51 protein-coding genes (2 of these 51 cut by a window edge) are annotated in these 57,142 nt (G+C 69.4%); 23 read left to right on the top strand and 28 right to left on the bottom strand.

The window, feature by feature from the left end; genetic code table 11:
• Window positions 1-148: the start of a L,D-transpeptidase family protein gene (locus ABB55_RS12245; protein WP_338053650.1), read on the bottom strand. It extends 452 nt beyond the left edge of the window; 148 of the gene's 600 nt are visible here — the first part of the coding sequence; its start codon is at window positions 146-148; its stop codon lies off the left edge, out of view.
• 334 nt (window positions 149-482) lie between these two features.
• Between ABB55_RS12245 and ABB55_RS12240 the strand changes: the two genes are divergently transcribed.
• Complete coding sequence (locus ABB55_RS12240) at window positions 483-1,166, top strand: response regulator transcription factor (protein ID WP_054359053.1); 684 nt, start codon at window positions 483-485, stop codon at window positions 1,164-1,166.
• A gap of 132 nt (window positions 1,167-1,298) precedes the next feature.
• The gene (locus tag ABB55_RS12235; protein WP_054359052.1) at window positions 1,299-1,751 is read left to right on the top strand and encodes a cyclic nucleotide-binding domain-containing protein; all 453 of its coding nucleotides are present in this window, start codon (window positions 1,299-1,301) and stop codon (window positions 1,749-1,751) included.
• A gap of 362 nt (window positions 1,752-2,113) precedes the next feature.
• Here ABB55_RS12235 and ABB55_RS12230 read toward each other — a convergent pair whose 3' ends face one another.
• The 8 genes from ABB55_RS12230 to paaN form a co-directional block, all read right to left on the bottom strand.
• Window positions 2,114-3,697 (bottom strand): DEAD/DEAH box helicase, encoded by a 1,584-nt coding sequence (locus tag ABB55_RS12230; RefSeq protein ID WP_054359051.1) that lies wholly within the window; start codon window positions 3,695-3,697, stop codon window positions 2,114-2,116.
• A 558-nt stretch (window positions 3,698-4,255) separates the two neighbouring features.
• Window positions 4,256-4,474 (bottom strand): cold-shock protein, encoded by a 219-nt coding sequence (locus tag ABB55_RS12225; RefSeq protein ID WP_054359050.1) that lies wholly within the window; start codon window positions 4,472-4,474, stop codon window positions 4,256-4,258.
• A gap of 254 nt (window positions 4,475-4,728) precedes the next feature.
• Window positions 4,729-5,442 (bottom strand): ABC transporter ATP-binding protein, encoded by a 714-nt coding sequence (locus tag ABB55_RS12220; protein WP_054359049.1) that lies wholly within the window; start codon window positions 5,440-5,442, stop codon window positions 4,729-4,731.
• Window positions 5,443-5,479: 37 nt separating this feature from the next.
• Window positions 5,480-6,256 carry an ABC transporter ATP-binding protein gene (locus tag ABB55_RS12215; protein ID WP_152982254.1) on the bottom strand — a complete coding sequence of 259 codons (777 nt, stop codon included), beginning with the start codon at window positions 6,254-6,256 and terminating at the stop codon, window positions 5,480-5,482.
• 5 nt (window positions 6,257-6,261) lie between these two features.
• A complete protein-coding gene (locus ABB55_RS12210; RefSeq protein ID WP_054359047.1) occupies window positions 6,262-7,203 on the bottom strand; it encodes a branched-chain amino acid ABC transporter permease in 942 nt (313 codons plus the stop codon).
• A gap of 2 nt (window positions 7,204-7,205) precedes the next feature.
• Complete coding sequence (locus ABB55_RS12205; RefSeq protein ID WP_054359046.1) at window positions 7,206-8,078, bottom strand: branched-chain amino acid ABC transporter permease; 873 nt, start codon at window positions 8,076-8,078, stop codon at window positions 7,206-7,208.
• A 221-nt stretch (window positions 8,079-8,299) separates the two neighbouring features.
• A complete protein-coding gene (locus tag ABB55_RS12200) occupies window positions 8,300-9,454 on the bottom strand; it encodes an ABC transporter substrate-binding protein (protein ID WP_054359045.1) in 1,155 nt (384 codons plus the stop codon).
• Window positions 9,455-9,602: 148 nt separating this feature from the next.
• Complete coding sequence (gene paaN, locus ABB55_RS12195; RefSeq protein WP_054359044.1) at window positions 9,603-11,261, bottom strand: phenylacetic acid degradation protein PaaN; 1,659 nt, start codon at window positions 11,259-11,261, stop codon at window positions 9,603-9,605.
• 178 nt (window positions 11,262-11,439) lie between these two features.
• On the opposite strand from paaN, the gene paaG reads away from it, so the two are divergent.
• From paaG to ABB55_RS12175, 4 genes are all read left to right on the top strand, one after another.
• Window positions 11,440-12,246, top strand: a complete 807-nt coding sequence (gene paaG / locus ABB55_RS12190; RefSeq protein ID WP_054359043.1) for a 2-(1,2-epoxy-1,2-dihydrophenyl)acetyl-CoA isomerase PaaG — start codon at window positions 11,440-11,442, stop codon at window positions 12,244-12,246.
• Window positions 12,247-12,249: 3 nt separating this feature from the next.
• Window positions 12,250-12,711 carry a hydroxyphenylacetyl-CoA thioesterase PaaI gene (paaI, locus tag ABB55_RS12185; RefSeq protein WP_054359042.1) on the top strand — a complete coding sequence of 154 codons (462 nt, stop codon included), beginning with the start codon at window positions 12,250-12,252 and terminating at the stop codon, window positions 12,709-12,711.
• 219 nt (window positions 12,712-12,930) lie between these two features.
• On the top strand, window positions 12,931-14,244 hold the full coding sequence (gene paaK, locus ABB55_RS12180) for a phenylacetate--CoA ligase PaaK (RefSeq protein ID WP_054359041.1): 1,314 nt from the start codon (window positions 12,931-12,933) through the stop codon (window positions 14,242-14,244).
• 7 nt (window positions 14,245-14,251) lie between these two features.
• Window positions 14,252-14,848 (top strand): TetR/AcrR family transcriptional regulator, encoded by a 597-nt coding sequence (locus tag ABB55_RS12175; RefSeq protein ID WP_054359040.1) that lies wholly within the window; start codon window positions 14,252-14,254, stop codon window positions 14,846-14,848.
• Between the two features lie 127 nt (window positions 14,849-14,975).
• On the opposite strand, the gene ABB55_RS12170 is transcribed toward ABB55_RS12175, so the two are convergent.
• Complete coding sequence (locus tag ABB55_RS12170; protein WP_054359039.1) at window positions 14,976-15,953, bottom strand: diacylglycerol/lipid kinase family protein; 978 nt, start codon at window positions 15,951-15,953, stop codon at window positions 14,976-14,978.
• A 235-nt stretch (window positions 15,954-16,188) separates the two neighbouring features.
• Entirely contained in the window at window positions 16,189-16,485 is a 297-nt protein-coding gene (locus ABB55_RS12165) for a hypothetical protein (protein ID WP_054359038.1), read from the bottom strand.
• A gap of 333 nt (window positions 16,486-16,818) precedes the next feature.
• On the opposite strand from ABB55_RS12165, the gene ABB55_RS12160 reads away from it, so the two are divergent.
• The 11 genes from ABB55_RS12160 to ABB55_RS12110 all read left to right on the top strand — a co-directional run bounded on the left by ABB55_RS12160 (window position 16,819) and on the right by ABB55_RS12110 (window position 34,317).
• Complete coding sequence (locus ABB55_RS12160) at window positions 16,819-17,121, top strand: hypothetical protein (RefSeq protein ID WP_140941741.1); 303 nt, start codon at window positions 16,819-16,821, stop codon at window positions 17,119-17,121.
• Window positions 17,122-17,362: 241 nt separating this feature from the next.
• Window positions 17,363-19,864, top strand: a complete 2,502-nt coding sequence (locus tag ABB55_RS12155) for a glycogen/starch/alpha-glucan phosphorylase (protein ID WP_054362018.1) — start codon at window positions 17,363-17,365, stop codon at window positions 19,862-19,864.
• Window positions 19,865-20,030: 166 nt separating this feature from the next.
• Window positions 20,031-22,229, top strand: a complete 2,199-nt coding sequence (gene glgB / locus ABB55_RS12150; protein WP_054359036.1) for a 1,4-alpha-glucan branching protein GlgB — start codon at window positions 20,031-20,033, stop codon at window positions 22,227-22,229.
• Between the two features lie 70 nt (window positions 22,230-22,299).
• The gene (glgC, locus tag ABB55_RS12145) at window positions 22,300-23,568 is read left to right on the top strand and encodes a glucose-1-phosphate adenylyltransferase (protein WP_054359035.1); all 1,269 of its coding nucleotides are present in this window, start codon (window positions 22,300-22,302) and stop codon (window positions 23,566-23,568) included.
• Window positions 23,565-25,025 carry a glycogen synthase GlgA gene (glgA, locus tag ABB55_RS12140; RefSeq protein WP_054359034.1) on the top strand — a complete coding sequence of 487 codons (1,461 nt, stop codon included), beginning with the start codon at window positions 23,565-23,567 and terminating at the stop codon, window positions 25,023-25,025. Before glgC ends, glgA begins: the two co-directional genes overlap by 4 nt.
• 59 nt (window positions 25,026-25,084) lie before the next feature.
• Window positions 25,085-26,713 (top strand): alpha-D-glucose phosphate-specific phosphoglucomutase, encoded by a 1,629-nt coding sequence (locus ABB55_RS12135; RefSeq protein WP_054359033.1) that lies wholly within the window; start codon window positions 25,085-25,087, stop codon window positions 26,711-26,713.
• A gap of 62 nt (window positions 26,714-26,775) precedes the next feature.
• Window positions 26,776-31,095: a glycogen debranching protein GlgX gene (glgX, locus tag ABB55_RS12130; protein ID WP_054359032.1), complete on the top strand. Its 4,320-nt coding sequence runs from the start codon at window positions 26,776-26,778 to the stop codon at window positions 31,093-31,095.
• A gap of 106 nt (window positions 31,096-31,201) precedes the next feature.
• Complete coding sequence (locus ABB55_RS12125) at window positions 31,202-31,393, top strand: DUF1192 domain-containing protein (RefSeq protein WP_054359031.1); 192 nt, start codon at window positions 31,202-31,204, stop codon at window positions 31,391-31,393.
• A gap of 212 nt (window positions 31,394-31,605) precedes the next feature.
• Window positions 31,606-32,766 carry a DNA replication/repair protein RecF gene (gene recF, locus ABB55_RS12120; RefSeq protein ID WP_054362017.1) on the top strand — a complete coding sequence of 387 codons (1,161 nt, stop codon included), beginning with the start codon at window positions 31,606-31,608 and terminating at the stop codon, window positions 32,764-32,766.
• Window positions 32,767-32,779: 13 nt separating this feature from the next.
• The gene (locus tag ABB55_RS12115; protein ID WP_054362016.1) at window positions 32,780-33,664 is read left to right on the top strand and encodes a DUF817 domain-containing protein; all 885 of its coding nucleotides are present in this window, start codon (window positions 32,780-32,782) and stop codon (window positions 33,662-33,664) included.
• A 41-nt stretch (window positions 33,665-33,705) separates the two neighbouring features.
• On the top strand, window positions 33,706-34,317 hold the full coding sequence (locus tag ABB55_RS12110; RefSeq protein ID WP_054359030.1) for a LysE family translocator: 612 nt from the start codon (window positions 33,706-33,708) through the stop codon (window positions 34,315-34,317).
• Window positions 34,318-34,384: 67 nt separating this feature from the next.
• Here the strand turns inward: ABB55_RS12110 and pheT are convergent, their stop codons facing one another.
• The 6 genes from pheT to rpmI form a co-directional block, all read right to left on the bottom strand.
• A complete protein-coding gene (gene pheT, locus ABB55_RS12105) occupies window positions 34,385-36,805 on the bottom strand; it encodes a phenylalanine--tRNA ligase subunit beta (protein WP_054359029.1) in 2,421 nt (806 codons plus the stop codon).
• A gap of 31 nt (window positions 36,806-36,836) precedes the next feature.
• A complete protein-coding gene (locus ABB55_RS12100; protein WP_054359028.1) occupies window positions 36,837-37,298 on the bottom strand; it encodes a hypothetical protein in 462 nt (153 codons plus the stop codon).
• Window positions 37,295-37,594 carry a hypothetical protein gene (locus tag ABB55_RS12095; protein WP_054359027.1) on the bottom strand — a complete coding sequence of 100 codons (300 nt, stop codon included), beginning with the start codon at window positions 37,592-37,594 and terminating at the stop codon, window positions 37,295-37,297. Before ABB55_RS12095 ends, ABB55_RS12100 begins: the two co-directional genes overlap by 4 nt.
• Before the next feature lie 35 nt (window positions 37,595-37,629).
• Window positions 37,630-38,730, bottom strand: a complete 1,101-nt coding sequence (pheS, locus tag ABB55_RS12090; protein WP_054359026.1) for a phenylalanine--tRNA ligase subunit alpha — start codon at window positions 38,728-38,730, stop codon at window positions 37,630-37,632.
• Window positions 38,731-38,875: 145 nt separating this feature from the next.
• Entirely contained in the window at window positions 38,876-39,241 is a 366-nt protein-coding gene (gene rplT / locus ABB55_RS12085) for a 50S ribosomal protein L20 (protein WP_054359025.1), read from the bottom strand.
• Window positions 39,242-39,277: 36 nt separating this feature from the next.
• Window positions 39,278-39,475, bottom strand: coding sequence for a 50S ribosomal protein L35 (gene rpmI / locus ABB55_RS12080; RefSeq protein WP_054359024.1), 198 nt, complete (start codon window positions 39,473-39,475; stop codon window positions 39,278-39,280).
• Window positions 39,476-39,871: 396 nt separating this feature from the next.
• On the opposite strand from rpmI, the gene kynU reads away from it, so the two are divergent.
• The 4 genes from kynU (at window position 39,872) to ABB55_RS12060 (ending at window position 43,544) form a co-directional block, all read left to right on the top strand.
• Window positions 39,872-41,104: a kynureninase gene (kynU, locus tag ABB55_RS12075; RefSeq protein WP_054359023.1), complete on the top strand. Its 1,233-nt coding sequence runs from the start codon at window positions 39,872-39,874 to the stop codon at window positions 41,102-41,104.
• 58 nt (window positions 41,105-41,162) lie between these two features.
• Window positions 41,163-42,008, top strand: a complete 846-nt coding sequence (gene kynA, locus ABB55_RS12070; RefSeq protein WP_054359022.1) for a tryptophan 2,3-dioxygenase — start codon at window positions 41,163-41,165, stop codon at window positions 42,006-42,008.
• A gap of 124 nt (window positions 42,009-42,132) precedes the next feature.
• Window positions 42,133-42,666, top strand: a complete 534-nt coding sequence (locus tag ABB55_RS12065) for an Lrp/AsnC family transcriptional regulator (protein ID WP_083463565.1) — start codon at window positions 42,133-42,135, stop codon at window positions 42,664-42,666.
• Between the two features lie 50 nt (window positions 42,667-42,716).
• On the top strand, window positions 42,717-43,544 hold the full coding sequence (locus ABB55_RS12060; RefSeq protein ID WP_054359021.1) for an alpha/beta hydrolase: 828 nt from the start codon (window positions 42,717-42,719) through the stop codon (window positions 43,542-43,544).
• A gap of 496 nt (window positions 43,545-44,040) precedes the next feature.
• Here ABB55_RS12060 and ABB55_RS12055 read toward each other — a convergent pair whose 3' ends face one another.
• The 11 genes from ABB55_RS12055 to ABB55_RS12005 all read right to left on the bottom strand — a co-directional run bounded on the left by ABB55_RS12055 (window position 44,041) and on the right by ABB55_RS12005 (window position 55,839).
• Window positions 44,041-46,545 (bottom strand): putative bifunctional diguanylate cyclase/phosphodiesterase, encoded by a 2,505-nt coding sequence (locus ABB55_RS12055; protein ID WP_054359020.1) that lies wholly within the window; start codon window positions 46,543-46,545, stop codon window positions 44,041-44,043.
• A gap of 123 nt (window positions 46,546-46,668) precedes the next feature.
• Complete coding sequence (gene mtnA, locus ABB55_RS12050; protein WP_054359019.1) at window positions 46,669-47,772, bottom strand: S-methyl-5-thioribose-1-phosphate isomerase; 1,104 nt, start codon at window positions 47,770-47,772, stop codon at window positions 46,669-46,671.
• 37 nt (window positions 47,773-47,809) lie between these two features.
• A complete protein-coding gene (locus ABB55_RS12045; protein WP_054359018.1) occupies window positions 47,810-49,048 on the bottom strand; it encodes a M20 family metallo-hydrolase in 1,239 nt (412 codons plus the stop codon).
• Window positions 49,049-49,080: 32 nt separating this feature from the next.
• The gene (locus ABB55_RS12040) at window positions 49,081-49,530 is read right to left on the bottom strand and encodes a PIN domain-containing protein (RefSeq protein ID WP_054359017.1); all 450 of its coding nucleotides are present in this window, start codon (window positions 49,528-49,530) and stop codon (window positions 49,081-49,083) included.
• A 16-nt stretch (window positions 49,531-49,546) separates the two neighbouring features.
• Window positions 49,547-49,816, bottom strand: coding sequence for a type II toxin-antitoxin system prevent-host-death family antitoxin (locus ABB55_RS12035; RefSeq protein ID WP_083463564.1), 270 nt, complete (start codon window positions 49,814-49,816; stop codon window positions 49,547-49,549).
• Window positions 49,817-49,893: 77 nt separating this feature from the next.
• Window positions 49,894-51,348: a dihydropyrimidinase gene (gene hydA / locus ABB55_RS12030; protein WP_054359015.1), complete on the bottom strand. Its 1,455-nt coding sequence runs from the start codon at window positions 51,346-51,348 to the stop codon at window positions 49,894-49,896.
• Between the two features lie 204 nt (window positions 51,349-51,552).
• A complete protein-coding gene (locus tag ABB55_RS12025) occupies window positions 51,553-51,885 on the bottom strand; it encodes a GIY-YIG nuclease family protein (RefSeq protein WP_420848228.1) in 333 nt (110 codons plus the stop codon).
• Window positions 51,886-51,967: 82 nt separating this feature from the next.
• Window positions 51,968-52,966, bottom strand: a complete 999-nt coding sequence (locus ABB55_RS12020; protein ID WP_054359013.1) for an ABC transporter substrate-binding protein — start codon at window positions 52,964-52,966, stop codon at window positions 51,968-51,970.
• A 35-nt stretch (window positions 52,967-53,001) separates the two neighbouring features.
• Window positions 53,002-54,012 carry an ABC transporter permease gene (locus ABB55_RS12015; RefSeq protein WP_083463563.1) on the bottom strand — a complete coding sequence of 337 codons (1,011 nt, stop codon included), beginning with the start codon at window positions 54,010-54,012 and terminating at the stop codon, window positions 53,002-53,004.
• Entirely contained in the window at window positions 54,009-54,986 is a 978-nt protein-coding gene (locus ABB55_RS12010; protein WP_054359012.1) for an ABC transporter permease, read from the bottom strand. The genes ABB55_RS12015 and ABB55_RS12010 overlap by 4 nt, the downstream gene beginning before the upstream one ends.
• Entirely contained in the window at window positions 54,976-55,839 is an 864-nt protein-coding gene (locus tag ABB55_RS12005; RefSeq protein WP_083463562.1) for an ABC transporter ATP-binding protein, read from the bottom strand. Before ABB55_RS12005 ends, ABB55_RS12010 begins: the two co-directional genes overlap by 11 nt.
• A 234-nt stretch (window positions 55,840-56,073) precedes the next feature.
• Between ABB55_RS12005 and pyrF the strand changes: the two genes are divergently transcribed.
• Complete coding sequence (pyrF, locus tag ABB55_RS12000; RefSeq protein ID WP_054359011.1) at window positions 56,074-56,790, top strand: orotidine-5'-phosphate decarboxylase; 717 nt, start codon at window positions 56,074-56,076, stop codon at window positions 56,788-56,790.
• 287 nt (window positions 56,791-57,077) lie between these two features.
• Window positions 57,078-57,142, top strand: partial view of a DUF485 domain-containing protein gene (locus tag ABB55_RS11995; RefSeq protein ID WP_054359010.1) — the start only. The gene runs 244 nt beyond the window's last position; the window shows 65 of its 309 coding nt (coding positions 1-65); the start codon lies at window positions 57,078-57,080; the stop codon falls past the right edge of the window.

The raw sequence follows: 57,142 nt of genomic DNA, 5'->3' as shown, positions 1-57,142 counted from the left end.
GCGCGCCCAGCCGGATCAGGCCCTCGGTCGGGCGGCCGGGCCGGACCTGGACGACGAGGCGGGCAGGGGGTGGGCGGTCGGGCGATAGGCGGGCGGGCGATGGGCTGGCGACGGGCGAGGGACCGGTGGAGGAGCGGCGCTGCGGCATGGACGGACGGGACCGGGTTCGAAGCGGCGGGGGCGAACGGCGCGCGCCGGTGGCTGCGGGCTCGAAAGGGGGGGCTGCCCGCGACGGGCGCGGCGAAGCCCCAGGGTGGACGACGCACAAGGATGACCGGCCGTCCGGACCGCGGCAAGGCCCGGCGATCCGGCGGCCGTCCGCCTCACGCCGGTCTCGCGCAGGCGTGAGCGCGGTGCGAAACCATGGCGGGACGGCGTGCCTTGAACTCGACACCGAACGATGGTTTTTTGTCACCCCCACCGTCTGGCCGAATTCTTCGCGCCGGACCCACTGTCGATTCCGCGTACGAGGATAGCTGTCCATGGCGGCGCGCAAGATTCTCATCTGCGACGACGATACCGATCTTCGCGAAGGTCTCGTCGAGCAGTTGTCTCTCTACGAGGAATTCGAGACGCAGCAAGCCGATACGGCCGCCAAGGGCGTGCAGCTGGCGCGCACCGAACATGTCGATCTCTTGATCATGGATGTCGGCCTGCCGGACATGGACGGGCGTGAAGCCGTCCGGCTCCTGCGCAAGAACGGGTTCAAGGCGCCGATCATCATGCTGACCGGGCACGACACCGATTCGGACACGGTGCTCGGCCTGGAGGCCGGCGCCAACGACTATGTCGCCAAGCCGTTCAAGTTCGCCGTGCTGCTCGCGCGCCTGCGCGCCCACATGCGCCAGCACGAGCAGACCGAGGACGCGACCTTCACGATCGGCCGCTACACCTTCCGCCCCGCCGCCAAGCTGCTGCTCGACGAGCGCGGTTCCAAGGTCCGGCTGACCGAGAAGGAGACCGCGATCCTGAAGTATCTCTACCGGACCGGCGAACGCTCGGTGTCGCGCGACGTGCTGCTGCACGAGGTCTGGGGCTACAATTCCGGCGTCACCACCCACACGCTGGAAACCCACATCTATCGGCTGCGCCAGAAGATCGAGCGCGATCCGTCCAATGCGGAACTGCTGGTGACGGAATCCGGGGGTTACAAGCTCGTCCCGTGAATTTCGCCCCCGCCCGGACGCTTTTTCGATTATACCCACACGACCTTGCCGGCAGGCTCCGGCAGTGCGTGGTGCCATGATTCGGCGCAACCGGGCCGGACGGAAGCGTGATGGGTTGAGAAGCCGCGTCGAATGACACTCGAGCGAGACATCGAAGTCCTGCGGCGCGTGCCCCTGTTTGCCGACCTTCCGTCGGAGCCCTTGAAGTTGCTCGCCTTCAGCGCCGAGGCCCGCTATCTCGGCGACCGCACCACCCTGTTCCTGCAGGGCGACCGCGCCGACAGCAGCTTCGTCGTGGTGTCCGGACGGATCGACCTGAAGCGCGGCACCCGCCTGGTCGCCTCGGCCCCGCCCGGCGCCCTGATCGGCGAGGTCGCCCTGGTGATCGAGGCGGAGCGGCCGGCCAGCGCGATCGCCGCCGGGCCGAGCACGGTGATCGAAATCCGCCGCCAGACCTTTCGCCGCGTGCTCGAAGAATATCCGGAGGTCGTGCGCGCCCTGCAGCATCGCCTCGCGGCCCGGCTGGCCGCCCTCAGCCCGGATCTCGCCGCCGCCGCCAATGCCCGCAGCAGCCGCGAAGGCTGATACCGACGGTCATGGAATGATCGTCGGTATTCGATACGCGGATTTCTCATGCCTCTGACGCCTATGAGAAATTCGCGTTACTTCAACGGCCCGATGCGTCAGCATCCTGGGACGTTGGTATGATCCCGTCCTGCCGGCGACCGGCCCCGCAAACGCGCCCCCAAACCGCAATCCAAAAGGAAAAGCCGGCGCACCCTGGGGGAGCACCGGCTTTGGTCGTCGATGGCGTTGTGGCGGGCGGTCGCGGATCGCTCGGACCTGACCCGTGCGGGTCGCACCGGTCGGACCGGGCCCGGACCATCACCGCATGCGCGATCCGCAGGACACGCGACGGACGGGGACCCATCCGTCGCGTTCGATCCTCAGCGGCCGTCGGTGCCGATGCTGCGGACGAGGTCGCCGAAGCTGCCGCCGCGGCCCTGACGGTTCTCGCTGCGCGGACGGGACTCGCTGCGCGGGCGGTTCTCGCCGCGCGGCGCATGACCGGCGGGCTTGCGCGCGTCGCGGCCTTCGCCGTGACGGACCGGTTCGCCGGACCGGCGATCGGCCTCGGCACGCGGCGGACGGGCGTCGCGAGCCGGGCGCGCGTCGCGGGTCATCTCGCCGCCTGCGCCGGACCGGGTCCGCGGCTTGTCGCTGCGCGGGCCATCGGCGCGGGGCGTCTGCTCGTCCCGGCGGCCGTCGCCGCGGCCATGGGCGCCGCGCGCGGCGTCGCCGCGACCGGGGCCCTGACGGCCGCGTCCGCCGTTGCGGCGGGCGTCGCCCTGCGGCTCAGGCCGCTGCAGGGGCGGAAGGGGCGCGGAGGGGGCCGCATAGACGATCTCGTCCGGCTCGTCGCGCCGCGGCACCTTGCGGCGCATCAGCTTCTCGATGTCGGCGAGGAATTCGGTCTCCTCGGAGGTGCAGAAGGCGATCGCCCGGCCCGTGGCGCCGGCACGGCCGGTGCGGCCGATGCGGTGCACGTAGCTTTCGGCGATGTTGGGCAGGTCGTAGTTGACGACCAGCCCGACGCCGTCCACGTCGATGCCGCGGGCGGCGATGTCGGTCGCGATCAGCACCGGCGTGGAGCCGTCGCGGAAGGCGGCGAGCGCCCGCTCGCGCTGCGGCTGGCTCTTGTTGCCATGGATCGCCGCCGACGGGATGCCGGCGCGCTCGAGCAGGCGGACGACCTTGTCGGCGCCGTGCTTGGTGCGGGTGAAGACGATCGCGCGGTCGTCGAGATTGCTCAAGACATGCGCGAGCAGCGCCGGCTTGCGCTCGCCGCGCGTCATGATCACCGCCTGGTCGACCGTCTCGGCCGCCGTGGCGACCGGGGCGACGGCGACTTCGACCGGATCGTGCAGGAAGCGGGCCGCCAGTTCGCGGATCGGCTTCGGCATGGTGGCCGAGAAGAACAGGCTCTGGCGCTTGGCCGGGACCAGCGAGGCGATCCGGCGCAGGGCGTGGATGAAGCCGAGATCGAGCATCCGGTCGGCTTCGTCGAGGACCAGAACCTCGACGGCGCCGAGCTTCAGGTCGCCGCCGTCGACGAGGTCGAGCAGGCGGCCGGGGGTGGCGACCAGGATGTCGAGGCCGCCGGACAGGGCCCGGCGCTGGCGGCCGATCGGCACGCCGCCGAAGGCGGTCGCCGAGGTGATCTTGAGGAAGCGGCCATAGGCGCGGATGCTCTCCTCGATCTGGGAGGCGAGCTCGCGCGTCGGCGCCAGGATGAGGACGCGGATGGTGCGCGGCACCGGCGCCTTCGGGGTGGCGGCGAGGCGCTGCAGGATCGGCAGCGAGAAGGCGGCCGTCTTGCCGGTGCCGGTCTGGGCGGCGCCGACCACGTCGCGGCCTTCGAGCACGCGCGGGATGGCCTGGGCCTGAATCGGAGTCGGGGTGTCGTAGCCTTCGGCGGCGAGCGCCTTGAGAAGCGGCGCGGCCAGGCCGAGAGCGGAGAACTGGGTCAAGCGGACATGACTTTCTTGGGGTCCGGCTCCAGGCCGGACGGGTGACGGGGACGGGTCCGCGTCGGTCGGCTCCGCACGAGTCGGGAGCCCCGGGGACCGGGCGCCGGCGGGAATCTCCCGGGGGCGGCACCCTTCCATCCACGTGAACGGATTTCGTGTTCTTCACATGAATGGAGCGATGAAAAATCGCGACGGCAAGTTTGCCGCAAGCGGGGCAGGGCGGCCGAACCGGCCGGCAAAGTCCACTTGCTGAGGCGGCGCCTCCGATCCGGATGGTGCAGGGCGGCGTGGCTTGGGGGCAAAGGCTCCCGGCTGCGGCCTGCACGCGGAGGAGGCGACCCGTGCGCCGTATCCTGAAGGAGGATCGGCCGTCGCGGCCCGGTGGCAGCCAGTCCCCGTGGGGTCCGTCCCCATCTCGGGGATATGCTGCACCGAACCAAGCGGCGCGCGAGAGGCCCGCGCGCCGAACCGTCTCACCGGAGAGCGGCGGTCAGGCTGGATCGGATGAGATCATCCGTCCGAATCCTGGCGCCGAAAACCGGCTTTGAGTGGCTCTTGTCAGGCCGACTGCTTGACGACCAGATTGCCGGCAGAGGACTTGCCGGTGCGGCGATCGGTGAGAACCTCGTAGGAGATCGGCTGACCTTCCGCGAGCTCATAGATGCCGGCGCGCTCGACAGCGCTGATATGGACGAACACGTCCTTGCCGCCGTCGTCGGGCTGGATGAATCCATAGCCCTTCTGCGCGTTGAACCACTTCACTTTTCCGGTCGCCATTGGACCATTCCTTCTAGACATAAGATCGACGCCCACGCGGACGCTCGTGCCCGCGCGGTGCGCAACAACCGAGATTTTTGGAAGGCGTGACGTCCGAGACGCTCAACGCGTCGAGGGCCAATACCGGGCCGCAATCTGATTGCACTCGACAGATAGGCTCGAACGAAAGCGAAGTCAAGATTTATCCGCAGGCATTCTGCGAAACGTCAGTCTCACTGACGAATCCGATCGCGCAAAGCATCGCCGGATGGCCGCTATATTCCCAGGTAGGCGGCCCGCACCCGGTCGTCGGCCAGCAGACTTGCGGCCTCGCCTTCATGTGCAATTTTACCGGTTTCGATCACGTAACCTCGGTCGGCGATCGACAAGGCGGCGGCGGCATTCTGTTCGACCAGAAATACAGTGACGCCGCGCTGCTTGAGCGAGGCGATGATCTCGAAGATCTGATCGACCAGGATCGGCGCCAGCCCCATCGACGGTTCGTCGAGCAGCAGGAGCTTCGGCCGGCTCATCAGGGCGCGGCCCATCGCCAGCATCTGCTGCTGTCCGCCGGAGAGGCCGCCGGCCGGCGTCGCGCGGCGCGCCTTGAGCATGGGGAAGAGTTCGTAGACGGCTTCCATGTCGGCGGCGATCGCGTCGTCGCGGCGCCGGTAGGCGCCGAGGCGCAAATTGTCCTCGATCGACAGCGGTGCGAAGATCTGGCGGCCCTCCGGCACCTGCGCGATGCCGCGGTCCACGCGGGCATGCGGGGCGAGCCGGGTGACATCCTCGCCGAGGAAGCGCACGCTGCCGCCGATGACCGGCTGGACGCCCGAGATGGCGCGCAGCAGCGTGGTCTTGCCGGCCCCATTGCCGCCGACCAGGCTGACGATCTCGCCGGCATTGACCGTCACCGAGACGCCCTTCAGCGCCTTGACGCGGCCATAGGCGGAGGCGAGGTCGGCGACCTCCAAGAGCGTCTCTTGCATGGGCGTCTCGGGCATGGGCGTCTCACGCGTGGGCGTCTCAGGCATGGGCCGCCTCCCGGGCGCCGTGGCGGCCGAGATAGGCCTCGACCACCTTCGGGTGGGTACGGATGTCCTGCGGCCGCCCTTCCGCAAGCGTCTCGCCATAGTTCAGCACATGGATGCGGTCGGAGATGCGCATGACCAGCTTCATGTCGTGCTCGACCAGGACGACGGTGACGCCCATGGCGGCGATCCTGCGGATGACCTCTTCGATCTCGCCGGTTTCGACCGGGTTGCAGCCGGCGGCCGGTTCGTCGAGCAGCAGGAGCGAGGGTTCGGTGGCGAGCGCGCGGGCGATCTCCAGGCGCTTGGCGGCGCCGTAGGGCAGCGCGCCGGCCGGCGTGTCGGCCTCGCCTTCGAGCCCGATCAGGGCGAGGAGCTCCATCGCGCGCGCCCGGCTCGCCCGGTTGTCGCGCCCGCCGAGCCCGAGGAGATGCGCCGCCACGTTGCGGCTCTCCTTGAGGTGGCGCCCGACCATGACATTCTCGGCCGCGCTCATGCGGGCGAAGATCTGCAGGTTCTGGAAGCTGCGCGACAGGCCGCGGGCGGCGAGCCGGTTCGGCGGTTCGCCGGTGACCGTCGTGCCGGCGAGCTTCACGGACCCCGACTGCGGCCGGTAGACGCCCGAGACGATGTTGAAGAGCGTGGTCTTGCCGGCGCCGTTCGGGCCGATGACCGAGAAGATCTCGCCCTTCTCGACCCGGAAGCAGACATTCGACAGCGCCTTCAGGCCGCCGAAGGCGATCGAGATGCCGTCGAGTTCGAGGATCGGCACGGTGCTCATGCGGACCTCCCGCGGACAAGCCCGATCAGGGTCGGCACCACGCCGGCGCGCATGAAGATCATGACGCCGATCATGATCAGGCCGATGGCGAGATGCTCGTATTCGTGGAACACGGTCAGCACTTGCGGCAGCACGACCAGGATGGCGGCGCCGACGACCGCGCCGACGACCGAGCCGAGGCCGCCCAGCACCACCATGGTGACCAATTCGACCGAATGCAGGAAGCCGGCGATGTCCGGGGTCACGAAGGCATTGACGAAGGCGAGCAGCGCGCCGCCGGTCGCCGCATAGACGGCCGAGATGGTGAAGGCGGTCAGCTTGGCGCGGGCCACGTCGATGCCGAGCACGCGGGCGGCGACCTCGGAATCGTGCACCGCGCGCAGCGCCCGTCCGGTCGGGCTGTCGATCAGGTTGACGGCCAGGACGGCGCCGGCGATCAGGAATGCGCCGCAGATCCAGTACCAGGTCTCCGCACCACGCACCCGCCAGCCGAACAGCTCCATGCGCGGCACCTGCATGCCGTCCGGCCCGCCGGTCAGGGCCTGCTGGTTCTGGATCACCATGGCGATCAGGATGCCCATGCCGAGCGTTGCGACGGCGAGATAGTGGCCGCGCAGGCGCAGGATCGGGCGGCCGACCACGAAGGCGACGAGGCCGGCCGCGGTCACGCCGATCAGGAAGGCGGCGAGCGGGTGGACGCCGTAGTGGGTCGGCAGGATCGCCACCGCATAGGCGCCGATGCCGCCGAAGCCGGCATGGCCGAGGCTGACCTGTCCGGCCTGGCCCATCAGGATGTTGAGGCCGATCGCGGTCAGGCCGGCGGTGAAGACCAGCGTGGCCACCCGCAGCTGGTAGGCCGATTTCAGAAGGAACGGCAGCGCGACGACCAGCGCCAGCAGGATCAAGACGGGCAGGAAGCGGCGGAGGAGAGCCGGCATGGTCAGACGCGCTCCACCGATCGGGCGCCGAACAGGCCGCCGGGCATCACGAACAGGACGAGCAGGATGACCACGAACGCGAAGGCGTCCTTGTAGGTCGAGGACAGATAGCCGGCGCCGAAGGCCTCCAGGAGGCCGATCAGCAGGCCGCCCGCGACGGCGCCGATCGGATTGCCCATGCCGCCCAGCATGGCGGCGGCGAAGCCCTTCAGCGCCAGCATGGTGCCGACCTCGTAGGAGGTCAGCGTGATCGGCGCGACCAGGATGCCGGCGATCGCCCCGATCCCGGCGGAGAGCGCGAAGGACAGGCCGACGACGAAGCGGGTGTCGATGCCGACCAGGCTTGCGGCGAGCCGGTTGGCGGCGGTGGCGAGCACGGCCTTGCCGGTCAGCGTGACGCGGAAGAACCACCACAGCGCGGCCAGGATGACGCCGGCCCCGCCGATCACCCACAGGCTCTGCGGCAGGATGGTCGCGCCGAGGATGTGGATCGGATCGTCGCCGGAGAAGGAGGGCAGGCGGTGGAACTGCTTGTCGAAGACGATCTGGGCGGCGCCGCGCAGCGCGATCGAGGCGCCGATGGTGATGATGATCAGCGTCACCGCCGAGGCGCCGCGCGCCGGCTTGATGGCGAAGAGATAGAGCCCGAGGCCGACCGCGACCGTGATGACCACCGCCGCGATCGCGGCGAGCGGCAGCGGCAGGCCGGCGGCGGCGAGGAACACGGTCGCCATGCCGCCGAGCATGACGAATTCGCCCTGCGCGAAGTTCACCACGTCGGAGGCGTTGTAGATGATCGTGAAGCCGAGCGCGACCAGCGCATAGACGGCGCCGACGGTCAGGCCGGAGAAGATGAACTGCAGCAGTTCGGCCATGGCGGTTCCGGGTGGCGGTCGCGGGGGATGGTCTTCGGCAGCGATGCAGGCCGCGCGGTCTCGCGTCGGCCGGCCCTGCGGTCCGTGTGCGATGGGCCGGGCGCGAGGCGACCGCCGCGGCGCGGGGCGGAACGATGCCCCGAGGCATGGTGTCCGGCGCGGGATGCCCCTTGTCGGCGGGCGGAGCGGGCCGGGGCGGGCGGGCCGCCCCGGCCGGGGGCTCAGTTGGCGAGCGTCCACTCGCCGTTCTTGATTTCCAGCATGCGGAAGGCGGTCAGGTCGAGGCCCATATGGTCGGTCGGCGTCATGGTGATCGCGCCGGCCGTGCCCATCAGGCCCTTGGTCGCCTCGATGGCGTCGCGCAGCTTCTTCGGCTCGGTCGAATTGGTCCGCTTGACCGCATCGACCACCATCATCAGGCCGTCATAGGCATGGCCGCCGAAGGTCGAGACCGGCTGCTTGGTGTTCTCCTCGAAGGTCGTCTTGTAGTCGACCACGGTCTTCTTCTGCGGATCGCTGTCGGGCAGCTTGTCGGCGACCAGCAGCGCGGAGGCCGGCAGGCGGACGCCGTTGGCGGCCTCGCCGGCCAGATCGATGAACTGCTTCGAGGCGACGCCGTGGCTCTGGTAGAAGGGCAGGGTGATGCCGAGCTGGCGGTAGTTGCGCGTCACGATGGCCGGGCCCTGGCCGAAATCGGCATTGACCACCGCCTGCAGGCCGGCCGTCCCCTTGATCTTGGTCAGCTGCGGGGTGACGTCGGTGTCCTTCGGGCCGTAGGTCTCGTCGGCGACGATCTCGACGCCGTATTTCGCCGCCACGGCGAGGCACTGCTTGCGCATCGAGGCGCCGAAGCCGCCGGTCCCGGAGACGAGGCCGATCTTGGCGAGGCTGCGCTTCTTCAGGTCGTCGAAGATCTTCTCGCAGGCCATCTTGTCGGTATGCGGCGTCTTGAAGACGAACTTGCGCACCGGCTCGACGATCTCGATCGCGCCGGCGAGCGAGATGAACGGCACTTCGGCATCCTCGAAGACCGGGATCATCGCCATCGTGGTGCCGGTGGTCGAGCCGCCCACCATGGCGACGACCTTGTCCTCCTCGACCAGGCGCTGGGCGAAGGTCTTGGCCTTGTTGGCGTCGCCGCCGTCGTCATAGGTGACGAGCTGGATCTTGCGTCCGCCGACGCCGCCGGCCGCGTTGAGGCGGTCGACATAGAGCTTCAGCGTCTTCTCTTCCGGATCGCCCAGGAAGGAGGCCGGGCCGGTCGCCGACAGCACGGCGCCGATCTTGATCGTCTCCTGCGCGAGCGCCGGGGCGGCCAGCGCGAGCGCCAGCGTCGCGCCGCCGAGCAGGGATTTCAGAGCACTGTGACAGGTCATGGTTTTCCTCCCAGTTTCTGTTTTTCGCCGTTCCGGCTTTTCAACACTGTGTGCCGGCCGGTCGGCCCGGTCCAGCCCCGCCCTCCCGGCGCGACCGTCGAGCCGCTGCAAAGGCCGCGTCCCGCACGATCGCGGGACGCGCGCGGGGTCAGGCCGCCGACTGACGGCGCACGGTGGCGACGCGGAAGCGGCTAGCCACGAAGGCGGTATCGGTCAGGCTGGCATTGCCGGCCGGATTGGCGCCGGAGACATGGTAGTCCGAGAAGGCGGCCGACTGGTTGACGAAGACCTGACCGGTCAGATTGACCGACAGCGCCACGCCGGCGGCCGCGAAGGCGTCGGCGGCGGCATCGATCACGGCCGGGTCGGTCGCGTAGAGGCTGGCCGTGATGGCGCCCTTCTCGCGGGCCGTGCCGGCGGCGCGGGCGAGCGAGTCCGCGGTCGAATCGGTCGCGATCACATAGGCGACCGGGCCGAAGCACTCGACCGTGTAGTCGGCCGTGTCGGCGGCGTCGGCGGCCAGGATCAGCGGCGTGACGGCGCGCGCGCCGTCGTAGCCCGGCAGCGCGATCCGTTCGGCGGCGCGGATGACCCGGCCCTTTGCGGCGGCGTCGACCCGGGCGAGCGTCGCCTCGGACTGCACCGCGCCGAGCACGGCGGCGGCGCGCTCGGGATCGCCGAGCAGCCGGTCGACCGAAATTTTGATGCCCTCGGCGACCGCCTCGAAGCTCTTGTGGCCGTCCGGCGTCTCGATGCCGGCGCGCGGCACGAAGATGTTCTGCGGGGCGGTGCACATCTGGCCGGTATAGAGCGACAGCGAGAAGGCGATGTTGCCGGTCATGCCGCGGAAGTCGTCGGTGGCGTCGATCACGATCGAATTGACGCCGGCCTCCTCGGTATAGACCTGCTTGCCCTCGGCATGGGCGCGCACCCAGGCGCCGAAGGCCGGAGAGCCGGTGAAGTCGATGATCTTCACGGACGGATGCAGCACCAGATCCTTGGTGATCGGCGCGTCGGCCTCGTCGGCGGCGAGCTGGACCACGTCGGCCGGGAAGCCGGCCTCGGCGAGCACCGCGCGGGCGACGCGGACCGTCTCGGCGAGCGGCAGGATGGCGCCCGGATGCGGCTTGACGATGACCGGGTTGCCGGTGACCAGCGAGGCGAACAGGCCCGGATAGCTGTTCCAGGTCGGGAAGGTGGCGCAGCCGATGACCAGCGCGACGCCGCGCGGCACGATGCGGAACTGCTTGTCGAGCACCAGGTTGACCTTGCCGGCCGGCTTGGTCCAGGTCACCGCGCCGGGGATCTTCGCCATCTCGTCATACGCGTAGGCGACCGCCTCCAGGCCGCGGTCCTGCGCGTGCGGGCCGCCGGCCTGGAAGGCCATCATGAAGGCCTGGCCGGAGGTGTGCTGCACCATGTTGGCGATCAGGAAGCTCTCCCGGTTGAGCCGGGCGAGGATTTCGAGCGCCACGCCGACGCGGTCCTCGACGCCGGCCCGCGCCCAGGCGGCGCCGGCTTTCTCGGCGGCGGCGACCAGGCTCGCGACCGGCGCGGACGGGTAGCTGATGGCGAGGTCGAAGCCGTAGGGCGAGGTCTCGCGGCCGACGCGGGTCGTGGCTTGCTGGTCGAGCGGGAAGGGCTGGCCGATCAGGGCCTTGAAGGCGGCCTCGCCGTCCGCCTTGGCGGTCTCGCCGTAGATCTTGCCCGACGGCGTCTCCGGATAGGCGCTCCAGTAGCCGCGCGTGCGCGCCGCCTGCACGGCAGCCTCGAGCAGGCCCTGATGGGCCGCGAAGAATGCGCTCATGGTATCCTCCCGCCGAAACCGGTTCCGGTCGCCGTTGCCGCAACAATCGTGCGAAACGGTGCCGTCCGGTTCTCGATCCTGTCGTTGACAGCCGGTCAACCTTGCGCCTATTAATTAACCGACCGGCCAGTCAGTCAAGTGAAATCTGATCGAAAAGAGCCGGACACGAGGAGATGCCATGACGGACACGCCCGCCGACGCGGTGGTGCGGATCGAGGACGGTGCCGGCTGGCGCCGCCTGACCCTCAACCGCCCCGACAAGCTGAACAGCTTCAACGCCGACCAGCATGTCGCCCTGAAGGCGGCACTCGATGCGGCCGCCGAGGATCGCAGCGTCCGGGCCGTCATCCTGACCGGTGCGGGACGCGGCTTCTCGGCCGGGCAGGACCTGTCCGACCGCGCCCGCGCGCCCGGCGCGCCGCCGCCGGACCTCTCCGAGACGATCGAACGCTTCTACAACCCGCTGATCCGCCGGCTGCGCAGCATGCCGGTGCCGGTGATCGCGGCGGTCAACGGCGTCGCCGCGGGGGCGGGCGCCAACATCGCCTTCGCCTGCGATCTGGTGCTGGCCGCGAAGTCGGCACGCTTCATCCAGGCCTTCTCGAAGATCGGGCTGATCCCGGATTCGGGCGGCACCTGGACCCTGCCGCGCCTGGTCGGCCGGGCCCGCGCCTATGCGCTGGCGGCGCTCGCCGAGCCGGTCTCGGCGGAGACGGCGGAAGCCTGGGGGATGATCTGGAAGGCGGTCGACGACGCCCAGCTGGCCGCGGAGGCCGAGGCGCTGGCGACCCGGCTCGCCGCCATGCCGACCGGCGCCCTGGTCCGGCTGCGCGAAGGCCTCGACCTGGCCGAGACCGGCACGCTCTCCGCCCAGCTCGACTGGGAGCGCGACGCGCAGGCCGCGCTCGGCCGCTCGGACGACTACCAGGAGGGCGTCGCCGCCTTCATGGAGAAGCGTCCCGCCCGCTTCTCAGAGCGGAGCTGAACCATGGCCGAGAAGCTCTCTCCCGAGGCCTTGGCCCGGGCCTGCGCCGACCTGATGTGGGCCGAGGACAAGGCCAGCCGCGGCCTCGGCATGGTCATCGACGAGGTCGGCCCCGGCCGGTCCGTGCTGTCGATGACCGTCACCGAGGCGATGGTCAACGGCCACGGCCTCTGCCACGGCGGCTACATCTTCACGCTGGCCGATTCCGCCTTCGCCTTCGCGTGCAACACCTACAACGCCAACACCGTCGCGGCCGGCTGCCAGATCGCCTATGTGGCGCCGGGCCGGCTCGGCGACCGGCTGACGGCGCGCGCGGTCGAACGCAGCCGCTCGGGACGGTCCGGCATCTACGACGTGACGGTCAGCCGCCAGGACGGCACCGTGCTGGCCGAATTCCGCGGCAACTCGCGCACCATCAAGGGCGTGTTCCTGCCCGACCAGGTCGACGGCCCGGCCCGGGCCTGACCGCCCGAACCTGACCGCCCGAACCTGACCGGCGGGGCCTGACCGACCGGGCCCGACCGGCCCATCTGCGACCGTCCCGGTCGGGGCGGCAAGGACCCGCACGGACCCGGATATTCGGGCCGTCTGCGCCCCGGCCCGACCGGCCCGCGCGACGGCCGCACCATCAGACGCAACGACAACGAGGCGCCGGACTGCGGCGCCCGGCGAGGGAGGGGACCCATGTATACGGACATCGTGCCGCGCCGCGACATCCTCGATCCGATCGAGATCGCCTCGCGCGACGAGATCGTGGCTCTGCAGACCGAGCGCATGGCCTGGACGCTGCGCCACGCCTACGAGAATGTGGCGCACTACCGGCGCAAGTTCGATGCCCACGGGGTGCATCCGGACGACTTCCGCCGGCTCGAGGACATCGCCAAGTTCCCGTTCACCACCAAGGCGGATCTGCGCGAGAACTATCCCTTCGGCATGTTCGCCGTGCCGCGCGAGAAGGTCGCCCGCGTGCATGCCTCGTCGGGCACCACCGGCAAGCCGACCGTGGTCGGCTATACGGCGCGCGACATCGACACCTGGTCGCAGGTGGTCGCCCGCTCGATCCGCGCTTCCGGCGGTCGGGCCGGCATGAAGGTGCATGTCTCCTACGGCTACGGCCTGTTCACCGGCGGCCTCGGCGCCCATTACGGCGCCGAGAAGCTCGGCTGCACGGTGATCCCGGTCTCTGGCGGCATGACCGAGCGCCAGGTCCAGCTGATCCAGGACTTCGAACCCGACATCATCATGGTCACGCCCAGCTACATGCTGGCGATCCTGGACGAATACCGCGCCAAGGGGCTCGACCCGCGCGCCTCCTCGCTGAAGGTCGGCATCTTCGGCGCCGAGCCGTGGACCAATGCCATGCGCGAGGAGATCGAGCAGGCCTTCGACATGCACGCGGTCGACATCTACGGCCTGTCGGAGGTGATGGGTCCGGGCGTCGCCAACGAATGCGTCGAGACCAAGGACGGCCTGCACATCTGGGAGGATCACTTCTTTCCCGAGATCGTCGACCCGGCGACCGGCCTGCCGGTCGAGGACGGGGCCAGCGGCGAACTGGTCTTTACCTCGCTGACCAAGGAGGCCATGCCGGTCATCCGCTACCGGACCCGCGACCTGACCCGGCTCCTGCCCGGCACGGCGCGCTCGATGCGGCGCATGGAGAAGGTCACCGGGCGCTCCGACGACATGATGATCGTGCGCGGGGTCAACGTCTTCCCGACCCAGATCGAGGAGCAGATCCTGAAATGCGCCGGCCTCTCGGCGCATTATTTCGTGGAGTTGACGCGCGAGGGCCGGATGGACGAGATGACGGTCCACTGCGAGGCCGCGCCCGACCATGCCGAGGAGGCCGAACGGGCCGCGTCGGCCTCGGAACTGAGGCATCACATCAAGAGCGTGATCGGCGTCAGCGCCAAGATCCTGGTCGGCTCGCCCGGTACGGTCGAACGTTCGGCCGGCAAGGCCCGGCGTGTCGTCGATCGCCGCCCGAAGGAATAGCGGATCCATGGCAAGACCCCGGGCGGTCGACCACGACGACAAGCGCCGCGCCATCCTGAAGGCCGCGGCGCGGCTTTTTGCCGACGGCGGCTACGACCGCTCGTCGATGGCCGAGGTGGCCAAGGCCTGCGGCGTGTCCAAGGCGCTGGTCTATCACTACTACGTCTCCAAGGACGTGCTGCTCTACGACATCATCCGCCTGCATCTCGACGAGCTGGTCGCGGCCGTCGAAGGCGCCAACGGCCATGACGAGGCGCCGCGCGAACGGCTGGTCCGGCTCGCCTCGGCGCTGCTCGACGCCTACCGGGATGCCGACGCCGAGCACAAGATCCAGATCAACGAGCTGAAGAAGCTGCCGCCCGAGCAGCAGGACGAGCTGCGCGATCTGGAGCGCCGGCTGGTCGGATACTTTGCGGCCGCGATCGCGGCGGCGGTGCCGGCGCTCGCGGGCGGCGCGCTTCTGAAGCCGGTGACCATGAGCCTGTTCGGCATGCTCAATTGGCATTATCTGTGGTTCCGCCCCGGCGGCCCGGTCAGCCGGGAGGACTATGCCCGTCTCGCCGTGACGCTCGCCGTGGACGGCGCCGGCGGGCTGCAGACCTGATACCGACGGTCATGGAATGATCGTCGGTATTCGAGACGCGGATTTCTCATGCCGCTGACGCCTATGAGAAATTCGCGTTACGTCAACGGCCCGATGCGTCAGCATCCTGGGCCGTTGGCATGACCGGTCAGGCCGCCGGCAGGCGCAGGACGGTCAGGGCGGCCGGCACCAGTTCGACATGGAACGGCACGGTCATCTCGACCTGCTCGCCGTCCATGGCCAGATGCAGCGACGGCCGGGTCGACCGGATCGCGACGCGCCGGGCCTTGGCGAAGGCCGCGAAGGGGTTGGAGCGCCAGCGTCCGGCCAGCGCCATCAGGGTGAACAGGATCAGCCGGCCCGGCGACATGGTGCGCGTCGCATAGACGGCGAGCCGCCCGCCGAGCGGGTCGCGCGGCAGTGGCGCCATGGCGGGCTGCTCGGCCAGTTCGTTGACGGTGACCAGCACGCTGGCGAAGGCGCCGCGCAGCGTGGTCTCGTCGGCACCGATCGAGAGGTTCAGCTTCGGCGGATCCAGGATGGCATGCGCCCAGGCGCGGATGCCGGCGAGCATCTTGCCGCGCCGGTTGGTGTAGCCGGCCTCCTCGCGCAGGCGGATGACGCGCGGATGGGCGCCGATCGAGACGTGATGCACGAACCAGCGCTCGCCGATCCGGCCGGCGTCGATGCTGACCAGTTCACCGTCGCCGAGGCGCGCCAGCGCCGCCTCGAGATCGGGCGGAAACCCGCTCAGCCGCGCAAACAGGTTGAAGGTGCCGAGCGGCAGCACGCAGATCGGCTTGCCGTGCCGGATCGCCGCCGCGGCCGCCGACGAGGCGGTGCCGTCGCCGCCGCCAATCACGACGAGATCGATCGCCGGATCCGCGAAGGCCCGCTCCATGTGATCGTGCAGGTCCGCCGGATCGGCCAGCACGAGTTCGGCGAGATGTCCGAGCCGGTCCGCCGCCGCACGCAGCCGCGCCGTCAGAGCCGCCTCGTCCCAGCTCCGCACCGTGCCGGCCTGGCGGTTGACGATCATGGCGACCCGGCGCGCCCCGGTGTCCGACGGGACCGGCGCGCTTTCGCCGGCATCCGGCAGGGCATCGGCGGTGGACATCGCATGCATCGGTTCGCTCCGTTCGAGTGTCCGGTCCTGCAGACGTTGCGCATCGGCGGCGGGCTGACGGTGATATGGGGCTGGGGTCGGTCCGTCGGGAGGGCGCGTCCGGAATCGGTCCGGGGTCGTCGTCGTCAACCGGACGGTCGCGGTGCGACGGCAGGGCGGGGCCGCCCATCCGGAGCCCGGACAAAAGCAAGGCGCCCGCGAAGGGGCGCCTTGCCGGCAGATTCGAGGCGAGCCGTCAGGGCTTGATCTTCACCTTCACGCCGCCGCCGCGGATGACGACCTTGTTGCGCACGCAGTTGTAGCCGTTCCAGCGCCAGCCGGGGCCGCAGCTGCGCACGACCGGACCGCGGAAATAGTAGCCGGGCTTTTTCACACGCACGCAATCGCCGCGCCGGCTGCAGTAGAGCGCCACGGATTCGGCGCGGCTGGCGCCGGCGTCCGAACCGAGCGGATTGACCATCGGCAAGGCCGAAGCCGGCGTCGCGGCGAGAAGACCGCCGAATGCGGCCGCGGCGAGAATGAGATTGCGCATGTCTGTTTGCTCCTTTTGAGGGCAGCCACCCTATCCCTGACAACACGCGAACATGCCATCGGTTCCACGGCCGCGGTCAGGTTTACCGGCACAGGATGCGACCTCGCGTCCTGATCATCGGCCACGTGCGTTCGCGTGCGCGAAGACTATTAAAGACAAGAATGACCATACGGGGGCAGGCCTTTTGGATATCTGTCGATGAGTCGGGTTTTGACGGGCAGGGAGCCTCCGTCGATAGCGTTCGAATCTGCGGATCATGATCCGAACTCCCTCCGGAACCGACGGCGCCGATGGACGTTGTATCGGCAGTTCAACGATATGGAGGACTTAAGGATGCGTAAGACTGTGATGGCTCTGTTGTCCTGTGCGGCGATCCTGGCGGTTCCGGGCCTGGCCTCCGCCGACGAGGCGGCCGGCGCCGCGGCCGGTGCCGCCACCGGTGCGGTGACCGGCGCGGTGATCGGCGGCCCGGTCGGCGCCGTGGTCGGCGGCGTGGCGGGTGCGACGATCGGCGGCGCCGCCGGTGCGACCGGCTCCGGGACCGTCGTGGTCCAGCCGGAGGCCCCCAGGGTGATCGAGCGCGAATGCGTTCAGGATGCCTATGGTGCGACCACCTGCGTCGAGCGGGTCCGCTGACAATCCAAGCCTGATCTTCGATTTTTCTCGGAATGGCACGGCAGCCGCGCGCTGCCGTGCCGTTTTGTTTGCGGCCGGAACGGCTTGTTTTGCCCGTCCCATGAGCCTCGATCGCCCGCAATTGCGTCAGCGGCGCGCTTGAACCGTCACGCGCCGAGGTCTTCAATGGGCGCGGATGATCGTTCCCGTGGGCGGGGCGATCGATCCCGGACGGACGATGCAGGAGACGCGCGTGGTCGATATGCAGGAAGCGGGCGTTGGCTCCGGGGCGGCGGTCCAGGCAGGGACCTACCAGGACGGCAGCGGTGCGGCGAGCGAGGTGGCCGAACTCCGGGCGGCGATCCTCGACAAGCTGACCTATTTCATCGGCAAGCATGCCGAGAATGCCAGCGACCGCGACTGGTTCGTCGCCACCGCGCTGGCGGTGCGCGACCGCATCGTCGACCGCTGGACCGAAACGCGCGACCGGATCTGGGCCCATCATACCAAGCGCGTCTATTACCTGAGCCTGGAATTCCTGATCGGACGCCTGCTGTTCGACGCGCTCAACAACCTGCAACTGACCGATCCCGTCCGGGTGGCGCTGGCCGAACTCGGCGTCGATCTCGACCGGATGCGCGAGGTGGAGCCGGACGCCGCGCTCGGCAATGGCGGCCTCGGCCGGCTCGCGGCCTGTTTCATGGATTCCATGGCGACCCTGTCGATCGCCGCGCATGGCTACGGCATCCGCTACGATCACGGCCTGTTCCGGCAGCGGATCAAGGACGGCTGGCAGCTCGAATATCCCGAGGACTGGCTGTCCTTCGGCAATCCGTGGGAATTCCCGCGGCCGGAGATCGACTATTCGATCGGCTTCGGCGGTCATGTCGAGGCGATGGCGCGCCCCGACGGTACCTTCCGCCATGTCTGGCATCCGGGCGAGACCATCGAGGCGGTTGCCTACGACACGCCGGTGCCCGGCTGGCGCGGCCGGCACGTCAACACGCTCCGGCTCTGGTCGGCGCGCGCGCCGGATCCGCTCCGGCTCGACGCCTTCAACCGCGGCGACCATGTCGGTGCCCTGACCGCACAGGTGCGCGCCGAGGCGATCTCGAAGATCCTCTATCCGAGCGACGCCACGCCGGCCGGCCAGGAACTGCGCCTGCGCCAGGAATATTTCTTCGTCTCGGCCTCGATGCAGGATCTGATCGACCGGCATCTGCGCCAGCACGACGCCATCGAGACGCTGCCCGAGCGGGTCGCGATCCAGCTCAACGACACCCATCCGGCGATCGCCATCGCCGAGATGATGCGGCTCCTGGTCGACATCCATCATCTCGAATGGGAGGCGGCCTGGACGATCACGACCGGCGTCTTCTCCTACACCAACCACACCCTGCTGCCGGAGGCGCTGGAGACCTGGGCGGTGCCGCTGATGGAGCGGATGCTGCCGCGGCACATGCAGATCATCTATCTGATCAACGCGCTGCATCTCGACCGGCTGCGCAAGTCCGGCGAAGTGAGCGACGAGATGGTGCGCGCGCTGTCGCTGATCGACGAGCATAGCGGCCGGCGCGTGCGCATGGGCCATCTCGCCTTCGTCGGCTCGCACAAGATCAACGGCGTCTCGGCGCTGCATACCGACCTGATGCGGGTCACGGTGTTCCGCGACCTGAACGGCGCCTATCCGGGCCGGATCGTCAACAAGACCAACGGCATCACCTTCCGCCGCTGGCTCTATCAGGCCAATCCGGGGCTGACCCGGCTGATCCAGGAGGCCTGCGGCCCCGGCGTCGTCGACCGGACGGCGGACCTGAAGGCGCTCGAGAAGGTCGCCGACGACCGGGCCTTCCAGCGCCGGGTCGCCGCCGTGCGCCGGGCCAACAAGATCCATCTCGGCCGGATCATCGCCGAGCAGCTCGGCGTCAAGGTCGATCCGGACGCGCTGTTCGACGTGCAGATCAAGCGCATCCACGAATACAAGCGCCAGCTCCTCAACATCCTGGAGACCATCGCGGTCTATGAGGAGATCCGCTCCCAGCCGACGCGCGACTGGATCCCGCGGGTCAAGATCTTCGCCGGCAAGGCGGCGGCCAGCTACCATCAGGCCAAGCTGATCATCAAGCTCGCCAACGACGTGGCCAAGGTGGTCAATTCCGACCCGACCGTGCGCGGCCTGCTCAAGGTCGCCTTCCTGCCGAACTACAATGTCAGCCTCGCCGAGGCGATCATCCCGGCCGCCGACGTGTCCGAACAGATCTCGACCGCCGGCATGGAGGCGTCGGGCACCGGCAACATGAAGTTCGCCCTCAACGGCGCGCTGACCATCGGCACGCTCGACGGCGCCAATGTCGAGATCCGCGAGCATGTCGGGCCGGAGAACATCTTCATCTTCGGCCTGACCGCCGAGGAGGTCGAGGCCCGGCGGCGGCGCGGCATCGATGCGACGACGGTCATCGCGGCGTCGCCGCGCCTGCCGGAGATCCTCGACGCCATGGCGTCCGGCGTGTTCTCGCCCGACGAGCCGGGCCGCTACCGGGGGCTCGTCGACAGCCTGCGTTTCCACGACTACTTCATGGTGACCGCCGATTTCGACAGCTACTATGCCCGCCAGCGCGACATCTACCGGCTCTGGCGCGACAAGGAGGTCTGGTGGAAGGCGAGCCTGCTCAACACCGCGCGGATGGGCTGGTTCTCGTCGGACCGGGCGATCACCGAATATGCCCAGGAGATCTGGCGGGTGCCGCTGCAGCCGATCGGGTGACGGCGGCGGGCCGGCGTCGATCTTCGGACCATCGAACTTTGGTCCGGCGAACTTCGGTTATTCGATGCCGAATTCACGCTTCCGATGGCACGAATATGCAAGACTGGCGTTCTGTAGAGAGCGTCGGACCCAAGCCTGACAAGGGCCAATGACAACAGAGCCGGGGATGGAAGCGAGCATCTGGGAGGCCGGCGGCGACGAGGTCGCCGCCCTGGTCGGTGCGCGCCATGGCGACCCGTTCGGGCTGCTCGGGCTGCACGAGACTGCGGCCGGCCTGGTCCTGCGCGCTTTCGTGCCCGGGGCCGCGACGCTCGAGGCCGTCCCGGACGACGGTGCCCCGGCTTTCGCGCTCGGCCTGCGCGATCCGGCCGGCTTCTTCGAGGGGCTGGTTCCGGCCGCCGGCCGCTTCGGCTACCGCCTGCGCGCCGGCAATGCCGGCGGCAGCTGGATGGTCCGCGACGCCTATGCGTTCGGTCCGGTGCTCGGTGCCGTCGACGACCATCTCCTGGTCGAGGGCACCCACCGGCAGCTCTACGAGCGGCTTGGCGCGCATCCGATCCGCCATGAGGGCGTCGACGGCGTGCATTTCGCCGTCTGGGCACCGAATGCGCAGCGCGTCTCGGTGATCGGCGACTTCAACCGCTGGGACGGGCGCCTGCACCAGATGCGCAAGCGCATCGACAGCGGGCTGTGGGAGATCTTCGTCCCCGATGTCGGCCTCGGCACCAACTACAAATACGAGATCGTCGGCCGCCACGGCGATCTCCTGCCTTTCAAGGCCGACCCGTTCGGCTTTGCCGGCGAGATGCGGCCCTCGACCGCCTCGGTGGTCGCCGACACCGCCGGCTTCGTCTGGACCGACGCCGACCATCTCGCCGCCCGCGCCGAGGGCGATCCGCGCCGCAAGCCGATGGCCGCCTACGAGGTCCATCTCGGCTCCTGGCAGCGCGGCGCGGGTGGCCGGTTCCTCAGCTACGACGAACTGGCCGACACGCTGATCCCCTATGTGGCGGAGCTCGGCTTCACCCATCTCGAGCTGCTGCCTGTCTCCGAGCATCCGCTCGACGCCTCCTGGGGCTACCAGCCGATCGGCCTGTTCGCCCCGACCGCCCGCTTCGGCGATCCGGCCGGTTTCGCCCGCTTCGTCGACCGCGCCCATGCGGCCGGGCTGGGCGTGATCCTCGACTGGGTGCCGGCCCATTTCCCGACCGACCCGCACGGTCTCGCCGCCTTCGACGGCGGCCCGCTCTACGAGCATGCCGATCCGCGCCGCGGCTTCCATCCCGACTGGAACACCGCGATCTACGACTTCGGCCGGCGCGAGGTCGCCAACATGCTGGCCGCCAATGCGCTCTACTGGCTCGACCGGTTCCATATCGACGGCCTGCGCGTCGATGCCGTCGCCTCGATGCTCTATCTCGACTATTCGCGCCGGGCCGGCGAATGGCTGCCGAACCCGGACGGGTCGAACGACAACCGCGATGCGGTCGCGTTCCTGCGCCGCTTCAACGAACTGGTCTACGGCACCCATCCGGGCACGGTGACGATCGCGGAGGAATCGACCGCCTGGTCGGGCGTCTCGGCGCCGGCCTATGCGGGCGGGCTCGGCTTCGGCTTCAAGTGGAACATGGGCTGGATGAACGACAGCCTCGACTACATGTCGAAGGACCCGGTGCATCGCCGCTGGCACCACGACAAGCTGACCTTCGGCCTGCTCTATGCCTTCTCGGAGAATTTCGTCCTGCCGCTCAGCCACGACGAGGTGGTGCACGGCAAGGGCTCGATCCTCGGCCGGATGCCGGGCGACGAATGGCAGCGTTTCGCCAATGCGCGCGCCTATTACGGCTTCATGTGGGCCCATCCGGGCAAGAAGCTCCTGTTCATGGGCCAGGAATTCGGCCAGACGCGCGAATGGAACTTCGACGCCGCGCTGGAATGGTGGCTGCTCGACCATGCCCCGCATCGCGGCCTCAAGGCGCTGGTCGGCGACCTGAACCGGCTCTACCGCGCCCTGCCGGCGCTGCATGCGCGCGACTGCGAGGCCGCGGGCTTCCGCTGGGTCGTCGCCGACGACCGCGACCAGTCGGTCTTTGCCTGGCTGCGCCTCGGCGACCGGCACGATCCGCCGGTCCTGGCGGTCTCGAACTTCACGCCGGTGCCGCGTCCGGGCTACCGGGTCGGCCTGCCCTTCGCCGGGCGCTGGCGCGAGGTGCTGAACACCGATGCCGACCTCTATGGCGGCTCCGGTCTCGGCAACCAGGGCTCGGTCGTCGCCGCCGCGGTCCCGTCGCACGGCCTGCCGGCCTCCGCGGAGATCCTGATACCGCCGCTGGCGACGGTGTATTTTCTATACGATCCGGACTGAGCAAACGGACTGAGCAAACGGGTCGGCCGCGATGCGACCGGCCGAGACAGGCAAGCGGGAGGCAAGGCAGATGGCGGAACGTTCGGGTCCAAGCGGCCCCCTCTCCAGGACCGCGATGGCCTATGTGCTGGCCGGCGGCCGCGGCAGCCGCCTGATCGAACTGACCGACCGGCGCGCCAAGCCGGCGGTCTATTTCGGCGGCAAGTCGCGCATCATCGACTTCGCCCTGTCGAACGCGCTCAATTCCGGCATCCGCCGCATCGGCGTCGCGACCCAGTACAAGGCGCACAGCCTGATCCGCCATCTCCAGCGCGGCTGGAACTTCTTCCGCCCGGAGCGCAACGAGAGCTTCGACATCCTGCCGGCGAGCCAGCGCGTCTCGGAAGATCACTGGTACGAAGGCACCGCCGACGCGGTCTACCAGAACATCGACATCATTCGCGACTACGAGCCGCGCCACATCGTCATCCTGGCCGGCGACCACATCTACAAGCAGGACTACGAACTGATGCTGCAGCAGCACTGCGAGCAGGGCGCCGACGTGACCGTCGGCTGCCTCGAAGTGCCGCGCAAGGACGCGACCGGCTTCGGCGTGATGCATGTCGACACGGACGACCGCATCATCGATTTCGTCGAGAAGCCGAAGGATCCGCCGGCCATGCCGGGCCGGCCCGACATGGCGCTGGCCTCGATGGGCATCTATGTCTTCGACACCAAGTTCCTGTTCGACCAGCTGGAGCGCGATGCCGCCACGCCGGGGTCGAGCCGCGATTTCGGCAAGGACATCATCCCCTACATCGTCAAGCACGGAAAGGCGGTGGCGCACCACTTCTCGCGCTCCTGCGTGCGCTCCTCCAAGGAGGCGGCGCCCTACTGGCGCGATGTCGGCACCGTCGACGCCTATTGGGAGGCCAATATCGACCTGACCGACGTGGTGCCGGATCTCGACCTCTACGACCGCGAATGGCCGATCTGGACCTATGGCGAGATCACCCCGCCGGCCAAGTTCGTGCATGACGAGGAGGGACGCCGCGGGCAGGCGGTCTCCTCGCTGGTCTCCGGCGGCTGCATCGTGTCGGGCGCCAACCTGCGCCGCTCGCTGCTGTTCACCGGCGTGCGGCTCAATTCCTACTCGCATATCGAGAATGCGGTCATCCTGCCCTATGTCGATGTCGGCCGTAAGTCGACCCTGCGCAATGTGGTGGTCGATCGCGGCGTCGTCATTCCCGAAGGCCTCGTCGTCGGCGAGGATCCGGTGCTCGACGCGCAGCGTTTCCGCCGGACCGAGAAGGGCATATGTTTGATTACCCAACCGATGATCGACCGTCTGAAGGCATGAGCCGCCTCACCGTCCTCTCCGTCGCCTCCGAGGTGTTCCCGCTGGTCAAGACCGGCGGGCTCGCCGATGTGGCCGGCGCCCTGCCGCGCGCGCTGGCGCCCGAGGGCGTCGACATGACGACGCTGGTGCCGGGCTATCCGGCCGTGATGCGGGCGCTGGAACATGGCGGCAGCGTGCTGGCGGTCGCGGATCTGTTCGGCGGGCCGGCCCGGGTCCTGTCGGGCACCGCCGAGGGGCTCGCCCTGCTGGTCGTCGATGCGCCGCATCTGTTCGATCGGCCCGGCAATCCCTATGTCGGACCCGACGGGCGCGACTGGCCGGACAATCCGTTCCGCTTCGCCGCCCTTGCCCGCGTCGCCGCCATGATCGGGCTCGGCGACCTGCCGGGCTGGCGGCCGGACGTGATCCATGCGCACGACTGGCAGACCGGCCTCACCGCCGCCTATCTGGCCTATGCCGACCGGCCGCGGCCCGGCACGGTGATCACGGTGCACAATCTCGCCTTCCAGGGCCAGTTCGGGCCCGAACTGCTCGGCCCGCTCGGCCTGCCGCCGGAGGCCTGGTCGGTCGCGGGCGTCGAATATTACGGGCAGATCGGCTTCCTGAAGGCCGGCCTGCAATTCTCCGACCGGATCACCACGGTCTCGCCGAGCTATGCGGCCGAGATCCGCACGCCGGCCGGCGGCATGGGCCTCGACGGCCTGATCCGCGCGCGCGGCGCCGACGTGGCCGGCATTCTCAACGGCATCGACGACACGGTCTGGGACCCGGCCGCCGATCCGCTGATCCCGGCGCCGTTCGACCTGAAGACCCTGAAGCGCCGGGGCGACGACAAGAAGGCCCTGCAGACGCGCTTCGGCCTCGCCGCGGACCCGGACGCGCTGCTCTATGGCGTGATCAGCCGGCTGTCCTGGCAGAAGGGGCTCGATCTCCTGCTCGGCGAGATCGGCACGCTGGCGGCGTCCGGCGCGCAACTGGTGCTGCTCGGCTCAGGCGAGCCGGCGCTGGAGCGCGGCTTCCTCGAGGCCGCCGCCGCCCATCCGGGCCGGATCGCCTGCCGCATCGGCTATGACGAACCGCTCGCCCATCTGATCCAGGCCGGATCGGATGCGCTGATCGTGCCGTCGCGCTTCGAACCCTGCGGCCTGACCCAGCTCTGCGCCTTGCGGTACGGCGCCGTGCCGGTGGTCGCCCGCGTCGGCGGCCTTGCCGACACCATTGTCGACGCCAACGAGATGGCGCGCGCCGCCGGCGCCGGCACCGGCATCCAGTTCTCACCCGTGACGGCCGAGATGCTGGCCGGCGCCCTGATCCGCACCGCGGATCTGTGGCGCGATCGCGATGCCTGGACGCGCCTCCAGCGCAATGCCATGAAGACGGACGTCTCGTGGCGGCGGCCTGCCGCCCGCTATGCCGGCCTCTATCGCGATCTCGTCGCCGCCCGCGGCGGCGGCTGACCGGATCGAGTCTGTCGACGACCGCCCGCCCGCATCCCGCCCGGAACGCCGGAGTGCCTATGATCCTGACCATCGCCACGACGCCCTTCGAGGGCCAGAAGCCCGGCACCTCGGGCCTGCGCAAGCGCGTTCCGGTGTTCCAGCAGCGCCACTATGTCGAGAATTTCGTGCAGTCGATCTTCGATTGCCTGGAGGGTTTCGCCGGCACGACCCTGGTGGTCGGCGGCGACGGGCGCTTCTTCAATCGTGAGGCGATCCAGACCGTGATCCGGCTCGCCGCCGCCAACGGCTTCGGCCGCATCCTGGTCGGTCGCGGCGGCATCCTGTCGACGCCGGCGGCCTCGAACGTGATCCGCGTGCGCAAGGCCTATGGCGGCATCATCCTGTCGGCGAGCCACAATCCCGGCGGCCCCGACGGCGATTTCGGCATCAAGTACAATGTCGGCAATGGCGGCCCGGCGCCCGAGAAGGTGACCGAGGCGGTGTTCGCACGCACCAGGACGATCACCGAATACCGCACGCTCGACAGCGCGGATGTCGATCTCGACCGGCTCGGCGAGGTCGGCGCCGGCGCCGCGATCGTCGAGGTGATCGATCCGGTCGACGACTATGCCGGTCTGATGCAGCGGCTGTTCGACTTCGACCGTATCCGGGGCCTGTTCGCCTCCGGATTCCGGATGAAATTCGACGCCATGTCGGCGGTGACCGGCCCCTATGCCCGCCAGATCCTGGAGCGCATGCTCGGCGCTCCGCACGGCACGGTCATGAACTTCACGCCGGAGCCCGACTTCGGCGGCCACCATCCGGACCCGAACCTCGTTCACGCGCGCCATCTCTACGATCTCGCCATGTCGATCGACGGGCCGGATTTCTGCGCCGCGTCCGACGGCGACGGCGACCGCAACCTGATCATCGGCAACCACGCCTTCGTCACCCCGTCGGACAGCCTGGCGATGCTGGCCGCCAACGCCCATCTGGCGCCCGGCTACGCCAAGGGCATCGCCGGCATCGCCCGCTCCATGCCGACCAGCCGGGCGGCCGACCGGGTCGCCGAAAAGATGGGCATCAGCCTCTACGAAACGCCCACCGGCTGGAAGTTCTTCGGCAACCTGCTCGATGCGGGCCTGGTCACCATCTGCGGCGAGGAGAGCGCCGGCACCGGCTCCGACCATGTCCGCGAGAAGGACGGGCTGTGGGCCGTGCTGCTGTGGCTCGACATCGTCGCCGCGCGCCGGCAGAGCGTCGCGGCGATCCAGCGCGAGCACTGGGCCGCCTATGGACGCAACTACTATTCCCGGCACGATTTCGAGGAGGTCGAGACCGACGGCGCCAACGCGCTGATGGCGCAGCTGCGCGAGGGCCTCGTCGGCCTGAAGGGCAAGCGTTTCGGCGCCCTGGAGATCGCCGGGGCCGACGATTTCGCCTATCACGACCCGGTCGACGGCTCGGATTCGGCCCATCAGGGCATCCGCGTGCTGTTCGAGGACGGCTCGCGCATCGTCTACCGGCTGTCCGGCACGGGCACGTCGGGGGCGACGCTGCGCGTCTATATCGAGCGGTTCGAGCCCGATGCCGCCGCCCACGGACTGGAGACCCAGGCCGCCCTCGCCGATCTGATCGCGCTCGGTCACGCGCTGGCACGAATCGAGCATTTCACCGGCCGGCGCGAACCCTCCGTGATCACCTGACCGGGACGGACCGGAGGGATCGTTCGCCCGACGAGGCACCAGCCAAGCGAGGATCGCCGCGCATGACCGAGCGTCCGCCGAGCCGCCCCGAACCGCTCGGCGTCACGGTTGTGGCCGGCGGGGCGCAGGTCGCCGTGCCGTCGGCCCATGCCACGGCGATCGATGTCTGCGTCTATCCGCCGTTCGATCCGGCCGTGCCCGACCGCGAACTCGGCCGGATCCGGCTGGGGGAGCGCACCGGCGCCGTCCATCACGGCTTCGTCGCCGGGCTGGAACCGGGCCTGCGCTACGGCCTGCGCGCACACGGACCCTGGGACCCGGCCGCCGGCCATCGCTTCAACCCGGCCAAGCTGCTGCTCGACCCCTGGGCGACCCGGCTCGACCGCGCCGCCCCGCTCGTCCCGGAGATGTTCGACCGGCGCGCGACCGGCGCGCTCCATGACGACGCCGACAGCGGGCCGATGGTCGCCAAGGCGGTCGTCGAGCCGGCCTTCGTGCCGCCTGCGGCGCCGACCCGGCCGGCATTCCGCTGGCGCGACGCGGTCGTCTACGAGCTGCATGTGCGCGGCTTCACGCGGAGCCATCCGGACGTGCCGGAGGCGATCCGCGGCACCTTCGCGGGTCTCGCCCATCCGGCCGCGATCGACCATCTGGTCCGGCTCGGGGTCACGGCGGTCGAGATCATGCCGGCCGCGGCCTGGCTCGACGAACGCCATCTGCCGCCGCTCGGGCTGACCAACTATTGGGGCTACAACCCGATCGCGCTGTGCGCACCCGATCCGCGCCTGGCGCCGACCGGCTGGGCCGAGATCCGCGCGGCGACCGATGCGCTGCATGCGGCCGGCATCGCGGCGATCCTGGACGTGGTCCTGAACCACACGGGCGAGAGCGACCGCCTGGGGCCGACCGTCTCGCTGCGCGGGCTCGACAACACGACCTGGTACCGGCTCGTGCCCGGTTCGCCGGCCGACTACCTGAACGATACCGGCTGCGGCAACATGCTGGCGCTGGACCGGCCGATCCCGCTCCGGCTGGCGCTCGATTCGCTGAGGCTGTGGGTCGAGCGCGGCGGTTTCGACGGCTTCCGCTACGATCTCGCCACCACGCTCGCCCGGCGTCCGGACGGCTTCGACCCGGACGCGCCGCTCCTCGCCGCGATCGGACAGGACCCGCTGCTGCGCGACTGCGTCCATATCGCCGAGCCCTGGGACATCGGCCCGGGCGGGCATCAGCTCGGCCGCTTTCCGGACGGCTGGGGCGAGTGGAACGACCGCTACCGCGACACGGTGCGCCGCTTCTGGCGCGGCGACGGCGGCATGGTCGGCCAATTGGCGACCCGTTTCGCCGGCTCCGCCGACATCTTCGCCGGTCGCTTCCGGCCGCTCTCGCGCAGCGTCAACTTCGTCACCGCCCATGACGGCTTCACGCTCGCCGATCTGGTCGCCCATGTGGCCAAGCACAACGGGGCCAACGGCGAGGACAATCGCGACGGCACCAACGACAATGCGTCCTGGAACCACGGCGTCGAGGGGCTGACCGACGATCCGGCGATCCGGGCCGCGCGCCGGGGCGACGTGCGCGCCCTGCTGGCGACGCTGATCCTGTCGCGCGGCACGCCGATGCTCGCCATGGGCGACGAGGTCGGCCGCAGCCAGGCCGGCAACAACAATGCCTATGCGCAGGACAACGCGCTTTCGTGGTTCGACTGGCAGGGCGCCGACCAGGATCTCGCCGCCTTCACGGCCGGCCTGATCGCCTGCCGCAAGGCCCATCCGGTACTGACCCGGGAAGCGACGCTGACCGGCGGCCCGGTCGACGAGACCGGGATTCCCGACGTGGTCTGGCTGAGGCCCGACGGCGGCGCGCTGGCCGACTGGGAATGGCAGGCGCCCGCCACCCGCGCCCTGATCGCCGCCCTCTATGCGCCGGCGGAAGGCGACCGGCCGGCGAGCCGGGCCGTGGTCGCGCTGCATGCCGGGCCGGAGCCCTTCGTGCTGGCCCTGCCCGAGCCGCGCGACGGCTTCGCCTGGACGCGTGCGCTCGACACGGCCGATATGGCCGCGGTGCTGGCACCGGCCGCGGTGCCGGTTCCCGCCGGCGCCCATCTCGCCGTCGCGGCGCGCTCGGTCGTGCTCGCCGTCGAGACCGTGGCGGAGGCGGGCGGAGGCGCGGGGATGCGCCGGCCCGCCGACGGCGCCGCGCTCGACCGGCTGGCCGCCGCCGCCGGCATCGCGCCGGACTGGTGGGACATCGACGGCTGCAACCATCGCGTCCCCGACGACACCCGCCGCGCCCTGCTCGCCGCGATGCGGCTGCCCGCCGGCACGACCGGCGAGGCGCGCGACAGCCTCGCCCGCCTGGTCGCGGAGACCAGCGCGCGCGACCTGCCGCTCGCCGTGACGGTCCGGGAGGGCGAGCCCGCGTGGCTGCGGCTCGGCCCCGGGCTCGCGGACAGCTTCCGGTGCCTCGACCTGGTCGTCGAGACCGAGGCGGGAACCGTCGAGACGATCTCGGTGGCGCCGGGCGAGGGCATCCGGGAGACCATCACCGGCGCCGACGGACGGCGGATCGCCACGCGGCTGGTGCCGTTGCCGGCCCTGCCGCTCGGCCGCCATCGCATCCGGCTCGCCGACCGGCCCGAGACAGCCGCGCATTGGGCGGTCGTGCCGGCGCGCTGCCACCAGCCGGAAGCGCTGGCCGGCGGCGCCCGCCGCTTCGGCATCGCCGCCCATCTCTACACGCTGCGCCGGGCCGGCGATGCCGGCATCGGCGATTTCACCACGTTGGCGGCGCTGGCCGAACGGGCCGCCGGCCAGGGCGCGGCGACGATCGGCCTCAACCCGCTGCACGCCCTGTTCGAGACCCAGCCGGATCGCGCCAGCCCCTACAGCCCGACCGACCGGCGCTTCCTCGATCCGCTCTATATCGATCTCGCCGCCCTGCCGGAGACGCTGCTGACGCCGGCCGTCCGCGCCGCGCTCGATGCCGAGGCCGGGCTCTTCGCCGCGGCTTCGGCGCTGACGGCGGTCGACTATGCCCGGCTGCGCGCCGCCAAGGGCCGGGTCCTGACCCTGGCCCACGAGGCCTTCGAGGCTGGCGAGGCCGGCATGGCCGGCGCGGCCACCGAGGGCGGGGCGCTGGCCGCGGCGTTCGAGGATTTCGTCCGTGCGCAGGGGCCGGCCCTGCAGCCCTTCGCGCTGCATCAGGCGATCGTCGCGGCGACCGGCATCGACGACTGGCACGCCTGGCCGGCCGGCCTCGCGCGCCCGGATGCCGCCGACACGGCGGAGTTCGCAGCCCGCCATGCCAATCAGCTGCGCTTCGTGACGTTCCAGCAATTCCTGGCCGACCGGCAACTCGGCGAGGCCGACCGGCGCGCGCGTGCGGCCGGACTTTCGCTCGGCTTCTACCGCGACCTGGCGGTCGGCTGCGCGCCCGACGGGGCCGAGGCCTGGGCCGAGCAGGACCGGCTGATGACCGGCGTCTCGATCGGTGCGCCGCCGGATCCCTTCGCGGCCGCCGGCCAGGTCTGGTGCCTGCCCGCGCCGGACCCGCTCGGCCTCGCGCGCGACGGCTATCGCGGCTTCGGCCGGCTGATCGCCGCCAACATGGCCCATGCCGGCGCGCTCCGGATCGACCATGTGCTCGGCCTCCGGCGCCTGTTCCTGGTCCCCGACGGCGCGACGGGCCGGGAGGGCGCCTATCTGGCCCAGCCGGCCGACGACCTGATCGGCCATCTGGCGCTGGAAAGCCGGCGCGCCGGCACGCTGGTGGTCGGCGAGGATCTCGGCACCGTGCCCGAAGGCTTCCGCGAACAGCTCGACCATGCCGGCCTGCTCTCCTACCGGGTGCTGTGGTTCGAGCGCGCGGGCGACGGCTTCGTGCCGCCGGAACACTATCCGGCGCGTGCGGCCGCCTGCGTCTCGACCCACGACCTGCCGACGCTGGCGGGATGGTGGTCCGGCGCCGATATCGATGAGGACCTGACGCTTGGCCGGCTCGCGTCGGACGCCGAAGCCGAGGCGCGCGCGCGGCGCGCGGCGGATCGGCAGCGCCTGATCGCGACGCTGGTCGCGAGCGGGCATCTCGGCGGGTCGTTCGACCCGCAGGGGGCCGTCGACCTGCAGGGACCGTTCGACCCGCAGGGGCCGTTCGGCCCGGCGCTGGCGGCGGCCGTGCATGGCTATGTGGCGGCGACGCCGTCGGTGCTGGCCCTGGTGCAGGCCGACGATCTCGCCGGCGAGACCGCGGCCGTCAACCTGCCCGGCACCGACCGCGAACGCCCCAACTGGCGCCGCCGCCTGGCGCCGCCGGTCGAGCACCTGTTCGAGACTGATCTCGCCCGGGCGATCCTCGATCGGATGGCGGCACGCCGCGCGTGACCTGATCCGATCGGGCCGGCCTTGCAGCCCGATCGTCCGGCGCCATTTGTGGCGCTCGGGCCGGAGCGATATAGTTCGCGGGCCTTACGCCGCAGGAGTCGCGCCCATGGCCTTCGTCGAGGACGATCGCCCCAAGAAGAAGCTCAGCCACGAGATCGGGCAGGACCTGTCGCTCCTCTCCGTCGGCGACCTCGAGGAGCGCATCGCGCTGCTGCAGGCCGAGATCCTGCGCCTGGAAGAGGCCGTCAAGGCCCGTCACCGGACCCGTTCGGCGGCCGATTCGGTCTTCAAGATATGACGCGCCCGGCGCGGGACCGCGCCATCGAAGGAACATCGCGGGAGCGCGCCATCGAAGGAACATCGCGGGAGCGCGCCATCGAGGAGATTTCGCGCGAGCGCGCCATCGAAGAAATCTCGCACGAGCGCGTCCTCGAATCGTCCCTGGGCGAGCGGGACGCCGCAGAGGTTCTGCGCGCGCCCGGCCCCGATGCGTTCGGACGCGCGCCCGGCGTGCCGGCGCGGGTTGCCGTGACCGGGCTGAAACTGGCCGATTTCCGCAACTATGCGGCGCTGTCGCTGGAGCTCGACGAGCGCCATGTCGTGCTCGCCGGCGACAACGGCGCCGGCAAGACCAACCTGATCGAGGCGGTGTCGCTGCTCTCGCCGGGGCGCGGCCTCAGGCGCGCGACGCTCGACGAGATGGCCCGCACCGGCGCCGGCGGCACTTTCGCGGTCGCCGCCGTGCTGGACGGACCGGACGGCGCGGTCCGGATCGGCACTGGTGTGACCGAGCCGGACGCGGCGGCAGGCGAGCGGAGCCGGCGCGTGCGCATCGACGGCGCGGCGCAGAAGAGCGCCGAGGCCATGCTCGACCATATCCGCGTGCTCTGGCTGACGCCGGCTTCCGACGGCCTGTTCACCGGCCCCGCCGCGGAGCGCCGCCGCTTTCTCGACCGGCTCGTGCTGGCGCTCGATCCCGCCCACGGCACCCGGGTGGCGGCCTTCGAGCGCGCCATGCGCGGGCGCAACCGGTTGATCGAGGAGGGCATGCGCGATCCCGGCTGGCTCGACGCGATCGAGGCGCAGATGGCCGAACTCGGCTCGGCCATCGCGGCGGCACGGGTCGAGGCGGTCGCGTGCCTGGCCGGGCTGATCGCGGCGACGCGCGAGGATCACGGCGCCTTTCCGCATGCCGAACTGGCGCTGGAAGGCGAGATCGAGGCGCTGGCCGCGGCCTCCGGGCCGGCCGGCGCGGTCGAGGACCGCTACCGCGCCATCCTGGCCGGTGCGCGCGAGCGCGACCGGGCCGCCGGGCGGACGCTCGACGGGCCGCATCGGGCGGATCTCAGGGTCCTGCACGGGCCGAAGCAGATGCCGGCCGAACTGTCCTCGACCGGCGAGCAGAAGGCGCTGCTGCTCGGTCTCGTGCTCGCCCATGCCCGTCTAGTCGGCGCCACCGTCGGCCGCGCGCCGCTGCTGCTGCTCGACGAGGTCGCCGCCCATCTCGACGGCCGGCGCCGGGCGGCGCTGTTCGACGTGCTCGACAGTCTCGGCGGCCAGTGCTGGCTGACCGGCACCGATGCGGCCGTGTTCGCCCCGCTCGGCGCCCGCGCGCAGGTGTTCGAGGTCGCCGCCGGCCGCGTGCTGCCGGGTGCGGGGCCGGCGCGATGATGGGGTCGGCGCGATGACGGGGGCGGCCGGGCCGGGCGGGACATCGCCCGAGCATGCGGTCGGCCGCTATCTGGAGCCGATGCGGCGGGCGATCCGCGCAGGCCTCGCGCGCCTGCCGGCGCCGCTCGCCGAATTCATCCTGTTCGGGCTGAAGCAGGCCTGGGCCTGCCTGTTCGCCGCGATCATGCTGACGCTCCTGATCGGCACCAAGCTCGTCTGGGATCCGGCCTGGCCGATCCAGCGCTACGACGCGCTGTTCGTCGCCGCGCTCGTGGTCCAGGTCGCCATGCTGGCCTTCCGGATGGAGAGCGTCGACGAGCTGAAGGTGATCCTCGTCTACCATGTCGTCGGCACCATCATGGAGATCTTCAAGACCCGCATGGGCTCCTGGTCCTATCCGGAGGCGGCCCTGATCCGGATCGAGGGCGTGCCGCTGTTCACCGGCTTCATGTATGGCTGCGTCGGCAGCTACATGGCGCGCGCGATCCGCATCTTCGACATGCGCTTCACCCACTATCCGCCGCTCTGGGCGACCGCGCTGCTGGCCGCGGCCATCTACGCCAACTTCTTCGCACACCACTTTTTCGTCGACCTGCGCTGGGTCCTGTTCGCCTGGACCTTCCTCCTGTTCTGGCGGGTGCGCATCTATTTCACCACCGACCGCCGGCCGCTCTGGATGCCGCTGCTCGTCGCCGCCTTCCTGACCGCCTGCTTCCTCTGGATCGCCGAGAATGTCGGGACGATCACCGGCACCTGGCTCTATCCGGGCCAGCACGGCGCCTGGAAACCGGTCTCCTTCTCCAAGCTCGGTTCGTGGTATCTGCTCCTGGTGATCAGCTTCGTGCTGGTCACGCTGGTCAACCGGCCCGTGCCGCCGGACGCCGTTGCCCGGGTCTGACCGGGCGGTGGTCCACAAGACCGCGAGGAGAGAGAGACGCCATGGAACCGACCACGCTCGCCGCCTTCGCGCTGGCCCTGACGCTGGCCGCCGCCTCGCCCGGCCCCGGCATCGCGGCGGTGGTCGCCCGCGCGCTCGGCGCCGGCTTCCGCGGCGCCGTGCCGATGGTGCTCGGGCTGGTCGCCGGCGATCTGGTCTATCTGAGCTTCGCGGCCTTCGGGCTGGCCGCCCTGGCGGCCTCGTTCGGGACCGTCTTCCTGGTCGTGAAATATGCCGGCGCGGCCTATCTGATCTGGCTCGCCGTGCGGCTGTGGCGCGCCGAGCCGAGCGCCCAGGCGGTCGGTGCGGTGGCGACCGGGCGGCCCTGGCGGACCTTCCTGGCCGGGCTGTCGGTGACGCTCGGCAATCCGAAGGTGATGGTCTTCTACCTGGCGCTGCTGCCGAGCCTGATCGACCTGGAACGCCTGACCGCGCTCGGCTTCGCCGAACTGATCGCGGTGGTGATCGTGGTGCTGCTGGTCGTGGTCGGCGGCTATGCGGCCGCCGCCGCGCGGGCGCGCGATCTTTTCCGCAGCCCGCGCGCCATGAAGCTGATGAACCGCGGCGCCGGAACCATGATGGCCGGCGCCGCCGTCGCGGTGGTGGCGAAGTAGACGGCGGCCGCGAACGGCACGGCCGCGAACCGGCCGGTGCCCTCGGGCGCGACCGGCCGGGTGCGGATCAGGCGCGCAGCGATCCGCCGGTCGCCTTGGCGACGGATGCGACGATCTTCTTGGCGACCGCATCGATCTCGGCATCCGTCATGGTCTTGCCCTGCGGCTGCAGGGTGACCTCGACGGCGACCGACTTGCGGTTCTCGCCGAGGGCGGCGCCGCGGAACACGTCGAACACCGCCACGTCGGCGACCAGGGCCTTGTCGGCGTTGCGGGTCGCCTTGACGATCCGGTCAGCCTCGACGGCTTCCTCGACCACGAAGGCGAAGTCGCGCCGGACCGGCAGCAGGTCGGCCACCGCCAGCGCGCCCTTGGAGCGGGTCGGCCGCGCCTTCGGCTCGGGGACGGCATCGAGATCGATCTCGAAGGCGACCAGCGGGCCGGACACGTCGAGCGCTTCCAGCGCGCGCGGATGCAATTCGCCAAAGGCGGCGATCACATTCTGCGGGCCGAGCTGGAGCACGGCGGAGCGGCCGGGATGGAACCAGCCCGGAGCGGTCCGGGCGAGCTGCATGCGCTCGACCGGCGCGCCGAGCGCCTCCAGCACCGCGATGGCATCCGCCTTGGCGTCGAGCCAGGAGGCGTCCGGGGCGGCCCCGGTCCAGTGCCGGCCGGCGCCGGTCATGACCGCGTTGCCGCGCCGGATGCCGGAGATCAGCATGCGCTGGTCCTTCGGCCGGTCGCCCCGGAAGGCCTGGCCGACCTCGAACAGGGCGACATCGCCGATGCCGCGGTCGGCATTGCGCTGCGCGGCCGTGATCAGACCGGCGAGCAGGCTCGGCCGCATGTCGGAGAGATCGGACGCGATCGGGTTGGCGAGCGCCAGTTCCGGCTTGCCGCCGCCGAACAGCTCGGCCTGCGCCTTCGACACGAAGGACCAGGTGACGGCCTCCAGCATGCCGCGCGCGGCCAGCGTGCGGCGCGCCTTGGAGCGCCGGATCTGCGCCGTCGTCAGCACGCGCGCGCCGACCGAGCCGGCCCGGTCGAGCGGCTTCAGCGGCACCTTGTCGAGGCCGTGGATGCGGACGATCTCCTCGACCAGGTCGGCCTTGCCGTGGATGTCGTTGCGCCAGGACGGCGGCGAGACGCGGAACTCGTCGCTGACCGAGACGACCAGGAAGCCGAGCCGCTCCAGGATGTGCTTGACCTCGATCCAGTGCAGATCGAGCCCGGAGAGCCGCTTGACCTCGGCAAGCGGGAAGCGGATGACCCGGTCTGTCTCCGGCGGCTGGCCGACCCGGACCACCTCGGACGGCTCGCCGCCGCACAGGTCCATGACCATGCGGGTGGCGAGCTCGATGCCGGGGCCGAGATAGGCCGGATCGACGCCGCGCTCGAAGCGGTAGCGCGCATCCGACACGATGCCGGTGCGCCGGCCGGTCTCGGCGGTCTTCAGCGGGTCGAAATAGGCGCATTCGATGAAGACGTTGCGGGTCTCCTCGCTGCAGCCGGTGTCCTCGCCGCCCATGATGCCGCCGAAGCCGAGCACGGCCCGGTCGTCCGCGATCACGCACATGCGCGCGTCGACCGCATAGGTCTTGCCGTCGAGCGCCAGGAAGCTCTCGCCGTCGCGGCCGAGGCGCGCCCGGATCGTGCCGGTCAGCTTGTCGGCGTCGTAGACATGCAGCGGCCGGCCCTGGTCGAGCGAGATGTAGTTGGTGATGTCGACCAGCGCGTTGATCGGCCGGAGACCGACCGCGCGCAGCCGCTTCTGCATCCAGTCCGGGCTCGGCCCGTTCTTCACGCCGCGCACCGTGCGGCCGTAGAAGGCCGGGCAGACCACCGGGCCTTCGGCCGGGAAGTCGAGCGCGACCGCCTGCGGCGAGACGAACAGCCCCTTGATCGGCCGGCTCGGTTCCGGCTTCAGCGTGCCGAGATCGGCGGCGGCCAGATCGCGCGCGATGCCGCGCACGCCGGTGCAGTCGGCCCGGTTCGGCGTCAGCGACACGTCGATCACCGGATCGTCGAGATCCGCATAGGCGACATAGGACATGCCGACCGGCGCATCGGCCGGCAGCTCGATGATGCCGTCATGGTCCTCGGACAGCTGCAGCTCGGCGGCCGAGCACAGCATGCCGCGGCTTTCCACGCCGCGGATCGTGCCGACCCCGAGGGTGATGTCCTTGCCGGGGATATAGGTGCCGGGCGGCGAGAAGACCGACTTCATGCCGGTGCGCGCATTCGGGGCGCCGCAGACGACCTGGACGGGCTCGCCCTCGCCGGTATCGACCATGCACACCCGCAGCCGGTCGGCATTGGGGTGCTGCACGGCGGAGACCACATAGGCGACCGTGAACGGCCGCAGCTGCTTGGCCTTGTCCTCGACACCCTCGACCTCGAGGCCGACGGCGGTCAGCGTCTCGACGATCTGGTCGAGCGAGGCGCCCGTGTCGAGATGGTCCTTGAGCCAGGAAAGCGTGAATTTCATGGGAGGCCCTTCGCGGCAGTGCCGATCCGCATCAGCGTCGGTTCTTGAACAGGACGATCGTTGCGAGTTCAGCCGCAAGATCGGGATTGAGTGCCGTCAGGCCGGCGATCGCGCCACGCGCCTGGGCGATCAGCGAAACCACATGACGGCGTGAGAATGGAAAGCGGGCCGGGTCGTAGTCAGCCGTATGACGGGCCTCCTGAAGAACGACGAAGGCGTCCGCAAAGATCGCGACAGACGGATCCAGGGTCCTGGTCGATCCCTTCATAAATTCGTCCTTGGCCTTGCCGTGATCCAGACTGCGATACACACGACGCCACGCCGGCGTCTGATGCTTGGTGACGCCGATCAACTGGTTGGCGCAATGCAGGGCGAGCGCATGAAAGAGACCATAGTAGATGGCGCTGACAGCTCGACGTAGGTCGGTCACCCGCGGCCTGCGGCCCTGATTGGCCAGAGCGTCCGCCGCGGCCAGAAGGTGATCGACGTTCACTGCGCGGCCTCGTCGTCGTCGATGCCATAGTCGTCGTCCGGATAGACGTGGCGAAGATGGACGAAGCGTTCGTCGCCGTGCTCCCTCAAAAGGTTCATCGTCTCCGATATCGCCTTCAAGGCCTTGAGCGCGTCGAGCTCCGGTGCGTGTTCGCGATAGTTGGCGTAAAGGAAGACGACCGGGTCGCCGTCATGGTCGAAGCCGGATTCCGCGTGGGCCGAGGCAAAGCCATACGGTCCGAGCATCTCCTGAAGCTTCGGCGTGACCAGCTTTTCGATCTGTGCATCTTTCAGCATCGGACAGCTCTCCTGCGAGAAACCCCCTCGTAACACTACTGCGCGCTCAGGCCCCCGAACAGGGTCGGCAGGTCGAGCGGGCGGAAGCCGTAGTGGCGGATCCAGCGGGCGTCGGCGTCGAAGAAGGCGCGCAGATCGGGCATGCCGTATTTCAGCATGGCGATGCGGTCGATGCCCATGCCCCAGGCGAAGCCCTGATACTCGTCGGGGTCGATGCCGCCGAATTTCAGCACGTTCGGATGGATCATGCCGCAGCCGAGGATCTCCAGCCAGTCGTCGCCCTCGCCGAACTTGATCTCCGGCCCGGACCGGTCGCAGCGGATGTCGACCTCCATGGACGGCTCCGTGAAGGGGAAGAAGCTCGGCCGGAAGCGCATCTCGACATGGTCAACCTCGAAGAAGGCCTTGCAGAATTCCTGCAGCACCCACTTCATCGTGCCGATGGTCGAGGTCTTGTCGATGACCAGACCCTCGACCTGATGGAACATCGGCGTGTGCGTCTGGTCGCTGTCGCAGCGATAGGTCCGGCCCGGGATGATCACCCGGATCGGCGGCTTCTCGGTCTCCATGGTGCGGATCTGCACCGGGGAGGTGTGGGTGCGCAGCAGCTTGCGCTCGCCGTTGGCGTCCGGATGGAAGAAGAAGGTGTCGTGCATCTCCCGCGCCGGATGGCCGACGGGGAAGTTCAGCGCGGTGAAGTTGTAGTAGTCGGTCTCCACGTCCGGACCCTCGGCGACGCGGAAGCCCATGTCGGCGAAGATGGCGGTGAGTTCGTCGACCACCTGGCTGATCGGGTGGATGCGGCCCTCGCCGGCCGGGTTGGCGCGCGCCGGCAGGGTCACGTCGACGGTCTCGCGCGCTAGCCGCTCGGCCAGCGCGGCGTCCTTGAGGACGACGCGGCGGGTGGCGAGCGCGTCGCTGACGCGGTCCTTGACGGCGTTGATGGCGGCGCCGGCGGCCTTGCGCTCATCCGGCGCCAGCGCACCCAGCGTCTTCATCCGCTCGGATATGGAGCCCTTCTTACCGAGCGCGGCGACGCGGACGGCTTCCAGCGCGGCCTCGTCGGCGGCCGCCCCGATATCCGCCAGGATGGCTTCCTCGACCTTGGCGAGATCGATGTCTTCGGTGACGCTCATGGCGCGTTTCCCGTGTGGCCGGGCCTGCCGGCGGAAGTGGAAGGGTGGCGCAAACGAAAAGCCCCGCCGTTGGGCGGGGCTTCGACGGGTCCGATGAGACCCGGGATCGAGAGGAGGTCCGATCCGGCTTCGACGCGTCCCGCGATCAGGCCGCGAGAGCGGCCTGCGCCTTGGCAACCAGGGCCTGGAACGCGTCCGGCTCGTGGATGGCGAGGTCCGACAGGACCTTGCGATCGACCTCGACGCCGGCCTTGTTCAGGCCGTCGATAAATCGGCTGTAGTTCAGGTTCCAGTCGATCGCCCGCACCGCGGCGTTGATGCGCTGGATCCAGAGAGCCCGGAAATTGCGCTTCTTGTTGCGGCGGTCGCGATAGGCATACTGCATGCCCTTGTCGACGGCCGCCTTGGCGGTGCGGATGGTGTTCTTGCGGCGGCCATAGTAGCCCTTGGCGGCCTTCAGAACCTTCTTATGCTTGGCGTGAGCGGTGACACCGCGCTTAACACGAGCCATGTCGTCAATCCTTTATCGGAAGAGGTCGGTGTCCGTTCACGCGTAGGGCATGAACTTGCGGATGATCTTCGCATCGCTCTCGCAGAGCACCGTGGTGCCGCGGGCGTTGCGCACGAACTTCGCAGTGCGCTTGATCATGCCGTGACGCTTGCCGGCCTGCTGGACCTTGACGTGACGGTTGGCGGTGAGCTTGAAGCGCTTCTTGGCGCCGCTCTTGGTCTTCATCTTGGGCATTTGGCTCTCGCATGTTGCGGAAGACGGTCGTGGCGGAGCGACGCTTCGCCTGAGCGCGCGGCCGGTGCCTGTCGGCACACCGCGCGTGAACCCCCGTCATCCTGAGTTGATCTGGGTTCGAGCCTTCATGAACCGACACGGCATGCCCTTACGCCGGCCTGTTCGAGAGACGGGCGGGTTATAGGGGCAGAGACGGAAAAATGCAACGGGCCGCATCGCGGCGATGCGCTGCCGGGGACGACCCGGACGCTCGCCGGAGGGCCGGGATATTTCAATCTTCAAACGTCGCCGGATCGGCAAGACATTGCCGTCAAAGGTGGCGTCGGGCGGCAAGAGGGGCAAGAAATTTCTATCGATCCGGGTCAGTCTTGCCTCGCCCTTCAGGAGACCCCCCTCGTGCCCGCCCTCACCCGACAGGATTGCCTCGCCCTCGATGCCGCCGATCCCCTGGCCGGTCTGCGCGATCGCTTCGATCTGCCGGAGGGCGTGATCTATCTCGACGGCAACTCGCTCGGCGCGCTGCCGAAGGGGGTGGCGGAGCGGGTCGAGCAGGTCGTGCGCGCGGAATGGGGCCGCGACCTGATCCGCTCCTGGAACACGGCCGACTGGTACGGCGCGCCCGGCCGGGTCGGCGCGAAGCTCGCCCCGCTCCTCGGCGCCCGGCCGCACGAGGTGACCATCACCGACACCATCTCGGTCAATCTCTACAAGCTGCTCGTCGCCGCGGTGCGGATGCGGCCGGGGCGCACCCGCATTCTGTGCGAGGCCGGCAACTTCCCGTCCGACAATCACATCGTGGACTCGGTCGCGCGCCAGTTCGGCCTGGAGGTCGTGGCGGTGCCGGCCGGCGAGATCGCGGCGGCGGTCGACGGCACGGTGGCGGTCGCGACCCTCAGCCACGTCAACTATCGCAGCGCGCTGATGCAGGACATGGGCGCGGTCACCGAGGCGATCCACCGGGCCGGCGCGCTGGCGGTCTGGGACCTCGCCCATTCGTCCGGGGCGGTCCGGCTCGATCTCGACGGCACCGGCGCCGACTTCGCGGTCGGCTGCGGCTACAAATATCTCAACGGCGGGCCCGGCGCGCCGAGCCACATCTTCGTCGCCGAACGCCACCAGGCGGCCTTCGACCAGCCGCTGACCGGCTGGTTCGCCCATGCCGCGCCGTTCCGCTTCGATCCGGGCTTCGCCCGCGCCGAGGGTATCCGGGCCGCGCTCTGCTCGACCCCGCAGGTGCTTTCGCTGATCGCGCTGGAAGCCGCGCTCGACGCCTTCGCGGGCGTCGACATGGGGGCGCTCGAGGCCAAGGGCCGGGCGCTCGGCGATCTCCTGATCCGCTTCCACGACGAGCGGCTCACCCGCTTCGGCACCGCCGTGGCGAGCCCGCGCGACGCCGCCCGCCGCGGCAGCCATGTTTCGATCGCCCTCGACGGCGGCTTCCCGGTCATGGCGCGGCTGATCGAGCGCGGCATCATCGGCGACTTCCGCGCCCCCGACATCCTGCGCTTCGGCTTCGCGCCGCCCTATCTGCGCTTCGCCGACATCTACGACGCGGCCGAGGCGCTCGAAGCCATCCTGGCCGCCGGCGACTGGCGCGACGCACCCGTCGCGACCGGTGCCGTCACCTGATCCGCCGATCGCCTCTGCCGAGGCCGATCCTCTCCCGCCGAGACCGAGCCGAGCCGCCATGACCGAAGCCACCGAGACCGCCGCCGGGCGCTGGCACGATGCCAAGCTCGATTTCACCCGGGACATGTCCTACGCGGACTATCTCGATCTCGACCGCATCCTGGCCGCCCAGCACCCGCTGTCGCCGGACCGCAACGAGCTCCTGTTCATCATCCAGCACCAGACGTCCGAGCTCTGGATGCGGCTGATGCTGCACGAGCTCGACGGCGCGATGGCGATGGTCCGCGACGACAAGCTGCCGCCGGCCTTCAAGATGCTGGCCCGCGTCTCGCGCATCATGGCGCAACTGGTCTCCGCCTGGGACGTGCTGGCGACCATGACGCCCTCCGAATACAGCGCCATCCGGCCCTATCTGGCGGCCAGCTCGGGCTTCCAGTCGTTCCAGTACCGCACCATCGAGTTCCGGCTCGGCAACAAGAACGCCGCCATGCTGTCCCCGCACCGGCACCGCCCCGACCGTCTGGCCATGGTCGAGGCGGCTTTTGCCGAGCCGTCTCTTTATGATGAGGCCGTCCGCCTGCTCGCCCGGCGCGGCTTCGCGATCGACCCGGCGCTGCTCGATCGCGACTGGCGCCAGCCGAAGCCCGACGACGACAGCGTGGCAGCGGCCTGGACGGCGATCTACCGCGATCCGGAGCGCCATTTCGACCTCTACGAACTGGCCGAGGAACTGGTCGACCTGGAGGACGCCTTCCGGCTCTGGCGCTTCCGCCACCTGACCACGGTCGAACGCATCATCGGCCTGAAGCGCGGCACCGGCGGCACCGTCGGCACCGGCTATCTGCGCAAGATGCTGGATGTCGTCCTGTTCCCGGAGCTGTGGCGGCTCAGGACCGAACTCTGATCGGAATGGATTTCCGGACGACGGTTTGTGCCTTAAGGTGGCGGCCGTCGCGCAAATTCCTTTCGCCATGGCCGGCATGCCGGGGCGAATGCGGCGCGGCGGCTGCTGCACCCGGCGAGGTCCGATGTCCGACCGTATCGCGAAGGCCCGCCCGCGTCCCGGCGGGACCGACCGGCCCGCCGCCGAAGCGGCGGGCGACCTGAGCAAGGCCGACCGGATCATCCTGCAATCGCTGCAGGAGGATGCCCGGCTGACCACGGCGGAACTGGCCGAGCGGATCGTGATGTCCACCTCGCCCTGCTGGCGCCGCGTCAAGCGGCTCGAGGAGGACGGCTACATCACCGGCTATCACGCGGTGGTCGATGCCAAGAAACTCGGCTACGGCGTCGCCGCCTATGTGCTGGTCGGCACCGAGAGCACCCACGAGGCCGACACCAACACGTTCGAGGAGGCCGTCCGGGCGATGCCGGAAGTGCTGTTCTGCTACGGCGTCTCCGGCTCGGACGACTACATCCTGCATGTCATCGCGCGCGATCTCGACGACTTCTACGAGAGCGTCTTCAACCGCATCCGGCGCCTGCCCCTGGTCAAGCGCACCCAGACCATGTTCGCCATGAAGACCGTCAAGGCCTCGCTGGCGGTGCCGGTCGCGCCCTGATCCTCCGGCCTGCCCGGCGCCCCCCTCAGACCCCCGACCAGGAGACTGCCATGACCGACGATCCCGAATTCTGGGAACGGGAACTCAATCCGCGCGTCGCCGTTCCGAATGCCGTCGAGACCTACGGCGAATGGCCGAAATGGGCGGCCGCCACGCGCGCCGCGCGCCCGCACCGGGCCAACATCTCCTATGGTCCGCACCCGCGCGACCTGATGGACATCTTCCCGGCGGCCGAACCGAAGGGCACCGTCGTCTTCATCCACGGCGGTTACTGGCGGGCCTTCTCCAAGGACGATTTTTCCTGGGTCGCCGAGGGCTTCGTCGATCTCGGCTACACGACCGTGGTCTTGAACTATCCGCTCTGTCCGCAGGCGACGCTGCGCGAGATCGTCGATTCGACGCGTCGCGGCCTCACGGTGCTGATCGGCGAAGAGCTGGGCTCGGCCGAGCGCGACCGGATCGTCGTCACGGGCCATTCGGCCGGCGGCTATCTGACGGCGCTGGCGCTGGCCACCGATTGGACCGCGATGGGGCTGCCGCGCGACCCGTTCCGCGGCGCCGTGCCGATCTCCGGCGTGTTCGAACTGGCGCCGCTGATCCACACCACCATGAATGCGGCCATCGGGCTCGACGCAGCGGAAGCGCTGGCCCTCAGCCTGTCCGGGACGCCGCCGAAGAGCCGCGCCAGGCTGACGCTGGCGGTCGGCGGGTTGGAGTCGGTCGAGTTCCATCGCCAGAGCGAGGCGCTCGCCCTGGCCTGGAGCGGTCTCGGGCCGAAACTCCTCGACCTCGCCGACCGCAACCATTTCACGATCCTGGACGACCTGCGCCTGCCGGGCAGCCCCCTGCACCGCGCCATCCTGGAAACGCTGGACTAGACGGCTGCCGGAAGGCACGCCGAACCCGCCATTCTGTCATCCCCGGGCTTGTCCCGGGGATCGCGTGCGAAGATGAGGCCCTTGAAAAGTCTGGATCCCCGGGACAGGCCCGGGGATGACAGATTTGATATTGCCCGTGGCCGATCGCACTACGCAGAGTTTTTCAGTAACCGGCCGGCGCAAGATCCGATCAAAGCAGCGCATCCTGATAGGAAAATTTTTCCGCAGGCACTGCAATACGGAGCGTCATCCGATCTCGTCGGGCCAGATGATGCTCGGATCTTGGCGGTACGCCGCCGGTGCGGCCGTCTGCTGTCGACGGACCTTGGGCCGGGCGGCACGGCGGACACGGGCTCCGGCCGGCAGGCTTCTCATTCCGATTGTTGGAGATGCTGATGCATCCGATCGTTGAGGATATGTGGATTTTCCATACGCGTCAGAGACATGGAAAATCCGCATCCGGAGTACCAAGCGTCATTCTCAATGCTTCTCGGTATCAGCCGGCGCGGGCGATCGCTTCGCGGACCGGCCGCATGACGAGATCGCCGTGGGCGTCGATCTCGCCGTCCGGCCCGGTCGACAACTCGCTCGTTCCCTGATCGAGCAGACGGGCCGCCAGATCCTGCGGCGGCATCGGCTTGCCGAACAGATAGCCCTGGCCGTAGACGCAGCCGGCCGCCCGCACCACGGCCAGCTCGGCCGGGGTCTCGATCCCCTCGGCGACGGTCTCGATGCCGAGGGTGCGGCCGAGGCCGCCGATCGCATGCAGGATCGCCTCGCCGTCGGGGCGATCGGAGCCGTCGCGCAGGAACGATTTGTCGATCTTGATCTGGTCGAAGCGGAACCGGCGCAGATAGCTCAGCGAGGAATAGCCGGTCCCGAAGTCGTCGAGCGAGAAGCGCACGCCGAGCGTGCGCAGCGTGTTCATCACGTCGAGCGCCACGTTCTCCTCGAACAGCACCGTCTCGGTCATCTCCAATTCCAGCCGGCGGGCCGCCAGGCCGGTCGAGGCGAGAGCCCTCACGATGGTCGGCACCAGCCCCTGGCTCTTCAGTTGGGCCGCGGACAGGTTGACCGACAGGGAGATCTCGGTCGGCCAGGTCGCCGCCTCGCGGCAGGCCGCGCGCAGGACCCACTCGCCGAGCGGCACGATCAGGCCGCTTTCCTCGGCGATCGGCACGAAGGTCTCGGGCGAGACCCAGCCGAAATCCGGATGGTTCCAGCGCAGCAGCGCCTCGGCGGCGACGATGCGCTGCGTCTCGATGTCCACGATCGGCTGATAGCGCAGTTCGAGCTTGTCCTGGGCCAGCGCCTTCTTCAGGTCGGCCTCCAGCGCGCGCCGCTCCAGAAGGCGCTGGTCCATGCCGAAGTCGAACACGCTGTAGAGCCTGCGACCGGCCGCCTTGGCTTCGTAGAGCGCCGTGTCGGCCCGCCGGATCAGGGTCTGCGGATCCAGGCCGTGATCCGGCGCGATCGCGATGCCCACGCTGGTGCCGATCTCGACCATCGTTCCGGAGACCCGATAGGGCTCGCTCAGTTCGGCGATCAGCCGGGTCGCCATGGCGCGCAGCGCGGATTCGTCCTCGACGGGGCAGACCGCGATGGCGAATTCGTCGCCGCCGAAGCGGGCCGCGAGCCCGCGCGGGCCGCAGACCCGCAAGGCCCGCCGGGCGACCTCGCGCAGCAGTTCGTCGCCGGCGGCATGGCCGTGCAGGTCGTTGACCTGCTTGAAGCGGTCGAGGTCGAAGCTGATGACGCCGAGGCATCCGCCGGTCGACCGGATGGTCTCCAGGCCGTTGGCCATGAAGCTCGTCAGGCTCGACCGGTTGGGCAACCCGGTCAGGCCGTCATGGCGGGCCAGAAACTCGAGCTGGGCCTGCGTCCGGCGGCGCTCGGTGATGTCCTCGTGGGTCGAGACCCAGCCGCCCTCCGGCAGGGGCTGCCGGTGGACCTCGAAGAAGCGGCCGTCGGCGAGCTTGAGATAGACGGTCTCCGCCTCGCCGTTCAACGTGAATTCGCTCAGATGCAGGCCGGCCTCGGCGTCGCAGATGCCGTTCGCGACATAGTGTTCGATCATCACCTTCACGTCCGTCCCGGGGACGGGATCGGGATCTTTGAAGCCGTACATGGCCGCGAAGCGCCGGTTGCAGACCACGAGGCGGCCGTCGCTGTCGAACAGGGTCAGGCCTTCGCGCATGTTCTCGAGCGCGGCCGCGAAGCGGGCGCTCTGGATGCGGGCATCGGATTCCCGGTGCTGCAGAAGGCGGTTCTGGTCGGTCAGCTCGGCATTGGCGCCCTCGAGCGCCGCATGGGCCTCCTCCAGCTGGGTCGTGGTCTCGGCCAGATTGCCGGCGAGCCGGCTCAGCGCCACATGGGCCCCGCCCAGGAGGGTGTTCTGCCGCCACAAGAGGGCGATCATGTATCCGGCCAGCACCATGATGCAGACGACGACGCCCACGAAGCTGCGCTGCAGGAGCTTCAGGTTGTCGGCATATTGCGCATTCAGCGTTGCGGCGCGGCGATTGGTGGTTCCGACGATGTTGAAGATGCTCGGGGTGAGGGCGTCGAAGCGCTGCCCGGCGGCCGCGATGGCGGCCGGATCGTCGAGATGCTCCAGGACCGGCGCGAGGCGGCCGATCGCGTCGGCCAGTTCCTCGACCGTCCCGATCGGACCGAAGCCGTCGTCGAAGATGGCGCGCGCCGGGCCGTGCGCCAGACGGTCGAAGGCGCGCTTGACGGAGCGATAGGCGTTGCGGACGTCGACCTCCAGGGTCGCGCCCTCGCCCAGGCGCAGGCTCGTCAGAGCCTGCTGGAACCTGAACATTTCCACCATGGCTTCGGACAGCGTGCCGACCGTCGCGAAATCGTTTCGATCGCGATTGGTGTCGCGATACTGGCTGATCGTCAGCGCCAGCGCGATGGCAGCGACCAGCAGTCCGCCGAGGGACAGCGCGAGGGCCGACTTCAGCAGTCGGTTTCGCCTGGTGTCGCTTCCCAACATACCCTCTGCCCGCTCCTGCCGCCGCCTGAAGATCGATCCTAGATGCCAAGCCCTGACGATTTGGTAAAGGGCCGGCGGCAAGGCTATCCCGCCCAAAATCGGGCTGCGAGAGCGCAATATTCTTCAGTTTTTCTCCAGTCGATCCGGGAACAGCGCCGCGAGACTGTCCCGATTGGCAGGTACCAGACCCCGTTCCGTGATCAATCCGGTAACAAGGCGCGCCGGCGTGACATCGAATGCATAGTTTGCAACCGGTGTCCCGTCCGGAACGATCCTCACCGTTTCGATGCGCCCGTCCTCGGCGCGGCCGGATATATGCGTAACCTCGAAACTATGACGCTGCTCGATCGGGATTTCGGCGAGGCCGTCGCCGACCGAGAAGTCGATGGTCGGGGAGGGCAGGGCGACATAGAACGGAACGCCGTTGTCGCGGGCGGCCAGCGCCTTCAGGTAGGTGCCGATCTTGTTGGCGACATCGCCGGTCGCCGTGGTCCGGTCGGTGCCGACGATGACCGCGTCGACCTGGCCGTGCTGCATCAGATGGCCGCCGGTATTGTCCGGGACGACCGTATGCGGCACGCCGTGATGGCCGAGTTCCCAGGCGGTCAGGAAGGCCCCCTGGTTGCGCGGCCGGGTCTCGTCGACCCAGACATGGACCGGCAGGCCGGCATCGTGGGCCATGTAGATCGGCGCGGTGGCGGTGCCCCAGTCGACGGTCGCGAGCCAGCCCGCATTGCAGTGGGTCAGGATGTTGAGCGGCCCGCCGCCCGGCTTGGCGCGGAGCAGATCCTCCAGGACGGCGAGGCCGTGGCGGCCGATCGCGGCATTGATGGCGACGTCCTCGTCGGCGATCTCGGCTGCCGCCGCATAGGCCGCATCGCAGCGGGCCGAAGGCGGCAGGTCGGCGAGGATGCCGCGGACCTCGTCGAGCGCCCAGCGCAGGTTGACGGCGGTCGGGCGCGTCCGGATCAGGCGATCGTAGGCGGCGCGCAGGGCCGCGTCGTCGGCATGGTCGCGCATCGCGAGTGCCATGCCGTAGGCGGCGGTGGCGCCGATCAGCGGGGCGCCGCGCACCACCATGGTCTCGATGGCGCGCGCGGCATCCTCCAGACTGCCGAGCGTGACGGTCTGGAACTGGTGCGGCAGGCGGGTCTGGTCGATCGCCGTCACGTCGCCGGCATGGGCCTCGGTCCACAGGGTCCGGTAGTGCTGGCCGTCGACGTTCATGGTCCGCTCCCGTTCCCGTTCCCGTTCCCGCTCCCGCTCACCCGAGACGGCGATCGTATTCGAGCACGGCTTCCAGGAGAACTTGCGCGCCGGCGGCGCATTCCTCGAAGCTGGTCGATTCGGCCTCGTTGTGGCTGATGCCGCCGGCGCAGGGCACGAAGATCATGGTGGTCGGCGCGACGCGGGCCACATAGGCGGCATCGTGCCCGGCGCCGGAGACCATGTCGCGGCTCTCGAAACCGGCCCGCTCGGTGCCGATGCGGACGCAGTCGATCAGGTCGGGGGCGAAGCGGACGGCCGGCGAGTGCCAGATGCGCTTCTCCTCGAAGGTCAGCTTAAGCGGCGTCAGGATCTCGTCGAGCGCCCGGCGCAGCTTGGCCTCCATCACGTCGAGCACGGCGTCGTCCGGGTGGCGCAGGTCGACGCAGAAGAAGACCTCGCCGGGAATGACGTTGCGGCTGTTCGGGCGGTTCTCGATCAGCCCGACGGTGCCGACCGCGTTCGGGGCATGCTCGTGCGCGATGGCGTCGATGCGGTCGATGACGCGCGCGGCGCCGAGCAGGGCGTTGCGGCGCAGATACATCGGCGTGGCGCCGGTATGGGCGTCCTGGCCGGCGACCGTCACCTCGTACCAGCGCATGCCCTGCACGCCCTGCACGACGCCGATCATCCGGCCCTCGTTCTCCAGGATCGGCCCCTGCTCGATATGCAGTTCGAACATCGCGCCGAACTTGTGCGCGCCGGCCTTCTCGGTGCCGCGATAGCCGATCCGCTCCAGTTCGTCGCCGTATTTCAGGCCCTGCCGGTCCTCGCGGGAATAGGCGAATTCGGGCGTGAACACGCCGGCATAGACGCCGGAGGCGAGCATCGCCGGGGCGAAGCGCGAGCCCTCCTCGTTGGCCCAGTTGACGATCTCGACCGGGGCGTTGGTCTCGTAGCCCATGTCGTGCATCGTGCGCATGGCCTCGAGCGCGCCGAGCACGCCGAGCACGCCGTCGAACTTGCCGCCGGTCGGCTGGGTGTCGAGATGCGACCCCATGGCGATCGGGGCGAGATCGCCCCGCCGGCCCGGCCGGACCGCGAACATGTTGCCGACCTCGTCGACCGTGACCGTGCAGCCGAGCGCCTCGCACTCAGCCTTGAACCAGTCGCGCACGCGCCGGTCCTCGTCGGTCAGCGTCAGCCGCTTGATGCCGCCCTTCGGCGTGCCGCCGATCTGGGCGGTTTCCATCAGGCTGTCCCACAGCCGCTGCGGGTTGATCTTGAGGTTTTGCATCGAGGGCTCCTGGCGTCTCGTCGAGAGAAATTTCAAGTTCGGGCCGCGAGAGCCGCGGAAAGCAAGGGATGGGCCGGCGTCGCGAAGGGATTGACGATGGTCAGCCCGTTCCAAAGGAAGCCGTCCTGCATGTCCTCCGAGAGCAGCATCAGGCAGCCGGCTTCGACCGCGGCGACCATGACGACCGCATCCCAAATCTGCAGCCGATGGTCCGTCGCCAATTGCAGGGCGCGCAGCATGCTCGATGGCGTGGTGCCGACGACGGTCCCGATCGGCCGCCAGACCTCGATCCGGCGCATGATCTCGAACCGGTCAAGGCCGCTCTTGCGTGCCAGGACGTTGTAGAATTCGCCGAGCACCTGGCCCGGCAGGACGATCCGGCCGAGCAGGCCGGCGATCGTCTGCTTGGCGAGCGCGATGCGCCGGCTATCACCATAACCTTCTGCATAGATGAGAATATTCGTATCGAACCCGACCTTCATCGGAAGGACTCCGGCCTCAGAAGGACTCGGGGTACGGCTCGTCGTCGTAGAGTTCGTCCCGCGTCCAAGTCAGCGGTCCCAACACGGGCTGGGCTTCCAGGCGTTCGAGCAGCCGGCGACCTGCCGCCACCTGCTCGTCCCGCTCCCGGTCCTCCTCGGTGAGCGGGACGATCTTGGCGACCGGCCGCCCATGGGATGTGACGATGACGGCGTCGCCCTCGGCAACGTCGCGCATCAGCTTGGAGAAGTGCCGATTGGCGTCGGCCGCCGAAATCGTCTTCATCAGACACCTAATGTAGTGAATTGAACTACATTAACATGACCAGAGGCGGGCCGGAAGATGCCCGCCTCCTCGCCTGTGGTTCACGGCGTGACCTCGAGCCGTTCCACGCCGCGCGGGCGGGTCAGGTCCTTCCAGGTCGCGTTGGCGACATGCACCGCCGGGAAGGCGGGGCGCTCGACATACTGGCCGTCGCCGGGCTTGGCCGACACGGCGCCGTCGCGATAGACGACGCGGCCGCGCGAAATGGTGACCGCCGGCAGGCCGCGGCAGCGGTAGCCCTCGAAGACGTTGTAGTCGATGCGGCTCTTCTGGGTCTTGGCCGAGACGGTCTTGGTCGCCTCCGGGTCCCAGACGACGAGATCGGCATCCGAGCCGACCGCCACCGCGCCCTTGCGCGGATAGATGTTGAGGATGCGGGCGATGTTGGTCGAGGTGACGGCGACGAATTCCTCCGGGGTCAGCCGGCCGGTGTTGACGCCGGCATCCCAGAGCACCGGCAGGCGATCCTCCAGGCCGCCGGTCCCGTTCGGGATCTTGCGGAAGTCGCCGAGGCCGAAGCGCTTCTGGTCGGTCGTGAAGGCGCAATGGTCGGTCGCCACCACCTGCAGCGAGCCGGACTGCAGGCCGGCCCACAGGCTCGCCTGGTGCGAGCGGTCGCGGAAGGGCGGGCTCATCACCCGGCGGGCGGCATAGTCCCAGTCCTTCGACTGGTATTCGCGGTCGTCGAGGACAAGGTGCTGGATCAGCGGTTCGCCGAAGACGCGCTTGCCGGCGGCGCGCGCGCGCGCGATCGCCTCGTGGCTCTCGCGGCAGGAGGTGTGCACGACATAGAGCGGGCTGCCCGCCATGTCGGCGATCATGATGGCGCGGTTGGTCGCCTCGCCCTCGACTTCCGGCGGGCGCGAATAGGAATGCCCCTCCGGCCCGGTCACGCCGAGATCGAAATAGTGCTGCTGCAGGCGGAAGACGATGTCGCCGTTCTCGGCATGGACCAGCGGCAGGGCGCCGAGCCCGGCGCAGCGCGAGAAGGAGTGGAACAGCTCGTCGTCATTCACCATCAAGGCGCCCTTGTAGGCGAGGAAGTGCTTGAAGGTGTTGATGCCGTAGGTCTTCACGACGGTTTCCATCTCGTCGAAGACCTGCTTGTCCCACCAGGTGATGGCCATGTGCAGGCTGTAGTCGGCGACCGCCTTCTCGCCCTTGTGGCGCCATTCCTGGTAGGCGGCGAGCAGCGACTGGCCCGGCCCGGGCAGGCAGAAGTCGACCACCATGGTGGTGCCGCCGGCCACCGCCGCGGTGGTGCCGGATTCGAAGTCGTCGGCCGAATAGGTGCCCATGAAGGGCATGTCCAGATGGGTATGCGGATCGATGCCGCCCGGCAGCACATAGGCGCCGCCGGCGTCGATCACCTCCGCACCCGCCGGCGCATCGAGTTTCGCCCCGACGGCCACGATCGTGCCGCCTTCGATCAGAACGTCGGCACGCCGGGTGTGATCGTGGTTCACGACGGTCCCGCCGCGAATGAGAAGGGTCATGACAATGCTCCGATCGTTGACGGTATAGATCCCGATCGTACCTGGGCGCCCCGCCGCGAAGCTCGGGCGCCTAGTCCGACCGCCTGAGCCTGTGCTGTCCGAAGGATCTTCGATCCGCGGCCAACTGGCTCAAGAACACGGTGCCCTCCACCGCTCTGTCATGCCCGGGCTTGTCCCGGGCATCCAGCGGCCGCCGAGGTTCCGTCAGAGGATGTCATCGAAGAGATCGTCCCAGTTGGGATTGTCCTTTTCGATGAGGTTGATTTTCCATTGCCGCGGCCAGGACTTGATGGCCTTCTCTCTCGCTATGGCGTCGTTGACGTATCGATACTCCTCGCACCAGACGAGGGTTTTGACCCCATACCGAGAGGTGAAGCCTGGAACCAGTCCTTCGCGGTGTTCCCAGACGCGACGAACAATGTCGTTCGTCACGCCCGTGTAGAGCGTTCCATTGCGGCGACTGGCCAGGATGTAGACCCAGTACTCGTGCTGTCGCCCTTGCATCCGAGCATTGGGTCCCGCTTCGCGTCGCCGCATGGTTGCCGCCCCGCTGGATGGCCGGGACGAGCCCGGCCATGACAGACAGGTAGATCGGTAGGCTCCGACGCCCTTGCCGGGACTACTTGATCCCCGCCGCGTCGGTGACGGCGGCGGTCCAGGCGCCCTTCGGCTCCTTGGTGATGACCGGGGCCTCGCCGCCGGCGGTCAGCAGGGTCTTGACGGTCTGGGCGTAGTCGGCCTCGGCCAGCTTTCCGGTCGAGCCGTCGGTCAGCTTGTTGATCTCGCCCATCATGCGGACCTGGTGCTTCTCGGTCTGGGCACCGGTCGTGTCGTTGTCGAGCACGATCTTGGCGGCTTCGGTCGGGTTGGCGCGCGCCCAGTCCCAGCCCTTCATCGAGGCCTTGACGAACTTGCCCATGCGCTCGACGAACTTCGGATCCTTCAGCTTCTCTTCCGACGCGTAGAGGCCGTCCTCCATGGTGGCGACGCCCTGGTCGGCATATTTGAAGGTGACGAGATCGTCCGCCTTGATGCCGGCGTCGATCACCTGCCAGTATTCGTTGTAGGTCATGGTCGAGATGCATTCCGCCTGCTTCTGCAGGATCGGATCGACGTTGAAGCCCTGCTTGATCACCTTGACGCCGCCGGCCGAGCCGTCGGTCTTGATGCCGAGGCGGGACATCCAGGCCATGAACGGATATTCGTTGCCGAAGAACCAGACGCCGAGCGTCTTGCCCTTGAAGTCGTCGGACGACTTGATGCCGGAATCCTTGCGGCAGGTCAGCATCATGCCGGAGCGCTTGAACGGCTGGGCGATGTTGACCAGCGGCACGCCCTTCTCGCGCGCGGCGAGCGCCGCCGGCATCCATTCCACGATCACGTCGGCGCCGCCGCCGGCCAGAACCTGCGGCGGGGCGATGTCCGGGCCGCCCGGCTTGACGGTCACGTCGAGGCCGGCCTCCTTGTAGAAGCCCTTGTCCTTGGCGACGTAGTAGCCGGCGAACTGGGCCTGGGTGACCCATTTCAGCTGCAGCGTGACCTTCTCCTGCGCGCCGGCCGCGGTGGCGGCGGTGAGCCCGAAGGCGGCGATTCCGACCGCAAGCAACGTCCTGTTCATGCGACGCACTCCTCTCCCAAAGGTCCGGACCGCGGTCAGCGACGGCGGTAGGACGGATGCCAAAAGGTTACACGGCGCTCGGCGAGCGCCAGAAGGCCGTAGAAGACCGAACCGGTCACCGCCGCGACGGCGATCTCGGCCCAGACCATGTCGAGGCTCATGCGCCCGACCTCGGTCGAGATGCGGAAGCCCATGCCGAGGATCGGCGTGCCGAAGAACTCGGCCACGATGGCCCCGATCAGCGCCAGCGTCGAGTTGATCTTCAAGGCATTGAAGACGAACGGCATGGCGGAGGGCAGGCGCAGCTTCAGGAGCGTCGTCGCCCAGTCGGCCGCATAGGAGCGCATCAGGTCGCGCTCCAGGGCGCCGGAGGCCGACAGGCCCGCCACCGTGTTGACCAGTGCCGGGAAGAAGGTCATCACCACGACGACGGCGACCTTGGACTGCCAGTCGAAGCCGAACCACATGACCATGATCGGGGCGATGCCGATCATCGGCAGGGCCGAGACGAAATTGCCGATCGGCATCAGGCCGCGGCGCAGGAACGGCACGCGGTCGCACAGAAGCGCGATGGCGATGCCGAGCCCCGAACCGAGCGCCCAGCCGGGGATCACGGCGCGCAGCACGGTCTGCCCGAAATCCTCGGCCAGCGTCGGCAGCGACTGGGCCAGCCGGGCACCGATCGCGGAAGGCGGCGGCATCAGCACCATCGGCACGCCGGCGCCGACCGTGACGATCTCCCACAGGAAGATCAGGAAGGCGCCGAACAGGAGCGGGACCATGAGGTCGAGCACGCGCCGCGCGCCCGGCGTCGGCGGCACGGCCTTGGCGAGGCGGTCGGTCACCCACCAGGCGGCGAGCCAGAGCGCGACGATCGTGCCCCAGAACCAGGCCGGCGCCTGGCCGGCAAGGTCAGGCCTGTGCACGGCGCCGAGCGCCCACAGGCAGCCGGCGGTGACCGCCACGAGCCCGACCAGCGCCGCCGGGATGCCGTCCGCCCGGCCGCGGGCGCGGGCCAGGTCGGGGGATGGTGCGGGCGCGCTCATCGCCGGCCTCCGAGCGCCGCGACCGTGATCCGCTCGGCGAGCCCGACGGCGGCGACCGCCAGGGCCGCGAGCGCGGCGGCGGCGATCAGGGCGGCCCAGATCTGTACGGTCTGGCCGTAATAGGAGCCGGTCAGCAGGCGCGCACCGAGCCCGGCCTGCGCACCGGTCGGCAACTCGCCGACGATCGCGCCGACCAGGCTGATCGCGATGGCGACCTTCAGGCTGGCGAACAGGAAGGGCAGCGCGGCCGGCCAGCGCAGCTTCCAGAAGGTCGCCCAGACGGAGGCGTCATAGGTGCGCATCAGGTCGAGATCGATCGGATGCGGCGAGGTCAGGCCCTTGACCATGCCGATCGTCACGGGGAAGAAGCACAGATAGGCCGAGATGATCGATTTCGGCAGGAGCCCGGTGATGCCGAGCGAGCCGAGCACCACGATCACGATCGGCGCCACCGCCAGGATCGGCACCGTCTGCGAGGCGATGATCCACGGCATCAGGCTCTTCTCGAGCGTCTTCATGTGGACGATCAGCACCGCCAGCACGATGCCGAGCAGGCCGCCCATCAGGAAGCCGACCAGCGTCGAGGACAGCGTCGTCCAGGCGTGGAACAGGAGATTGCGCGGCGTCCAGCGGATCTCGCAGGAGAAGAAGGCGGACCAGAAGGGCTGGTCGGACGGCAGCCGGCCGCAGGTGGAGACGCGCAGCTCCATCAGGATCTGGTGCGGCGAGGGCAGCACCGGACGCTCCAACGCCCAGGCGGCCTGGTAGCGCGTGGCGAGATCGCCCTCCGTCGGCATCGACGGCAGGCCGGCATTCATCGGCAGGCAGGCCGCATACCAGAGCGCCAGGATGGCGGCGACGATGACCAGGACCGGCCCCGTCCGGCCACCGAACAGGACAGCGGAGACCGTCCGCCCGCCGCCGCGGGCGCCGGATCGCGCCGGACCGGACGGCAGGGCGGCCTCAGTCGTCATAGGAGTGCCCGGCCCTCAAACCCTCGCGCACCCGATGCGCCACGGCCAGGAATTCCGGCGTCTCGCGGATGTCGAGCGTGCGGTCGCGCGGGAAGTCGCAGTCGATCACGTCGATGATCCGGCCGGGACGCGGGCTCATGACCACGATCTTGGTCGACAGGAACACCGCCTCGGGGATCGAATGGGTGACGAACACCACGGTCTTGCCGGTCGCCGCCCAGAGCGCCAGGAGCTGGCCGTTGAGCTTGTCGCGGACGATCTCGTCAAGCGCGCCGAAAGGCTCGTCCATCAGAAGGAGCGCCGGGTCGAAGGACAGCGCGCGGGCGATCGAGGCGCGCTGCTGCATGCCGCCGGACAGCTGCCAGGGATATTTCTTCTCGAAGCCCTTCAGGTTGACGAGTTCGAGATTCTTCGCCGCCCGGGCGCGCCGCTCCGCCGCCGGCAGGCCGAAGATTTCGAGCGGCAGCATCACGTTCTTCTCGACCGTGCGCCACGGAAACAGGCCCGGCGCCTGGAACACGTAGCCATATTGCCGCTGGCGCCTTGCGGCGTCCGGGTCGAGCCCGTTGACCCGGATGGTGCCGGCGGTCGCCTGTTCGAGATCGGCGATGACCCGCAAGAGCGTGGTCTTGCCGCAGCCGGACGGGCCGATCAGGGAGACGAACTCGCCGGCCGCGATGTCGAGATCGACATCCTTCAGTGCGTAGACCGGGCCGTCATTGGTCTGGAATGTCAGCGACAGGCCGCGCGCCGTCACCACCGGTGCGGCCGCCTTGGCGCGGTCCGCGGCGATCCCGGTCGCGCCGTCGCCGGCCGGGGCCGGAACCGTTTTCGCGCGTGCAGCCTCGACCATCCGACCTCCCGTTCCGCCGGGCAGATTTGATCAAACGGAAAAATCCCTGGCAAGCGCCCCGCGTGGAAATTTATCCGGCACAATGCCCGGAGTCGATGCCTGCCGGACGGGCAGTGCGGACGGTGCGGGATCGGGCCGGCACGGCGCGGCGGACCGGGGCCGGGCAGGATCGGGCGTCTTGCCGCGCCGCCCCGTGCGCCGTAATGCTCCCCCGACAGCCGAACGGAGCCGACCATGCCTTTCCAGCCCAACCATCCGCGCGAACGCCTGATTCTCGCCCTCGACGTGCCGACCGTCGAGGAGGCCGAGGCGGTCGTGGCGGCGACGCGCGGCGCGGTCGGCGTCTACAAGATCGGCCACCAGCTGGTCTTCTCCGGCGGCCTCGCCCTGGCCGAGCGGCTGATCCGGTCGGGCGAGAAGGTGTTCCTCGACCTGAAGCTGCTCGACATCGACAACACCGTCGCCCATGGCGTCCAGGCGGTGGCGGCGCTCGGGCCGGCCTTCCTGACGCTGCATGCCTATCCGAAGGCGATGCGGGCGGCGGTGGCCGCCAAGGCGGCGTCCGGCGGCTCGCTGTCGCTGCTCGCCGTCACGGTGCTGACCTCGATGGACGATGCCGACCTGACCGAGGCGGGCTATGCCGGCGCGGTGCGCGGGCTGGTCGCCATCCGCGCCGCCCAGGCGCGCGCCGCCGGGATCGACGGCCTGGTGTGCTCGCCCGAGGAAGTCGCGCCGATCCGCGCCATCGTCGGCCCCGACATGATGCTGGTCACGCCGGGCGTGCGGCCGGCCGGGTCCGCGGCCGGCGACCAGAAGCGCGTCATGACCCCCGGCGACGCGATCCGGGCCGGCGCCGACCTGCTCGTGGTCGGCCGTCCGATCCTCGCCGCCGCCGATCGCCGGGTCGCCGCCGAGGCGATCGTGACCGAGATCGCGAATGCGGCGCGCTGACCCGCCCGAAGGTCGACCGCAAGCACTTCCGCGTAAGGGGTGATACTAAGCTATCGACTTGATCAGTCGAACGAAAGTCGCAAGACGAAGTACGGGCTTCTGGCCGCCTGTCGTTTCGTTAAAGTCGCGCCCATGACGGCTGGACGTCTGTCCGGTCGATCGGTGAGGCGCGGGAGCCGAACAGAAAATCGGTGGTGATTTGCACGTTTCGAGGGCGAATTCGCACTCGCAGCGAAGGAGATCCCATGTCTGTTCGGCACCGCACAAGCGTTGACGGGAGGTCCGACGTGCAAAACGATCTGGTCGAGCGGGTGCGATCCAACCCGAAATTCCAGGAACTGGTCACCAAGCG

It is taken from the genome of Prosthecodimorpha hirschii (assembly GCF_001305515.1).
Classification (GTDB): domain Bacteria; phylum Pseudomonadota; class Alphaproteobacteria; order Rhizobiales; family Ancalomicrobiaceae; genus Prosthecodimorpha; species Prosthecodimorpha hirschii.
Note: the sequence above shows the minus strand (reverse complement) of the source record. Positions and strands in the feature narration are given on the sequence as shown.

Bases quoted from the DNA above. Each gene is read 5' to 3' on its own strand.
- ABB55_RS12240 (WP_054359053.1), top strand. From the start codon at position 483: ATGGCGGCGCGCAAGATTCTCATCTGCGACGACGATACCGATCTTCGC.
- ABB55_RS12235 (WP_054359052.1), top strand. From the start codon at position 1,299: ATGACACTCGAGCGAGACATCGAAGTCCTGCGGCGCGTGCCCCTGTTT.
- ABB55_RS12225 (WP_054359050.1), bottom strand. From the start codon at position 4,474: ATGGCGACCGGAAAAGTGAAGTGGTTCAACGCGCAGAAGGGCTATGGA.
- ABB55_RS12220 (WP_054359049.1), bottom strand. From the start codon at position 5,442: ATGCAAGAGACGCTCTTGGAGGTCGCCGACCTCGCCTCCGCCTATGGC.
- ABB55_RS12210 (WP_054359047.1), bottom strand. From the start codon at position 7,203: ATGCCGGCTCTCCTCCGCCGCTTCCTGCCCGTCTTGATCCTGCTGGCG.
- ABB55_RS12205 (WP_054359046.1), bottom strand. From the start codon at position 8,078: ATGGCCGAACTGCTGCAGTTCATCTTCTCCGGCCTGACCGTCGGCGCC.
- ABB55_RS12200 (WP_054359045.1), bottom strand. From the start codon at position 9,454: ATGACCTGTCACAGTGCTCTGAAATCCCTGCTCGGCGGCGCGACGCTG.
- paaN (WP_054359044.1), bottom strand. From the start codon at position 11,261: ATGAGCGCATTCTTCGCGGCCCATCAGGGCCTGCTCGAGGCTGCCGTG.
- paaG (WP_054359043.1), top strand. From the start codon at position 11,440: ATGACGGACACGCCCGCCGACGCGGTGGTGCGGATCGAGGACGGTGCC.
- paaI (WP_054359042.1), top strand. From the start codon at position 12,250: ATGGCCGAGAAGCTCTCTCCCGAGGCCTTGGCCCGGGCCTGCGCCGAC.
- paaK (WP_054359041.1), top strand. From the start codon at position 12,931: ATGTATACGGACATCGTGCCGCGCCGCGACATCCTCGATCCGATCGAG.
- ABB55_RS12175 (WP_054359040.1), top strand. From the start codon at position 14,252: ATGGCAAGACCCCGGGCGGTCGACCACGACGACAAGCGCCGCGCCATC.
- ABB55_RS12170 (WP_054359039.1), bottom strand. From the start codon at position 15,953: ATGCATGCGATGTCCACCGCCGATGCCCTGCCGGATGCCGGCGAAAGC.
- ABB55_RS12165 (WP_054359038.1), bottom strand. From the start codon at position 16,485: ATGCGCAATCTCATTCTCGCCGCGGCCGCATTCGGCGGTCTTCTCGCC.
- ABB55_RS12160 (WP_140941741.1), top strand. From the start codon at position 16,819: ATGCGTAAGACTGTGATGGCTCTGTTGTCCTGTGCGGCGATCCTGGCG.
- ABB55_RS12155 (WP_054362018.1), top strand. From the start codon at position 17,363: ATGCAGGAAGCGGGCGTTGGCTCCGGGGCGGCGGTCCAGGCAGGGACC.
- glgB (WP_054359036.1), top strand. From the start codon at position 20,031: ATGGAAGCGAGCATCTGGGAGGCCGGCGGCGACGAGGTCGCCGCCCTG.
- glgC (WP_054359035.1), top strand. From the start codon at position 22,300: ATGGCGGAACGTTCGGGTCCAAGCGGCCCCCTCTCCAGGACCGCGATG.
- glgA (WP_054359034.1), top strand. From the start codon at position 23,565: ATGAGCCGCCTCACCGTCCTCTCCGTCGCCTCCGAGGTGTTCCCGCTG.
- ABB55_RS12135 (WP_054359033.1), top strand. From the start codon at position 25,085: ATGATCCTGACCATCGCCACGACGCCCTTCGAGGGCCAGAAGCCCGGC.
- glgX (WP_054359032.1), top strand. From the start codon at position 26,776: ATGACCGAGCGTCCGCCGAGCCGCCCCGAACCGCTCGGCGTCACGGTT.
- ABB55_RS12125 (WP_054359031.1), top strand. From the start codon at position 31,202: ATGGCCTTCGTCGAGGACGATCGCCCCAAGAAGAAGCTCAGCCACGAG.
- ABB55_RS12115 (WP_054362016.1), top strand. From the start codon at position 32,780: ATGACGGGGGCGGCCGGGCCGGGCGGGACATCGCCCGAGCATGCGGTC.
- ABB55_RS12110 (WP_054359030.1), top strand. From the start codon at position 33,706: ATGGAACCGACCACGCTCGCCGCCTTCGCGCTGGCCCTGACGCTGGCC.
- pheT (WP_054359029.1), bottom strand. From the start codon at position 36,805: ATGAAATTCACGCTTTCCTGGCTCAAGGACCATCTCGACACGGGCGCC.
- ABB55_RS12095 (WP_054359027.1), bottom strand. From the start codon at position 37,594: ATGCTGAAAGATGCACAGATCGAAAAGCTGGTCACGCCGAAGCTTCAG.
- pheS (WP_054359026.1), bottom strand. From the start codon at position 38,730: ATGAGCGTCACCGAAGACATCGATCTCGCCAAGGTCGAGGAAGCCATC.
- rplT (WP_054359025.1), bottom strand. From the start codon at position 39,241: ATGGCTCGTGTTAAGCGCGGTGTCACCGCTCACGCCAAGCATAAGAAG.
- rpmI (WP_054359024.1), bottom strand. From the start codon at position 39,475: ATGCCCAAGATGAAGACCAAGAGCGGCGCCAAGAAGCGCTTCAAGCTC.
- kynA (WP_054359022.1), top strand. From the start codon at position 41,163: ATGACCGAAGCCACCGAGACCGCCGCCGGGCGCTGGCACGATGCCAAG.
- ABB55_RS12065 (WP_083463565.1), top strand. From the start codon at position 42,133: ATGTCCGACCGTATCGCGAAGGCCCGCCCGCGTCCCGGCGGGACCGAC.
- ABB55_RS12060 (WP_054359021.1), top strand. From the start codon at position 42,717: ATGACCGACGATCCCGAATTCTGGGAACGGGAACTCAATCCGCGCGTC.
- ABB55_RS12055 (WP_054359020.1), bottom strand. From the start codon at position 46,545: ATGTTGGGAAGCGACACCAGGCGAAACCGACTGCTGAAGTCGGCCCTC.
- mtnA (WP_054359019.1), bottom strand. From the start codon at position 47,772: ATGAACGTCGACGGCCAGCACTACCGGACCCTGTGGACCGAGGCCCAT.
- ABB55_RS12045 (WP_054359018.1), bottom strand. From the start codon at position 49,048: ATGCAAAACCTCAAGATCAACCCGCAGCGGCTGTGGGACAGCCTGATG.
- ABB55_RS12040 (WP_054359017.1), bottom strand. From the start codon at position 49,530: ATGAAGGTCGGGTTCGATACGAATATTCTCATCTATGCAGAAGGTTAT.
- hydA (WP_054359015.1), bottom strand. From the start codon at position 51,348: ATGACCCTTCTCATTCGCGGCGGGACCGTCGTGAACCACGATCACACC.
- ABB55_RS12025 (WP_420848228.1), bottom strand. From the start codon at position 51,885: ATGCGGCGACGCGAAGCGGGACCCAATGCTCGGATGCAAGGGCGACAG.
- ABB55_RS12020 (WP_054359013.1), bottom strand. From the start codon at position 52,966: ATGAACAGGACGTTGCTTGCGGTCGGAATCGCCGCCTTCGGGCTCACC.
- ABB55_RS12015 (WP_083463563.1), bottom strand. From the start codon at position 54,012: ATGAGCGCGCCCGCACCATCCCCCGACCTGGCCCGCGCCCGCGGCCGG.
- ABB55_RS12010 (WP_054359012.1), bottom strand. From the start codon at position 54,986: ATGACGACTGAGGCCGCCCTGCCGTCCGGTCCGGCGCGATCCGGCGCC.
- ABB55_RS12005 (WP_083463562.1), bottom strand. From the start codon at position 55,839: ATGGTCGAGGCTGCACGCGCGAAAACGGTTCCGGCCCCGGCCGGCGAC.
- pyrF (WP_054359011.1), top strand. From the start codon at position 56,074: ATGCCTTTCCAGCCCAACCATCCGCGCGAACGCCTGATTCTCGCCCTC.